Source organism: Oerskovia enterophila, assembly GCF_001692445.1.
In the GTDB taxonomy this organism is placed as follows: Bacteria; Actinomycetota; Actinomycetes; order Actinomycetales; family Cellulomonadaceae; genus Oerskovia; species Oerskovia enterophila.
On record NZ_MAQA01000025.1, the window covers coordinates 1 to 56,899 of the forward strand.

Sequence of the window (56,899 nt, forward strand, 5' to 3'; positions counted from 1 at the left end):
GGCCACGGGTCCCACCCGGGACGGCGCCGCCGCGCCCGGCCCGGGTGGGACCCGTGGCCCGGTAGAGCCTCCAGGCGTTGGGGCCGGTCCGGCCGGTGAGCGGGTCCGCGGCGGTGGACGGTCGGGCGGGCGGTACGGAGGACGAGGCGTCGAGGACGTCGGTGTCGGGGCGGCTGCTGTGCACGGGAAGATCTTCGCCCCGCGCGGCCTCTCCTGAAAATCTCAGGGCGCGTCGAGCGCGGCCCGTTCGTCGTCGCGCGGCGCGAGGACCACGGGGTCGCCCTCGCCGTCGAAGACCCGCACGGGCCGGGTCTCGTCCCAGCGCTGCCAGCCCGGGTCGCCCGAGGTCGCGAACGCGACCCAGGCGCCGTGCATCGCGGTCGCGAGCGACTGCGGGGCGTCGGGGCCCGCGAGCGCGACGGAGTCGGTCGTCGCGAGACCGTCGAACACGAACCCGAGCTCGACCGCGTGCGCGGCACCGAGGTCCTGGACCGGGCTGCGCCACGCGAACTCGTACACGAACGTCTCCGCGCCGGCGGACCGGCGCGCGTCGGCGACCTGCTGGAGCGGGACGCGCAGCAGGACGTCGGTCGCGAGCGCCCCGAGGAGCTCCCCCGCGGTCGCCCCGGGGCGGTTGCGCCGGAACAGGCGGACGGCCCGGGCCGAGATGCCGACCTTGCGCCGCGCCACGGCCAGGTGCCACCACCGGAACCGGCCCAGCAGCCCCGTGGGCACGAACCAGAGGCGGTACTCCTCGGTCGTGGCCCCGATCAGCAGCGGGATCGTGCTCCCGGCGCCTGCGACGAGCGCGTCCTGGGGCGTGCGGGGCACCAGGTCGTCGTCGAGGACGAGCGCGAACCCGGGCCCTCCCGTGAGCGGCGTGGCCCCCGCGGTCACGCGGTCCTGCGAGGCGACGAGCGCCTCGGGCAGGACGGTCGCGAAGCCTGCGCGCGTCGTCGGGACCCCCAGGTCCTTGCCCATGGCGCGCGTGATGCGCCCCGCCCTCGCGGCCGGCTGGGCGGACAGGGGGCCGCTCTGGACGATCGCCCGGGCGACCAGGTCGGGGGCCGAGGGGTGCGCGAGGATCGCCGAGACCGTGTTGCCCCCGGCCGACTGGCCCGCGAGCGTCACCCGGCGCGGGTCGCCACCGAACGCCGCGACCTCGTCCTGGACCCAGCGCAGCGCGGCGAGCTGGTCGGCCAGGCCGAGGTTGCGGGGAGCGCCGTCGAGCACCGAGAACCCCTCGGCCCCGAGCCGGTAGTTGACGCCGACGAGCACGACGCCGTCCTGGGCGAACCGCGTGCCGTCGTAGCCCGCGAGCGCGTTGGACCCGTGCGCGAGCGAGCCGCCGTGCACCCACACCACGACGGGGAGCAGGTCGGCGCCTCGGTCTGCCGGGGTGAAGACGTTGACGTGCAGGACGTCCTCCCCCAGGACCGTCGCGGTCGGCAGCAGGGCCCCGAGCGCCCCAGGGTAGGGCGACTGGGGCGCCGTGGCCCCGTGGCGCGTCGCGTCCCGGACGCCGTCCCACGGCTCGACCGGACGGGGAGGCGCGAAGCGGCGCGCGCCGAACGGCGGAGCCGCGTACGGGACGCCGAGGAACCGCTCGACGCCGTGGGCGACTGTCCCCTCGACCGCGCCATGGCTCGTCACGACCTGCACCCGACCGACGGTCTCGCTCTGCGCGCTCATCGGGCCATCGTCTCCCCGGGAACCTGTGGGCAGCGGCGGCGCGCCGGTGGGCGCGCTGCGAGCCGTGGTCGGGTGCGGCCGGGTCCGGGTCGGCGAGCCGGCGGGGCTGGCGGGAAGGCGCGGTAGTTGCCAGACTGCTGCGATGCCCGACGACGAGGTTGCGACGAGCCCCCACGAGACCGGGCATCCGCGTGCTCCGGTCCACCCGGTCCGTCGTGCCGTCGTGGTGGCCGTCGCCGCACTGGCGCTGCTCGCGTGGAGCGCGACGCTCGAGGTCGCGTGCGCTGCGGGCGGGGGTGGGCCGGACGGCTCCTTGGACATGCTGCCTCCCTGCCCGGCGCAGAGCACCCGGACGGCGGCCGCCGTGGTCGCTGCGGCCGTCGTCCTCGCAGGGCTGGTCCTCCTGCTCGTCGCCCGCCGACAGGCGTGGTCCCGCAGCCCCGGGGTCGAGCGTCTGGTGTTCGTGACGTTCGTGGTCGTGACGGCCGGGGCGGTCGTCGCCGCCCTGTTCTCGACCGGGTTCGTCGCGGCGACCTAGGTCGTGCCCGGTGTCCTCGCGAGTGCAGCGGCATCCCGTGTGCCGGATGATCGGTGCCATGCGCAGCACACTCATGAACCACACCGAACAGCCCGGCGAGCCGGGGAGCTTCCAGCTGCAGAACGACCGCATGCTCAAGGTCGACCTCGCGGGCACGGGCGGCTTCTTCTACGCCCGGCAGGGCTCCATGGTCGCGTACCAGGGCGACGTCGACTTCGCGTACGAGGGCTCGGGCGGTGTCGCCAAGATGTTCAAGAAGGCCTTCACGGGTGAGGGCATGTCCCTCATGAAGGTCTCGGGCAGCGGCGACGTGTTCCTCGCCCAGGACGCGGACCAGGTGTTCGTCCTGCACCTGGAGGGCGAGTCCGTCACGGTCAACGGCTCGAACGTCCTCGCGTTCGAGAGCACCCTCACGTGGGACATCAACCGCGTCGAGGGTGCGTCCATGATGAGCGGCGGACTCTTCAACACCACGTTCACGGGCACGGGCGCGCTCGCCGTGACGGCGTACGGGACGCCCGTGGTCCTCGACGTCGACGAGCCCACGTACGTCGACATGCAGGCCGCGGTCCTGTGGTCGAGCTCGCTCACGTCCACGATCCGCAAGACCGCGAAGCTCTCGGCCGCGATCGGCCGCGGGTCGGGCGAGGCGTACCAGCTCGGTCTCACGGGTCGCGGCATCGTCGTCGTGCAGGCCTCCGAGGGCCACCCGATCCCGACGGCGAAGTAGCCACGAGCGGGCCTGGGCCCGTGCCACGGGCCCGGCACCCTGACCACCGGCCGCCCAGGCGTGGCAGGCGCACGAGACCCCCCAGGAGGCAGCGGTGATCGGCCTCGAGCTCGTCGTGGTCCTCGGCGTGGTCATCGTCGTGTGCGGGATCCTCGCTCGCCGCACGAGGGTCGCCGACCCGATCCTGCTGCTCGTCGCGGGGATCGTCCTCGGGTTCGTGCCCGCCCTGCGGCAGGTGCACCTGCCTCCCGAGCTCATGCTGCTCGTCTTCCTCCCCGTGCTCCTCTACTGGGAGGCCATCACCATCTCGTTGCGCGAGATCCGCGCGACCCTGCGCGGGATCGTCCTGACGAGCACGCTGCTCGTGGTCGTCACCGCGGCGGCCGTCGCGACCGCCGCCCACGCGCTGGGTCTGCCGTGGGGTCCCGCGTGGGTCCTGGGTGCGGCGGTCGCCCCGACCGACGCGACCGCCGTCGGCGTCCTCGCACGCGCCCTGCCCCGGCGCACGGTCACGGTCCTGCGGGCCGAGAGCCTCGTCAACGACGGCACCGCGCTCGTCCTCTACGGCGTCGCGGTGGGCGTGACCGTGGGCGAGGAGACGCTCGGCGCCGGGCACGTGACGTGGCTGTTCGTGCTCGCGTACGGCGGAGGGATCGCGGTGGGCCTGCTCGTCGCGTGGCTCGCGGTCCTCGCCCGGCGCCGCATCGACGACCCGCTGCTCGGCAACGTGGTCGTCCTGCTCATCCCGTTCACGGCGTTCCTGCTCGCCGAGCTGATCGAGGCGTCCGGCGTGCTGGCCGTGGTCGTGTGCGGTCTCGTCATGAGCCAGGTCGGGCCGCGCATCGGGCGCGCGGCCACGCGGCAGCAGACCGTCGCGTTCTGGTCGGTCTCGACCTACCTCATCAACGCGTCGCTGTTCGTGCTCGTAGGGCTCGAGGCGCAGTCCGCTGTGCGCAACCTGGTGTCCGAGGACCTCGTCACGGCGATCGTCGGCGTCGCGGTCGTGTGCGTGGTCATCCTCGTGGTGCGGTTCGCCTTCCTCGTGCTCTCGGCCTACACGATCCGGCTCGTCGACCGGCGTCCGTCCCAGCGCGGGCGGCGCGTCACGAACCGGGCGCGCGCGGTCAGCACGGTCGCGGGCTTCCGGGGCGCGGTCTCGTTGGCCGCGGCGCTCGCGGTGCCCACGCACCTGAGCTCGGGCGCGCCCTTCCCCGACCGCGACCTCATCGTCTTCATCACGTGCGGCGTGGTCGCGACGACGCTCGTCGTCCAGGGGCTCCTGCTGGCCCCGACGATCCGGTGGGCGCGCCTGCCCGACGACGACGGGCTGGCTCGCGAACGTCGGCTCGCCGACGAGACCGCGGCACAGGAGGCCCTCGACGCGCTCCCGGACGTCGCGGCGTCGCTCGGCACCGACCCGTCGGTCGTCGACCGGCTGCGTGGCGAGTACGAGGAGCACCTCACGCTGCTCCGCGCCCGGGACGGCGAGGGGGACGACCCCGACCCCGCGGTGCTCCTCGACGACGAGTACACCGAGCTGCGCCTCGCGCTGCTCGCTCGCAAGCGCGAGACGGTCGTGCGCCTGCGCGACCAGCGGGCGATCGACGACACCGTCCTGCGGCAGGTGCAGGCCCGGCTCGACCTCGAGGAGATCCGGCTGAGCCGCGGTGATCCCGCCCCGGAGTGAGCCGTCGCCGACGTGGTCACGGCCGGCTCGATCTCGCGGGAGAATGGAGAGCTGGGTGCTGCGTCCCGCGCGGATGCGCCCCGCCCCCTTGCCCTCGATCGCGCAGGAAACTGCAGGAAGCCACAGGACGTTCCAGTGCCCTCAGCGGACCAGCCCACCACGCCCTCCAGCACCACCACCCCGGCGAGCCCGGCGAAGGAGCAGGCGACCGTCCTCGCGGAGGCCTCGCGCCGCCGCTCGTTCGCGGTCATCAGCCACCCTGACGCCGGCAAGTCGACGCTCACCGAGGCGCTCGCGCTGCACGCCAATGCGATCCGCGAGGCGGGCCGCGCCGACGGCAAGGCGGGCCGGCGCACGGTGTCCGACTGGATGGACATGGAGCAGGACCGTGGCATCTCGATCACGTCCGCCGCCCTCCAGTTCACGTACCGCGACGCGATGATCAACCTGGTCGACACCCCGGGGCACGCGGACTTCTCCGAGGACACGTACCGCGTGCTGTCCGCGGTCGACGCCGCGGTCATGCTGGTCGACGCCGCCAAGGGCCTCGAGGTCCAGACCATGAAGCTCTTCGCGGTCTGCAAGCACCGCGGCATCCCGCTCATCACGGTCATCAACAAGTGGGACCGTCCGGGCAAGGACGCGCTCGAGCTCATGGACGAGATCCAGGAGCGCACGGGCCTGGTCCCCACGCCCCTCACGTGGCCCGTGGGTGTCGGCGGCGACTTCCGGGGCGTGCTGGACCGCCGCACGGGGCAGTACGTGCACTACACGCGCACGGCCGGCGGCACCACGATCGCCCCCGAGGAGGTCATGGACCCGGACGCGGCCGTGGCGCGCGAGGGCGATGCCTGGACCACCGCGGTCGAGGAGGCCGAGCTGCTCGCCGACTCCAACGGCGACCACGACCAGGAGACGTTCCTGGCCGGGCAGACGACGCCCGTCCTGTTCGGGTCCGCCGTGCAGAACTTCGGCGTCCACGCGCTGCTCGACGTCCTGGTCGACGTCGCGCCCTCACCGTCGCCCCGCGTCACGGTCACCGAGGACACCCGCCCGGTCGAGGCGCCCTTCAGCGCGTTCGTCTTCAAGATGCAGGCCGGCATGGACACCGCGCACCGCGACCGGCTCGCGTTCGCGCGCATCTGCTCGGGCGTGTTCGAGCGCGGCATGGTCGTGAGCTCGGCCCGCACGGGCAAGCCGTTCGCGACCAAGTACGCGCAGCAGGTCTTCGGTCGCGAGCGCACCATCGTCGACACGGCCTACCCGGGCGACGTCGTGGGGCTCGTCAACGCGGCAGGCCTGCGCGTGGGCGACACGCTCTACCTGGACAAGAAGGTCGAGTTCCCGCCGCTGCCGACGTTCGCCCCCGAGCACTTCGCGGTCATGCGCGCCAAGGACGTCTCGCGCTACAAGCAGTTCCAGCGCGGCGTCATGCAGCTCGGCGCCGAGGGCGTCGTCCAGGTCCTGCGCTCCGACCTGCGAGGTGACCAGGCGCCGGTCCTGGCCGTGGTGGGCCCCATGCAGTTCGAGGTCGCCGAGCACCGCATGGCGACCGAGTTCAACGCGCCCGTGTCGCTCGACCGCCTGGGCTACTCCATGGCGCTGAGGACCACGAAGGACTGGGTCGCGCAGCTCAACGAGCAGCCCGGCGTCGAGGTCCTCCAGCGCGAGGACGGCGAGTACCTGGCGCTCTTCCCGGACCGCTGGCGTGTGACGTCGGTGCGCAACCGCCTCGAGGGCGTGGTCCTGCTCGAGGACGAGATCTTCGGCTGACCCTCCTGCCCTGATGCCCGACGGCGGAGCGCACCCACGTACCTGGGTGCGCTCCGCCGTCGGGCGTCAGGGCGACCGGGGACCGGCAGCTCACCTGCGCGCCGCCTGCGGGTCGACGGCCTCGACCAGCGGGTTGCCGAACGGGTAGAGCTGCCGGATCGCCGCCCGGATGTCGGGGCCGGGTTCGACGCCGAGCTCCAGCCCGAGCGCGTGCCGGAAGCGACGGTAGTGCCGCAGGGCGTTGCTCGGGTCCCCCCTGCGGGCATGGATCTCGATCGTGAGCCGGTTGGCGCTCTCCGACCACGGCTGCACCTCGACCGCCGAGAGGGCGTACGGCAGGGCGCCGTCGGGGTGCCCTGCGGCAAGGAGCCGCTCCGCGGCGCTCCCGAGCGCCTGCGCCTCGAGCATCTGCAACCGCTCGTTGGGACCGGTGAGCCAGCCGTCCCCCCACCCAGGGAGCAGAGTCCGACCGATCCACGCGGGCGGTGCACCGGCTGCCGGCAGCACGTCGTCGTAGATGGTCGCGTTGATCCATGCGAAGGCGGTGTCGAGGTCGAGCGATGCCTCCTCCGCGAGCGCGAGCACCTCACCCGAGAGGTGGACGAACCCCTCCGCGACGTCGCCGAGCCGGGAGAGCGCTGCGCGGAGGTTGGCGCCGGCGCGGGACGGGCTCGCATCGGGCCAGAGCAGGGCCGCGGCGCGCGACCGGGCGAGCGGACCCACGAGCGCCACGACGGCGAGCACCCGCTCCGCGCTGTGCGGCATCGGGCGCACCTGTCCGTCCACGCGCACCTGGAACGGCCCGATCACCCGCAACTCGCGCCGCACGCGCTGGGAGTCCGCCGGACTCACTCGGCCCCGATCTTCGGGGGGACAGCATGGTCGCGAGCGGGCTCAGGACTCATAGACGCATGGTAGGCGGCGATCGGAGGACATTCTCTCTGAACCTGGCGGTGCGGGTCCGTGACGCCCGGGGGTCCTCCAGCCGTCGCTCCCCGCACAGCAGGAAGCGCCCGACCTCGCCGACCGCGTGGCGGACGCACGGAGCTCGTCGCCCATCGTGCGCCAGGACGACGTCCGGCGAGGGGATCGGTCCGCTCCGCACGCCGCGAACCGCGCGTCCGGACAGGTCCGGTCCGCCCTCCGCGGCGACGCGCGGGGCAGCGCCCGGACTCACGGCGACCTCCCGTGCGCGCCCGGGACGCCCGCGTGCGGCGCGGTCACGCGACCGCTCGTCGCGAAGCCGACGCCGTGCGGTGACGCCCGCCGCACCCGTCGGCCGGGCGACGTCCCACCGTGCCGCCCGGTGCGCCGGCCCTGCTCCGATGAGGAGGTTCTCGGCGCCGCCCGGCGCCGTCCTGCAATGAGATGGAGGACCTGATGAGCACCAACTGGAACCTGGGATTCACCCAGATGCTGCGTAACACCCAACCGTCCTACTGGGGCAACTGGAGCCTGGACGCGCACGTCGCGGCGGGGGCCGTCGGCATCGTCACCCCGACGACGGGCGCCTTCCAGTACGTCTCGACCCTCCCGAGTGCGGACATCGCGACCACGACGTCACCGTCCAACGAGTGGAAGGTCCAGTCGTCGGACGTCTCGACGACCTCTGCGGCCGTCAACCTCAACGGCTCCGTCGTCGACCCCGACACCGGGACCAAGGTCGACGCCGGTCTCGAGCTGACCTGGAAGTTCGGGCACGAGGGCTCGCTGAGCTCGACCTTCCTGCTCGCCAACCAGTCCTACCTCGCGTCCCCCCTGAGCCAGATCGGCACGCACCACGACTGGCTCGTCGCGCAGGCCAAGAGCGCCGGGATGTACCAGAACGGGCAGATCACGCAGGGGTTCGGCATCATCACGCAGGCCCTCATGGCCGTGAGCGGGCTCAACCTCGGGGCCCAGTCCTCGAACTCGTCGTTCTCGATCACGGGATCGGTCGGCGCCACCAACGCCATGGCGGGCAACGCAGGCGGCGACGCGAAGGGCTCCTACGCGCAGACGAAGTCCAGCAGCTCGTTCGAGCAGCACCTGTGGCCGGCCGACCCGAACGTCGTCGCGACCACCCTGATGCCCGTCGCCTACCAGTTCGCGTCGTTCGTGGGACAGACCCCGGTACTCGGCTGGACCAACAACCTCTCGGGGATCTCGATCCTGCTCGACGACTCCCACAGCGGGACGTACATCGTCGACGCCACCGCCACCTACACGGTCGACGGCGTCCAGCACTCGTCCAGCGCGTCCGTCTCCGGCGGGCGGGCGACCGCGATGAACCCCATCCCCGTGAACGCGACGGGCCTCCAGCTCGACCTGGCCTTCAAGGGGATGTTCGACGACGAGAAGCACCGGTTCAACTGGCCGTCGCCCGTGGGCCAGTTCCCCAACGGCCAGATCATCATCGACCTCTACGGGGTGTGGCCGGGCGCCACGCGCGCGGTCGAGCGCGGCACCGGTGCGGTCGGCTGACGCACCGCACGGGCCCCTACCTCAGCGCGAGCTCCACCCGACCAACCACTCGATCGACCCGACTGAAGGAGAGAACCATGCCCTGGGATCCCAACAAGTGCGTCAACGGCTTTCCCGTCCCGTTCACCAACGCCGACGCGACCAACCTGGTCCACGCCGCAGACTTCGCGGCGTCGGTCTTCGTCAACACGTCGACTGCCCGTGACACCCGGTACGCGTACACGTTCGTCCAGTTCGGCGGTATGACGCTCTGCGTCGTGGGCCACATCCACATCACCCACACCGGCGCCGTCGTCGCCGGCAACTCGTTCATCCCCGGGTGGATGAACTGGGCCATGCAGACCCCCGCGGCGCAGGTGGCTGCGATCGGCGCCCTCCCCGAGCAGCTGGGAGAGTTCCCGGGGGCGAACCGCTACCCCCACTGAGAGGTGCCCGACGGCGGAGCGCACCCACGTACCTGGGTGCGCTCCGCCGTCGGGCATCAGGGCGACCCGGGCCGGTGACCGGCGGACCTCACTTCGCGACCGCTGCGCCCCTCGCCACCAGACCCGCCTGGTCGGAGAGCTTGAGCTCCTTCATGAAGAACGCGATGACGAAGCCCAGCACCCCGAGCGGGACCAGGTACCAGAAGGCCGGCGCGAGCGCGTCGGTGTAGGCGTTGACGACGAGGTCGTGCAGCGCCGCCGGCAGCTCCTTGACGGCATCCGGTGTGAGAGCGTCCGGACCGAAGTCCTTGGGCATCTCGCTCGCCGGCAGCTCCTTGGTCGCGTCGGCCAGGTTGGACGTCAGCTTCGAGGTGAACACGGTCGAGAACACGCTGGTGCCGACCGCGGCCCCGATCTCGCGCAAGAAGTTGTTGGTGGACGTCGCCACTCCCACCATCTCGGGGGCGACCGAGTTCTGCACCGCGATCACGATGGTCTGCAGCACGAGGCCCAGCCCGAACCCGAGCACGAAGATCATCGCGCCGAACGTCAGCATCGAGATGTCGGCCGTGAGCTGCGTGAGCAGGACCAGCCCCACCGTCGCGATCCCCATCCCGAGGATCGGGTAGATCTTGTACCTCCCGCTGCGCGCGATGAGCAGACCCGAGCCGATCGCCGTGATCATCAGGCCCACCGTCATGGGCAGCATGAGCAGCCCCGACTCGGTCGCGCCGTAGCCGTGGGCCATCTGCAGGAAGGTCGGCAGGAACGACAGCGCCGCGAACATCGTCATCCCGAGGATCAGGGCGATCGAGACCGAGACCGAGAACGTCCGGCTCCGGAACAGGTGGAGCGGGATGAGGGGGTCGGCCACACGGGTCTCGACGACCAGGAAGGCGATCAGCGCGAGCACCGTCACGACCAGCACCGTGAGCAGGGCCGGGCTGCTCCAGTCGTACTTCTTCGCGCTCGTGATCGAGCTCCAGCTCGTGAGGAGCACGATGCCCGCGGTCGTGACCGCCATCAGGAGCGCGCCCCCGACGTCGAACCGCTTGCTCGGCGTGCGCGACGGGAGCCGGAGCTTGAACCAGGCGATCCCGAACGCGATCAGGCCGATCGGGACGTTGAGCCAGAAGCACCAGCGCCACCCCGGCCCGTCCGTGAACCAGCCGCCCAGCAGCGGTCCCGCGACCGTGGCGATCCCGAACACCGCCCCCATGGGACCCATGTACCGGCCGCGGTCCCGGGCCGAGACGATGTCGGCGATGATCGCCTGGCTCAGGATGACCAGGCCCCCGGCCCCGAGCCCCTGGACCGAGCGCCACACCACGAGGTCCACGAACGACGACGACAGCGCCGAACCCGTCGAGCCGACCACGAAGATCGCGATCGCGACGAGGAACGGCAGACGACGCCCCCGCAGGTCGCCGATCTTGCCGTAGATCGGCATCACGATCGCGATCGCGAGGAGGTAGGCCGTGATGATCCACCCCTCGTCCTGGGCCGCACCGAGGTCCCCCACGATCGTGGGCAGCGCCGTGCCCACCACGGACTGGTCCAGCGCGGACAGGAACATCGCAGCCAGCAGGGCGCTGAAGATCACGTAGACCGTGCCCTTGGACAGCACCAGCTCGGGTTCGCCCGGGGCCTGGGTCGTGGGTCGCGCGGTGTCGCTCATCGCAGGGTCCTTCCTGGCGGCCGGTGGGCGCTGGGGACCGTCGGGCGCTGGCGTCCGACGATCGGCGGGACGTGACCTGAACGCGCGAGAACCGCCCCGGTTCCTGGGGGAACGTCGGCGGGCGGCCGCCCGGACGGGGTGCGTCCGGGCGGCACGTCGCGCCCCTCCAGGGTGGGACGGGGCCCCGCGGGGCGCAACAGGGGCGCCGCGGTCGGGCGCGCTCGCCAGGGGCGCGTGACACGCCCGGAACGGAACAGGGCGGGCCTGCGGACGGCGGCCCGACGGAAGGCAGGCCGGGCAGCGATCAGCGCACGAGGTCCGAGGGGTCCGTGTTCGCCCCGCACAGCACGACCGCGACGGTCTCGCCCGGCTCGGGCACGTAGGCGCGCGACTCGAGCGCGGCGAGCGCCGCAGCGGCACCGTGCTCGACGACGAGCCGCCGCTCGTCCCACAGGTGCCGGCGCGCGGCGACGATCGCCTCGTCGGTGACCAGGACCGAGCGCACGCCGTCGCTCTGCGCGAGCGAAAGCGCCATCTCGGAGGTGCGGCGGGCGCCGAGCGAGTCGGCCGCGACCGACGCGACGGGGACGTCGACTACCTCGCCCGCCGCGAGCGCGGCGTGCAGGGCCTGGGCCCCGCGGGGTTCGACCGCCACGACCCTGATCCCGTGCGGGTGCGCCGCAGCGGCCACGCCGCTGAACAACCCGCCGCCTCCGACCGCGACGACCACGGTGTCGACATCGATCCGGGCCGCGACGATCTCCTCGATCAGCGTGCCCGCCCCCGCCGCGATCAGCGGGTTGTCGTAGGCGTGCGACGCCAGGGCTCCCGTCTCGGCCGCGAAGCGCTGCGCGGCGTCGAGCGCCTCGGCGTACTCGGACCCCACCTGGTGGACCTCGGCGCCGAGCGTGCGCAGGCGCGCGACCTTGACCGCCGGCGCGGACTCGGGCACGAACACGGTCGCCAGGACCCCGTGGGCCCGCGCTGCCCACGCGTTCGCCATGCCAGCGTTCCCGCCCGACGCGATCACGATCCCGGCCTCGGGCAGCGTGCCCGCATCCAGGTGCGCACCCACGAAGTTCAGGGCACCCCGGGCCTTGAACGAGCCCGTGTGCTGCATGAGCTCGAGCGCGAAGACACCCGTCGCGGCACCGAGGGCACCAGGGTCCATGGGCGCGAGCGCGACCGGCCGCACCTGCCCCGCGATGCGCTGGGCCGCGGCGAGGACGTCCAGGTGGTCGATGATCATGGGTCCTCCAGGACTGGTGGTGCGGCAAGAGGTCGAGCGGCGTCCACCGGGCAGGGCGAGCGAGCGCAGCCGGTGGGCTCAGGGGAACCCTACGTCGGGGGCTCCCCGGGCGGGGCGTCGTCGAGGTGGAGGGTCGTCGGTGTGGAGGGTCGTCGGTGTGGAGGGTCGTCGGTGTGGAGGGTCGTCGGGGTGGAGGGTCGTCGGGGTGGAGGGTCGTCGGTGTGGAGGGTCGTCGAGGTGGGGGGTCGTCGAGGTGGAGGGTCGTCGAGGTGGAGGGTCGTCGGTGTGGAGGGTCGTCGGTGTGGAGGGTCGTCGGTGTGGAGGGTCGTCACCGAGGTAGAGGGGAACCGTCGAGACAGAGGGCCCCAGCCCTCTACCTGGACGGCAACCCTCTACCTCGCGGTCTGTGGGGCGCGGGGCGCGGGGCGCGGCTCACAACCCCGCCTCGCGGTAGAAGCCCTCGATGTGCTCGCGCACCGCGTCCGCCGCCCCGGCACCGTCGCCGCGCGCGACCGCGTCGAGGACCGCGCGGTGCTCGGCGCGCAGGCGCACCGCGGTGCGGGGCCAGTCCTCCAACCGCTCCGTGCCGGCCTCGACGTAGGACTCGATCGCACCCCGCAGGCCCGTCATGACGGCCTCCACCAGGACGTTGGCCGCGAGCCGGACGAGGGCCACGTGGAACGCCGCGTCGAGCTCGCGGAAGCGGGCCGGGTCGAGCGAGGGGTCGTCCATGGTGTCGAGCAGCGCGACGGCCTCGGACAGTCCCGCGCCGCCGGCGGTCGCGGCGGCCTGCCCGACCGCCCAGGTCTCCAGGAGCACCCGGGTCTCCACGACGTCGCGGACCACGAGCGTCCCGGAGGCGACGTGCAGACGCACGGCCGCCCCCAGGCCCGCGGCGGGCCGGTCGATGACGGTGGCTCCGGCGTCGGGCCCCGAACCGACCGCGGTGCGGACGATGCCCATGGCCTCCAGGACGCGCAGCGCCTCACGGACCGACGGGCGCGAGACGCCGAGCTCCTCGGCGAGCGAACGCTCGGCCGGGAGCCGTTCACCGAGGCCCCAGCGGCCTGCGGCCAGGTCGGCCTCGATGCGGGCGAGGACGATCTCGTGGGTGCGCACGAGGTCAGCGTAGTGCCGTGGGGGACGAGCGGGACCAGCGTGACCGCGGAGCCCTGCCCGTTCTGACACACCGTCCGCATGTGGTCTGACCACATGCCCTCGATGGTCTACAGTGGCTCGGACATCGTGTGGTCAGACCACAGCCTGCTCGGCGCCGAGCAGGGGCCGGGAGGGCCGCGCGGTACCTCCGACGGGCACTCGCCGCCCGCCGGGACCAGACTGAATCCCACCGCCCCCTGCCCGGCTGGAGTCCCCAGTGCGCATCGCCCTCGCCGCCACCTGCATCGCCGACGCGATGTTCCCCCAGGCCCCCCGGGCCACCGTCCAGCTCCTCGAACGCCTCGGCCACGAGGTGTACTTCCCCGAGCAGCAGACGTGCTGCGGACAGATGCACGTCAACACGGGCTACTTCGACGAGGCGGTGCCCGTCATCAGGAACCACGTCGAGACCTTCGCTCCCGCGCTCGACGGCGAGTGGGACGCGATCGTCGTGCCGTCGGGCTCGTGCACCGGCTCGATCCGCCACCAGCAGGCCATGGTGTGCCGCCGCGCGGGGCAGGAGAAGCTGGGCGCGACCGCCGAGGCCCTCGCCGCCAAGACCTACGAGCTGTCCGAGCTGCTGGTCGACGTGCTCGGCGTGACCGACGTCGGCGCACACTTCCCGCACCGCGTCACCTACCACCCCACGTGCCACTCGCTGCGCATGATCCGCGTGGGCGACAAGCCGCTCCAGCTCCTGCGGGCGGTCGACGGGATCGACCTCGTCGAGCTGCCCGGGGCCGAGAGCTGCTGCGGGTTCGGCGGGACGTTCGCGCTCAAGAACTCCGAGACGTCGACCGCGATGCTCAGCGACAAGATGTCGAACGTGAAGTCGACGGGCGCGGAGGTCGTCACGGCGGGCGACTACTCGTGCCTCATGCACATCGGCGGCGGGCTCTCGAAGCTGCGCTCCGGGGTGCGCACCATGCACCTCGCGGAGATCCTCGCCTCGACGCAGTCGGCTCCCACGCTCGTGGACCCCGATGCCGCGACGCCCGCGTCCTCGTCGCGGGGCGCCTCCACCGAGACCCCTGATCGGGGCGTGGATCCGTTGTCAGAAGCACACCGGGGTATCCCTCGACCCAGCTCTGACAACTCGTCGGCGGGGGTCGCACGATGAGCACCTTCCTCGGCTTCCCCACCCGGCGCGGCGCCAAGCCCCTGCCCGACGGCGGCACGCACCAGGGCGCGCCCGGCACCACCGCGGGGCCCGGCTGGGCCGACGACGTGCCCCACCCCGACGCCCCGCTGCGCTGGGGCGCGACGTTCCCCGAGGCCGCCAAGCAGGCGCTGGGCAACACGCAGCTGCGGCGCAACCTGGCCCACGCGACCTCGACCATCCGTGCCAAGCGAGCGGCGGTCGTCGGCGAGGTGCCCGACTGGGAGGAGCTGCGCGACGCGGGCTCGACCATCAAGGCCCACGTCATGAGCGACCTCCCGCACCTCCTCGAAGAGCTCGAGCGCAACGTGACCGCGCGCGGGGGCGTCGTGCACTGGGCCCGGGACGCCGCCGAGGCCAACCGGATCGTGACGGACCTGGTCAAGGCCACGGGCGAGACCGAGGTCGTCAAGGTCAAGTCGATGGTCACGCAGGAGATCGGCCTCAACGAGGCGCTCTCCGAGGAGGGCATCGCGGCGTTCGAGACCGACCTCGCCGAGCTCATCGTGCAGCTCGCGGACGACATGCCCTCCCACATCCTGGTGCCCGCGATCCACCGCAACCGCTCGGAGATCCGCGAGATCTTCCTCGAGCGCATGGGCGACGCACCGCCCGACCTGACCGACGCGCCGCGCGAGCTCGCCATGGCGGCCCGCGCGCACCTGCGCCGCAAGTTCCTCTCGGCGAAGGTCGCGATCAGCGGCGCGAACTTCGCCGTCGCGGACACGGGCACCCTCGCGGTCGTCGAGTCCGAGGGCAACGGCCGCATGTGCCTCACGCTCCCCGAGACCCTCATCACCGTCATGGGCATCGAGAAGCTCATCCCCACGTACCAGGACCTCGAGGTCTTCATGGCGCTCCTGCCCCGGTCCTCGACGGGCGAGCGCATGAACCCGTACACGTCGCTGTGGACGGGCGTCACACCGGGCGACGGCCCGCAGGAGTTCCACCTGGTCCTGCTCGACAACGGGCGCAGCAAGGCCCTGGCCGACGACGTGGGCCGCGCGGCCCTGCACTGCATTCGCTGCTCGGCGTGCCTCAACGTGTGCCCGGTCTACGAGCGCGTGGGCGGGCACGCGTACGGCTCGGTCTACCCGGGCCCGATCGGCGCGGTCCTCACGCCCCAGCTCACAGGGTCGACGGGGCGGTCCGACCCCAACAACTCGCTGCCGTACGCCTCGACGCTGTGCGGCGCGTGCTACGACGTGTGCCCCGTGAAGATCGACATCCCGTCGCTGCTCGTGCACCTGCGGGCGCGTGAGGTAGACCAGGACCGGGGCCGCCCCACGGCCTGGGGCGCCGCCATGAAGGCCGCGTCGTTCGTCATGGCCACGCCCGGGCGGTTCGAGCTCGCGGAGAAGGCCGGCGGCGTGACCCGCGTCCTGGGCGGCAGCAAGGGCCGCATCACGTCGCTGCCGTTCCCGGGCTCGAAGTGGACCGACGCGCGCGACCTGCCTGTGCTGCCCCGGCAGAGCTTTCGCGAGTGGTGGGCTGACGAGCACGCCACCCCGGAGGCGCCGCCCTCCCCCGCTTCCCCCGAGACCACCGGAGACGCCCGATGAGCGCTCGCGACGACATCCTGGCCCGCGTGCGCGCGGCCGTCATCAACGACGGCGCGCACCTCGGTGACGCCGTGGCCGAGCAGGCGCCCGTCTCGCGCGGGTACCGGACCACGGGCGAGCACTCCCCCGGGTCCCCCGCAGCCATCGAGGTCCTCGTCGACCGGCTCGTCGACTACCGGGCGATCGTGCACCGGGCCGCGACCGAGGAGGACCTGGCCCGCACCGTGGGCGAGTTGCTCGCGGACGCTCGCTCCGTCGTCGTGCCCCCCGCGCTGCCCCCGGGCTGGACCGGCGGGCTCGGGGACGCGACCGCCGTCGTGCACGACTCGCGCGAGGACCGCCGGACCGCGGCCGAGCTCGACCAGGTCGACGCCGTCCTGACCGCGTCCCGGCTGGCCGTCGCGGACACCGGGACGATCGTCCTGGACGGCGAGGACGACCAGGGGCGCCGGGCGATCACCCTGGTCCCCGACCTGCACGTGTGCGTGGTGCGGACCGAGCACGTCGTGCACACGCTGCCCGAGGCCGTGACGATCCTCGCCGCGCACCCCACGCGCCCGCAGACGTGGATCTCGGGGCCGAGCGCGACGAGCGACATCGAGCTCTCGCGCGTCGAGGGCGTGCACGGGCCGCGCACGCTGCACGTGATCCTGCTGGGCTGAGCACCCGCTGGCTGCCGAGCATGCGGTCGGCCACCGCATGCTCGGCACCAGCGACCGGCGCTCAGCCCACCTGACGCCGCACCGCGCGGCGCACGCGTTCGGGGTCGAGCGGCCGGTCGAGCGGTCGGCCGTCCGACCCCGTCGAGAGCGCCGCGTGCAGCACGAGCCCTTCGAGGAGCGCGTCGACGTCGGGCGCGACCTCCGCGTCGACGTGCCGCCGCAGGGCGGCCCGGCTCGCGGCCATCCACCGCTGGGTGACGGTGCGGAAGGCGGGCTTGCGCGCCGCGAGGACGTAGAGCTCGAGCGCGACGAGCAGGTCCCGTCGGTAGTTCCCCGACTCGTCGCACACGAGCCCGACGATCGCCTCGACCGGGTCCCCGCCCTCGGGGACGGTCGCCATGGCGGCCTCGAAGCGCGCAGCCGCCTGGACCGCGTGCCGTTCGAACGCGAGCCGCAGCAGCTCGTCGAGGTTCTCGAAGTGGTACGTCATGGATCCGAGCGGCACGTCGGCGGCCGCCGCGACCACGCGGTGCGTGGTGCCCGCGACACCGTGCTCGGCGATGACGTCGAGGGCCGCGTCGACGATCCGGGCCTTGCGGTCTGGATCGACGCGGCGCGGCGACGTCGAGGTCACGCGGGGTCGCCGCCGGCAGCGGCACCGGCGGCGCCCTCGGCCCCCCGGGTTCTCGCGGCGCTCTCGGCGTCGATGTGTCGCAGGACCCGCGCGGGGTTGCCCACCGCCACGACGTTCGCGGGCAGGTCGCGCGTCACGACCGACCCGGCGCCCACCACGGTGTTCTCGCCGATCGTCACGCCCGGGCACACGGTCACGCCGCCGCCGAGCCACACGTTGTCGCCGATCGTGATGGGCTGGGCCCCTTCCCACTTGTCGCGGCGCGGGCCGGGCTCGATCGGGTGCGTGGGCGTCAGGAGCTGGACGTTGGGGCCGATCAGCACGTCGTCACCGATCGTGACGGGCGCGACGTCGAGGCACACGAGGTTGAAGTTGACGAACACGCGTGCGCCGATCGTCGTCTGGTAGCCCAGGTCGCAGCGGAAGGGCGGGCGGATGTCGCTGTCCTGGCCGAACGCACCGAGCAGCTCGGTCAGGACCTCGCGACGAGCTGCGCCCTCGGTGGGATCCAGGGAGTTGAAACGGTGGCTGAGCGACATGGCGCGCGCCGAGTCTGCGGCGATCTGCGGGTCGTCGGCGAGGTAGAGGTCGCCTGCGAGCATCCGCTCGCGCATGGGGCGCTGGTCGGAGGGGTCGGGAAAGGTCATGTGTACAAGCGTACACATGGGCGCGGGGCGCCCCGTCAGGCGGAGGCCCGACGGCGGTGCGTCATCTCCTCGAGGACAGTCCGGAGCCGCACGGGGAAGTCCTCGGGCGTGTCGGGCGGGAGCCGGTCCACCCGGAACCACGCGACGGCCTCGCTCTCGTCGCTCACGACGGGCAGCGCCTCGAGGTCCGCGAACGCGACATAGCCCACGTCCCAGTGGACCAGGCACGTGCCGAAGCGGGAGGACAGCGCGTGCCGGTGCAGGTCCACGGGGGCGCCGTCGGGCTCGAAGGGCTCGAGCGTCTCGATGCCGCTCTCCTCGCGGGCCTCACGGAACGCCCCTGCCGCGAGGCTCCCGTCACCTGGCTCGACGTGCCCACCGACCTGGACCCAGAACTGCCCCTTGCGGTGGAAGCACAGCAGCACGTGCAGCAGGTCCGGGGTCAGCACGAAGCAGCTCCCGGTCAGGTGCTCGGCGCCACCGCGGAAGATCACGTCCCCCTGGCCCTCCTCGACGAACGCCACGTACTCCTCGCGCAGCGCGGCCTGCGCAGGGCTGAGCGGCGCCCAGGACCGGATCGAGTCGAGGGCGGTGGCGGCGAGGGCTTCGGCGGAGGTCACCCCGGAAGCCTACGGCCGCCGGGACGCGCCGCGAGGTAGAGGGGTGCCGTCGAGGTAGAGGGCTCCAGCCCTCTACCTCGACGCGAACCCTCTACCTCGACGCCGCCGTCAGGGGGTCAGCAGGCCCCCTCGTCCTTCCACGGGCCCCAGTCGCTGACCACGGGGGCGTTGCCCTGCGTCCAGTACCGGGCCGACCACCTGTGGCCCGCGTGCGTGACCTGCGCACCACCGTTGTAGGCCGTCCCGGCGAGCCACGCGGCCGCGGTGCACCCGGCACCACCGGTGCTCCCGCCCGGGGTGCCGCCGGGAGTCCCACCCGTCGTCCCACCGGAGACCACGGGGTTCACGACCTTGACTCCGCGCGGGTGGTCGTAGGTCGTGGCGTACGTGGTGGCCCCGATCGTCACGCGCACGTTCGAGATCTGCGCCATGGGCAGGCGCCACGACAGCTTGGTGGACGCCGAGCCACCCGCCGGGATGCCCCCCGACGGGACCTTGAGCGTCGCCGAGTGCAGGTCTCCCTCGAGCCCACCCACGTTGTTGCCGGTGTGACCCGCGACCGTCGTGATGCCCCAGCCGTTCTGCTCGCCGATCGTCGCGGACGTGGTCGTCGCGAAGTCGAACGAGATCGTGGCCCCGGCCGGGATCGCGACCGAGGACCTGTTGGTGAACGTCACCCGGGGGTTGATCGGGTAGTTGTTGTCGCCGAGCGCGAACTCCGAGAACGAGACCCCGAGGTCGATCGCCTCGGCGGGCGTCGCGGTCTTGGACTTGGCCGCGCCGTAGGGAGCCGCGGCCGAGAACGTCGAGTGCATGCGCGTCACGAGGCTGTCGCCCATGCCGTACTCGCCGCTCGCCGCGTCCAGGCCGTAGTCGCCCGCCAGCTCCCAGATCATCAGGCCGCCGTATCCGCCCGCGACGACGTAGTCGGCCTTGGCCTGGATCGCCTGGTCGGAATCGCCCGAGATGAACGACTTCGTCTGCGCGTTCCACCACCACTCGGTCTTGGTGACCGGGTCGAAGTTGTGCTGGTAGGTCCCCGTCAGCGGACCTGTCGGGGCGCCGTACGCCGAGGCGTACGAGCCCACCTTGCCGTTCTGCAGGTTGAGCATGTGCCAGATCGGGTTCCCGCCTGCGGGGATCTTCGCCCCGGCCTTGTCGACGTCGTACCAGACGTTGTCGATCCCGCCCGCCCCGTTGCCGCACTTGGACGTGCCGCCCAGCGAGGGCCCGGTGCCGGGCGGGCACTTGGTCTGGTCGGGCAGCGCGGCCTTGCCCCACAGTCCGTTGGTCCCACCCTGCACGTTGGTCCAGCCGCGCGTGTAGAACGGGACGCCGATGTTGATGCGCCCCGCCTGCACGGCTCCGCGGAAGTAGTGCGCGGCCCAGTCGGCGTTGAGGTACCCGATTCCGTCGTAGGCCCCGTACACCCCGGCGGCCGCGAGCTCGCCGTCCTTGCCGTCGTCGAACAGGGCACCGTTGCCGCCCACGAAGTCGTTCCACGTCCCGTGCAGGTCGTACGACATCACGTTGACGTAGTCGAGGTACGGCATGATCTGGAAGACCTCCATGCCCCGCAGGAGCCACCCCGAGGCGGGGGCCGCGATCGTCAGCATGTAGTACTCGCCGTCCTGCGCCGCGGCCTTGTCGAGGGCCTCGCGCGTGGTCTTCATGAGCTGCTCGTAGTTCTTCCAGAGCTGTCCGCGTCGGGCGTCGGCGATCGCGAAGTCGTCCGGGTTCCCGGCCTTGACGTTCGAGGTCGGGTACTCGTAGTCGATGTCGATCCCGTCGAACCCGTAGGTCCGCACCATCGCGACCGCGGAGGCCGCGAACGCGTCGTACTCGGCCTGGGTGTCCAGGGTGTAGAAGCCGCCCGAGGCGACCCTGTTCCCGTCGGCCCCGAGGTAGCCTCCCGTCTCGGCCCAGCCGCCGACCGACACGAGCGTCCGCACGCCGGGGTGCTGCTTCTTGAACTTGGTCAGCTGGTTGAAGTGCCCCTTGTAGGGGACGGTCGGGTCGAGCGCGTTCTCCGCCCCCGCGAACGTCAGGCCCATCGCCTCGCTCGTCGCGGACTCGGCGTTCACCGAGATCTTCGAGTCCGGGCCGACGTGCGCGAACGCGTAGTTGATGTGCGACAGCTTGGTCCACGGGATGTCGCTCGCGAGGTAGGCCGGCGTCCCTCCGTCGCCCGTGCGCCACGAGGTGAAGTAGCCGATCACGCGCCGGTCCAGGCCGTTCGGCAGCTTCTCGCGGCCGGCCTCGTCGTACACGTCGCAGTAGGGCACGTCGACGGTCTTGTTGACGGCCAGCCCGTCAGGACGGCACTTCTCCTGGGGGTTCGTCGAGATGGGTGTGCCCGGGTCACCGCCGGTGGGGTCCCCCGTGGGGTCGGTCCCCGTCGGATCGGTCCCCGTCGGATCGGTCCCCGTGGGGTCCGTGCCCGTCGGATCGACCGTCCCGCACGGCCCGACGACCTTCCAGGCCCCCCACTGCTGCGTCCCGGGGACCTCGCCCTGGGTCCACCACGACGCCTTGTAGTTCGAGCCGGCGTACGACGCGGTCGCGCCGCCCGTGTACACCGACGAGGCCGCCCAGGCGGGCGCGCACGCCTCGGCCGCGAGCGCTGCGGGCACCGGCACCGTCAGGGGCACTGCCACTGCTGCCGTGGCGGCGGCTGCTGCGAGCCATCGCCTCACGGACCGTCTGCTTCGTTGCATGATCGACCCTCCCCAGCACGGCTGCGGCACCGTTGCCGCGGCATCGTGTGCGGCCACGCTAGGGCGCGGGCCCGAGGCCTCACATCAGGGTCTGCCACACGATCGCTACGTACGTGATTCCCGCACGAACCCAGGCGCCCGGGCGTACGTCTCACCGGCCCGACGGCGCCGCGCACCAGGGCGGGTCCGCGGGCTGGGAGAATGGTCGGGTGACGAACGGCCTCTTCGACCTGCCCGAGGGCACGCGTGTCCCACCCCGACGGATCGTCCTGCTGACGGGGCCGTCGGGCTCGGGCAAGACGTCGTTGACCCGTCGCCTGGGGCTGCCGGTCGTCGCGCTCGACGACTTCTACCGCGACGTCGACCACCCGGACATGCCGCACCGGTTCGGCATCGTCGACTGGGACTCGCCCGGGAGCTGGGACGCGGCCGGCGCGCTCGACGCGCTGCTCTCGCTCGCCACGACGGGCCACTCGGACGTCCCGGTCTACGACATCCCGACCTCGCGCCGCACGGGCACGACCCATCTCGACGTCACGGGCTCGCGCATCGTCATCGCCGAGGGGATCTTCGCGGCCGAGCTGGTCGAGGCCTGCCGGGCCGAGGGCATCCTGGCCGACGCGATCTGCCTGCGACGCCCACGGGTCATGACGTTCTGGTTCCGGCTACTGCGCGACCTCGGGGAGTCGCGCAAGCCCCCGCTCACGCTGCTGCGCCGCGGCTGGGGGCTGCTGCGCGACGAGCCGCGGCTCGTCCAGGGCTGGGTCGACAAGGGCTGCCGGACCGCGTCGCCCGGGCAAGCAGAGAGAGACGTCCGCGCGCTCCTCGCGGGCTGACCCGAGCTCCGCGAGAGGCGCCACGACCGCCGGGGGCGCGCGACGCCGTCGGGCAACGGACGACCCGTGCGATGCCCCGTGGCGCGCTGCCGGCAGACGCCGGAGACGCGACAGCAAGGCCGCCCGACGGCGCGCGTGGCGTCGTCGGGCGGCCTGGACGTGCTCCGGAACCGCGTCCTTGGCTCCGGGACGCGCTCAGCCCAGGTGCACGGCGACCTGGTCGCCCTGCGGCAGGAGCTGCTCCTTGGGACCGCGGATCAGCACCGCGGCGATGACGGCGCCCACGACCAGGGTGACGGCCGTCGCGACGAACGCCGCCGAGTAGCCGTCGACGAACGCGGCGAGCTGCGACGCCTCGTCCGTCACGACCGCCCCCGCGACGACGCCCGCGTAGATGGTCGTGAAGACCGAGAGGCCGATCGAGCCGCCGATCTGCATCGACGCGTTGACGGTCGCGCTCGCGGCGCCCGCGTCGTGCGGCTCAACGCCTGAAAGGGCCACGTTCTGGAGCGGGACCAGGACCATCGCCATGCCCACGCCCAGCACGATCAGGGCGGGCAGGATCTCGACCGCGTACGACCCGCCGACCGTGATGCGGCTCAGGTAGAGCAGCGCAGCGGCCGCGACCAGGGGCCCGCCGATCATGAGCGGACGGGGGCCGAAGCGCGGGAGGAGCTGGGTGATCACGGGGGCCAGGACGAGCGTCATGATCGTCATGGGCAGGGTGCCCAGGCCCGCGTGCAGGGGCGAGAGGCCCAGCACGATCTGCAGGTGGAGGGCGAGGTACAGCAGCGCACCGATCATGAGCGCACCGAAGATGGCCTGCAGCAGGAACGCGCCGGCCCGGACCTTGTTCGTGAGCACGCGCAGCGGGAGGAGCGGCTGCGCGACGCGGGACTCGATCCAGACGAACAGCGTGATGAGCACGACGCCGGCGGCCAGGCACCCGATGGTCTCGGGCGCGACCCAGCTGTGCTCGGCGAGCGTGAAGCCGTAGACGAGCGAACCGAGCCCGAGGACCACCACGACCGTGCCCAGCACGTCGTACCTGTTGTCCCCCTCGGCCTTGCTCTCACGGATCAGGAGCGCCCCCGCGACGAGCGCGACCAGGACGACCGGGACGTTGACCCACAGGCACCAGCGCCAGTCCGCGAACTCGGTGAGCGCGCCACCGAGCACCAGGCCGACCGCGGCCCCGACACCCGCGACAGAACCGAACACGGCGAACGCCGTGTTGCGGTCCTTGCCGCGCGGGAAGGACACCGTGAGCAGCGCGAGGGCCGCGGGGGCGAGCAGCGCTGCGAAGACCCCCTGGAGCCCACGCATCGCGATGAGCTCGGTGCCGTTGCGCGCGAGGCCCGCGAGCAACGACGCGACGCCGAAGCCGACCATTCCCAGCAGGTAGGTGCGCTTGCGTCCCCAGTAGTCCGCGATGCGCCCGCCGAGCAGCAGGAGAGCCCCGAACGCGAGCGCGTAGGCCGTGACGACCCACTGGCGCTGGGTGTCCGTGAGACCGAGCTCGAGCTGGGCCTGCGGGAGGGCGATGTTCACGATCGTCCCGTCGAGCACGACGAGCAGCTGCGTGAGCGCGAGGATGAGCAGGATCCACCAGCGACGGGGCCCTGACGCGCCGCGCGCGTCGTGCTCTGCCGACGCCGAACCATGGGGCTCGGCCGAGGGAGGGACCACCTGGGCCGAGGGCGCAGAGGTGGAGGGAGGAGAAACGGGCATGACCGACCTTCGGGGACGCAGCGGGGATCGTGGGGTTTCCAGCCCGGATCGAGACGCGTCCGCAAGGTGCCGGACCGTTCGACCGCCCCAACTTCGAAGTCGGACAGACGGACCATCTTAACGTGTCAGCACGTCAGGAAGCGGTGTGAGCTCCCCCACGAGGGCTCGCGACCGGCGTCCGCGCGGCCGCGTCCGCGCGACCGCGGCCGCGCGGACGCCGGTCGTCAGTGCCGGGTCATCGTCGACGGATAGCCGCCTCCGTCGGGATAGACCCACTCGCCGACGACCACCCGGTCGGCGGCGTCGAACGTGCCCTCGAAGTATGCGGGACTCCCCTTGCCCCCTGCCCAGATGGTCAGGGTGTCGCCGGTGATGTCATACACGTAGTCGAGCGTGTTGCCGAGGGAGTCGTAGAAGCGGGACACGACGTCCTCACCGACGGGCTCGCCGAACGGGTGGAGGTTGCCGATCACCTCGAGTCCCTTGATCTCCTGCCCGAACTGGTCGAGCCGCACGCGCTGGAGGAGGAAGTACCCACCCTCCATCCACTCGTACGTGACCTCGCCCTCGGCGCCGCCGGTCACACGCCAGGTCCCGACGAGTCGTTCCAGGGCGCGGAGCCCTGCGCTGGGCGGCGCCTGGCCGTCGAGCCCGTAGGCGTCGACTTCCGCTGATCGGGTCGGGACGGTCGCCCTCGCGCCCGTCGTCTCGGCGGGGGTGCTCGTGCTGTCCATGGTCGTTCTCCTTCGTCTCGGCGCCACGTCCGGGTCGGCCGCGGTCGTGGACACCTCGTCACGCCTCCGCACGCCTCGACATTCAGAGACTGTGACGCACATCACACTCCATGTGTGTCGAAGCCCGGGCTGCGGTCACGAGGTAGCCGTGAACCACCCCGCCACCGAAGGAGAACGTCATGTCCCGGCAGATCCCGCTCCCACCGTCCCCGAAACCACCGACGCTCGGCACCGACCGCACGCAGACGGCGGCGGCGGACCGTTCGAGCACCCGACGCCTGCTGGTCGCGGCCGCGGTCGCAGGTCCGCTCTTCGTCGTCTCGGCGAGCGTGCAGTCCCTCGCCCGGGAGGGCTTCGACCTGCGGGTCCACCCGCTCAGCCAGCTCTCCACCGGAGACCTCGGCTGGGTCCAGATCCTCACCTTCGCCCTGACCGGCCTCGGGCTCCTCGCCCTGGCGGTGACGCACCGACGGATCGTCACCGAGGGAGTCGGACGGCGCGCCGTCCCCGTGCTGCTGGGGATCGCCGGGGTCGGCTTCGTGCTCGCGGGTGTCTTCGTCATGGACCCCGAGAACGGCTTTCCCGTCGGTACGCCCGAGGGACCGGCGAACTCGATGTCGTGGCACGGCGTCGCCCACTCGGTGGCCGCCGCCGTCGCCTTCACCGCGCTCGCCGCCGCGGCCGTGGTCCTCACGGTCCGTGCGGTGCGTGCGCGTCAGGTGCCGGCCGCGATCGGCCACGGGATCGTGGGCCTGGTGCTGCTCCTACCCGTCTCGCCCGAGACCGCGAGCCTCCAGGTCGCGGCCAACGGGCTGATCGCCTTCACCTGGACCACGGTCCTCGCCCTGCGGCTGCGGACCCGTGCCCTCGGCTGAGAGTCTGGTCTCGAGCCCGACCAGCAAACCTCCGAAGGAGAACCACGTGAAGTACCTGTTGCTCGGATACACCCCGACCGCCGCATGGGACGCCGGCTCCGCCGACACGCCGTCCGACGAGGCCCTCGCGGCCTTCGCGGCCTACCAGGAGTTCGAGGCGGAGCTTCGCCGGACCGGAGAGTTCGTGTCGAGCGAGGGCCTGGGCCATCCCGCGATGAGCACGACGGTGCGCCGCACCGACTCCGGCGTCGTCGCGACCGACGGCCCGTTCGCCGAGCTCAAGGAGGTCCTCGCAAGCTTTGCCGTCATCGACTGCGCGAGCCACGAGCGGGCCGTCGAGGTCGTCAGCCGCATGGTCGCGGTCCTGGGCGAGCCCATGGAGATCCGACCGATCATGGGCGACGACTTCGCGGCCTGACGCCCATGACTCCCGCACCGGAGGCCGACCCGCCTCTGGACCCGAGCATCGAGGACCTGCTGCGCGCCGAGGCGCCCCAGGTCCTCGGTGCGCTCGTGCGCCGGTTCAGCCGGTTCGACGTCGCCGAGGACGCCGTCCAGGAAGCGCTGCTCGTCGCGAGCACCCGGTGGCCCGTCGAGGGCGTTCCGGTCGAGCCCAGGTCCTGGCTCGTGCGGGTGGCGTACCGCAGGATGATCGACCTCCTGCGTTCCGAGCAGGCGCGCCATCGCCGCGAGCGGACGGTCGGGGAAGCGGCGCTCGCGGAGCAGGCGTCGGGCCGCGAGGTGATCGACGACGACGACAGCCTCACCCTGCTGCTCCTGTGCGCCCACCCGTCCCTCAGCCCGACCTCGCAGGTCGCGCTGACGCTCCGCGCCGTGGGCGGCCTGACGACGGCGGAGGTCGCCCATGCCTACGGCGTGAGCGAGGCGACCATGGGGACGCGGGTCAGTCGTGCGAAGCAGCAGCTCCGCCGGGAAGGGACCCGCTTCGTCCCCACCACCTCGGCCGACCGCGACGCACGCCTCGCCTCCGTGCTGCGGGTGCTGTATCTCGTGTTCAACGAGGGCTACACGGCCTCCTCCGGGACGAGCCTCGGCCGTGTCGACCTCTCCCACGAGGCCATCCGGCTCACCCGGCTCGCCCGGTCCCACAGCGCCCAGGACCCCGAGGTCGCCGGGCTCCTCGCCCTCATGCTCCTCACCGAGGCGCGACGTGACGCCCGGACCGACGCCTACGACCACCTGGTGCCCCTCGAGGACCAGGACCGGTCGCGCTGGGACCAGCGGATGATCGAGGAGGGCCGCGCGATCATCGATGCCGTGTGGCCGCTCCGGACCGTCGGGCCGTACCAGGTGCAAGCCGCGATCGCCGCCGTCCACGCCACGTCGACGAGCGACGCCGACACCGACTGGCCCCAGATCGCCGCGCTCTACCTCTGGCTCGAGCGCCTCGCACCGACCGGCCCGGTCCGCCTGTCGCGAGTCGTGGCCGTCGCGCGGGCATTCGGCCCGCAGCGCGGGCTCGACCTGCTCGACGCGCTCGACCGCGAGCACGGGCTCGCCGACGACTCCCTCGCAGGCGCGCGAGAGCCCGCGGTACGCGCCCACCTGCTCGACGACCTGGGCCGCCATGCCGACGCGGCCGTCGCCTTCCGCTCGGCAGCGGCCCGCACGCAGAACACGGTGGAGCAGGACTACCTGCTCGACTGGGCGCGCACCAGCACGGCGCGAGAGTCCAGCACGCGCTGACGGCACGCGTGCCCGTGATCGACCTCCTGCCCGAGCGCGGTCCCCGCGAGGGACGCTGCCTGCCGCAGGGTGAGCGGCGCCGTCGGGCCTCCCCGTCCCCCGGCCGGTCCGCCGGCCCGGTGCTAGCGTGGAATCGCCTGTACCGCGTGGCCCCCGGCCACCCTGTCGCCAGCCGACCACCGCCCTGGCGACCCACCTCCCGGCACTGCCGTCGCCCGAGCGAGGAGCTCCCATGGCCGACGAGACGATCTCCCGACGCGCGGCGGACCTCGCGCGGTCCACCCCGTTCGACCACCTGCTCGGGTTCTTCGCGCACGTCTACCCCGAGCGGCGCGCCCGGCCCGGCGTCCTCGACCTCACGTTCGGCAACCCGCACGACCCGGCCCCGGCCGCGTACGTCGAGGCGCTGCGCGCGAGCGCCGTCCCGCGCGACGAGCACTGGTTCGGCTACAAGGTCAGCGAGCCCGCTGCCCGCGCGGCGGCGGCCGACGCGCTGCGCGGCGTCGTCGGCGTGGCGTTCGAGCCCGACGACGTCCACCTGACCACGGGCGGCTTCACGGCGCTCGCGCTCGCGCTCAAGCTCGTCGCCGACCCCGGCGACGAGGTGGTCTTCAGCATCCCGCCGTGGTTCGCGTACGAGGTGATCGTGCGCGAGGCCGGGCTGGTCCCCGTCAAGGTCCCGATCGTCCCCGAGACGTTCGACCTGGACCTCGACGCGATCGCGGGCGCGATCACCCCGCGGACCCGCGTCGTCCTGGTCAACACGCCCAACAACCCGACGGGTCGCGTCTACCCGGTCGAGCAGCTGCGGCGCCTCGCGGCGCTGCTCGACGAGGCGTCGGCACGCACCGGACGCCGCATCTTCGTGGTCTCGGACGAGCCGTACCACCGCATCGTCTACGACGGCACCACGTTCCACAGCCCCACCGAGGTGTACCCCTGGTCGCTGCTCGCGTACAGCTACGGGAAGACGTTGCTCGCGCCGGGCCAGCGCATCGGGTACCTCGCCGTCCCCCCGACCCTGCCCGGCCGCGAGGAGCTGCGGCCTGCGATCGAGGCGCTCCAGATCGCGATCGGGTACGCGTTCCCCAACGCGGTGCTGCAGCACGCGCTGCCCCTGCTCGAGCGGATCCCGTTCGACGTCGCGCTCTACGAGCGCAAGCGGGACCTCATGGTGTCCGGGCTGCGCGAGATCGGCTACGACGTGCACTCGCCCGAGGGCACGTTCTACCTCTTCCCCCGCTCGCCCGTGCCCGACGACCGTGCGTTCGAGTCCCTCCTGGCCGAGCACGACGTCCTGGTCCTGGGCGGCAAGTACTTCGAGACGCCTGGCCGCTTCCGCATCTCGCTCACGGCGAGCCTGGAGACCCTCGAGGCCAGCCTGCCGCGGTTCGCGGCAGCGTGGGCGAGCGTCCGCTGACCCCTCACCTCGTCCCCGGAGCCGCTCGGCACGCGTCATGCCGATGTCACAGGATCGCCACGCGTCGGACATCGTGGTGCCCGATCCTGGCGACGGAGGTGACGCCATGTCAGCAGGAGACGGACTGCGGGTCCAGTCGATCTACGAGGGCTTCTTCAGCGGCGGGGCACGAGTGCTGCACAGCGCGGTCATCACCGGACTGCACGGCGGGGGCCGGCAGACGCACTCCGTCCTGAGCATCCACCACGCGGTCCTGCGCGAGGGCCTGCTCCAACCCATGACCGAGGACCCGAGGTACCAGGCGCTCCGCGCAGCGGGTATCCAGGTCGCCTCGCTGGGCCGGCGCCCGGGGGCTCCTGCGGCCGCCCCGCGAGGATTCACCGAGGCGGAGCTGTCCACGGCGGCGGAGCTCGCCGCTCGGTCCGACGTGGTCCTCTCGCTCAAGGAGCAACCGCTGCGGCTCGTGAACCAGGACGGCTTCCCGGAGCGGCCCGTGATCGCGTGCCTGCACCGGTCCGACCCCGAGCACCAGGGACCTGCGCTCGACGACCTGCTCGCGACCGTCGAGAACGGACGGCTCGTCGGCGCGGTCTGCTGTGCCGAGTCGACCCGGGACGCCTACCGTGCCGCCGGGGTGCCGGCCTCGCTCCTCCACGTGATCCCCAACGGGGTGGACCTCGCACGGTTCCGTCCCCTGGCCCCGCGCCGTCGCGCCGCCCGGCGCGGGATGCTCGGCGTGCCGCTCGACGCGACCGTCGTGGCGTTCGCCGCGCGCTACGACGGGATGAAGGACGTGGCCCTGTTCGTGCGAGCGGCGCGGGCGTTCCTCGCGCGGGCGACGACACGGCACGTGCTGATGTGCGGCGCGGGGATGAGCCCGACGAACCCGGCACTGCTCGAGGACCTGCGGGCCTCGTTCGCGGATCGCCCGGACCTGCTCGCGCGGATCCACCTCCTGGGCGTGCGCCGGGACATGGAGTCGGTCTACGCGGCGGCCGACGTCGTCGCGCTCACCTCGTCGTTCGGCGAGGCGGCCCCGCTGTGCCTCATCGAGGGCGCGATGTGCGGGGCCGTGCCCGTCACGACCGACGTGGGCGACGCCGCGTCGATCGTCGACGGGATCGGCCTGGTCACGTCCAGGGACCCCGCCGCGATCTGCGCGGCGTGGGAGGAGGCGGCCCGACGACGGGACGAGCTGGGCCTCGCGCTCCTGCGCAGCCGACCGCGGTTCAGCCACACCCGGATGATCGCGGCCTACTCGACCGTGATCGAGCGCCTCCACCGGGGGCAGCGGGCCGCGCTCGGGGTGCGCTAGAGCTGTGCTCGGCTCACCCGGCACGCAGGAGCGTGACCGGAGAGCGCGAGGCCCACACCGGTTCGACGACGACGCTCGCCAAGCGCCACCCGTCGACGGTCCGGCGGGCCTCGAACCTGTAGACCTCTCCCAGGGTGACGGGCTTGTCGGCGACGGGCTCCCGCCGGGCGAACGTCACGAGCAGGTTCGAGCGCACCGTGGCCTGGTCAGCGTCGAGGTCGACCAGCACGTTGCTCACGTGGTGCTGGATGCCGTCCTCAGGGCGATGGTTGCGTGCAGCCTGCGCCACCACGGCCTCGACCCCCTCGGCAGTCCCACCAGGGGTGCGCGCGGTCGCGTCCTCGACGAACAGGTCGCGGAGCTGCTCGGCGTCTCCGGCGTCCAGGGCGTACCCGAGGCGGAAGACGAGGCGGGTGATCTCGTCACGGTCGACCAGGGCCCGGAGCGAACGAGCGAGCTCGTCCAGCGGAGCGGCTCCGGTGGCTGCGGCAGGGCGGGGTGTGGACATGTGGACCTCCGGGGGAAGTTGACCTCGTCGACGATTTTCGTTGGTGAAGCCAACGATACAGATTGTTGGCGCCACCCACAATAGGGCGGCCCCACGAACGATAGGATCGGGCGATGGAGACCGAGACCGCCCCCACGCGCCTTCGCACCCTGCCGAGCTGGCTCCTCGCCCAGGCCGCGCTCGAGGCCTCCCGGCGGGTGGCCGAGAGGCTCGCCGGGGTCGGCGCCCACCGGTCCCACTTCGCGGTGCTCACGACTCTCGAGGAGTTCGGGCCCGCGAGCCAGGCCGCGCTCGGCCGCCGGTGCGGGATCGACCGGAGCGACATGGTCGCGCTGGTCGACCGCCTGGTCGCCGACGGCCACGTCGAACGGAACCCCGACCCGTCGGACCGTCGCCGCAACATCATCACCCTGACCACCACGGGAGCGAGGCGCCTGGACGAGCTCGGAGCGGTGCTCGCCGCGGCCCAGGAGGACCTCATGGCTCCGCTCGACGACCGCGACCGTCGCCGTCTCGTCGACCTCCTCGACAGGCTCATCATGCAGCGCGACAAGGGCTGACCGGCGCCTGCTCACGCGCGGCACGCCGCCCCTGGTCGACCCGCCGCGATCCCGCGAGGCCTGGGCGCCACCATGCCGTACCGGACCCCAGGCGCTACGGTCGAGGAAACCGCTCAAGGAGGAGAGGTCCCATGACCGGACTCGTCGCCACCGCCTCGATCCACATCGCCGCCCGCCCCGAGAGGGTGTGGGCCGAGCTCGTCCACCCGTCCGCGACCTGGATGCTGGGCGCGAACGTGGAGACGGACTACCAGCCGGGCAGCACCATCACGTTCGAGGGCCAGTACCAGGGCAAGCACTTCGAGGACCACGGCACGGTCCTCGAGGTCGACCGGCCCAGGACGCTGCGCTTCACGCACTACTCGCCCGCGAGCGGTGTGCCCGACGTCCCGGAGAACCACCACGAGGTGGCGATCACGCTCGCCCCGGACCCCAAGGGCACGCGCGTGACGATCCGGCAGGACAACAACGACACCCCCGAGGCGGTCGAGCACTCCGAGGAGCTCTGGCGCACCGCGCTCGCCTCGCTCGCGGGGCACGACTAGGTCTCCTCGGTCCGGGCTCCCCGGGGCCAGCGGCCCGGCTGGCCCGGCCGGCCCGACCGACCTCGCAGACGACGAAGGGCCCCGATCCGTGAGGATCGGGGCCCTTCGTCCGGTCGGCGTCAGACGACCGGGGATCGACAGCCGGTGGCTGCCGGGAGGATCACTCGGCGCCGGCTCGCAGCTCGCCGGTCGGCGGGAGGTCGGCCGTGGAGATGCCCGTCGGCGCGTTGAGCGCCGCGGTCGCGGCCACGCTCACCGGGCCACGCTCGTGGTCGTCCTTGGAGACGCCACGGAACGTGAACTCGCCCAGCAGGCCTTCGCCCTCGGCGTCGACCAGGACGACCTGGCCGGCCTTGAGCTCGCCGAACAGGATCTTCTCGGAGAGCACGTCCTCGATGTCGCGCTGGATCGCGCGGCGCAGCGGACGAGCACCGAGGACCGGGTCGTAGCCCTTCTCGGAGAGGAGCGTCTTGGCCGCGTCCGTGAGCTCGATGCCCATGTCCTTGTCCTGCAGGCGCTTGTCCAGCTTGGCGACCATGAGGTCGACGATCTGGACGATCTCCTTCTGCGAGAGCTGCGGGAAGACCACCACGTCGTCGACGCGGTTGAGGAACTCCGGGCGGAAGTGCTGCTTCAGCTCGTCGTTGACCTTGGCCTTCATGCGGTCGTAGCTCGTCACCAGGTCGCCGCCGGCGTTGAAGCCGGTCTGGAGGCCCTTGGCGATGTCCCGCGTACCGAGGTTCGTCGTCATGATGATGACGGTGTTCTTGAAGTCGACCACACGTCCCTGCGAGTCGGTCAGGCGACCGTCCTCGAGGATCTGCAGGAGCGAGTTGAAGATGTCGGCGTGCGCCTTCTCCACCTCGTCGAACAGGACCACGGAGAACGGACGGCGACGGACCTTCTCCGTCAGCTGGCCACCCTCGTCGTAACCGACGTAGCCGGGAGGCGAGCCGAAGAGACGCGAGACCGTGTGCTTCTCCGAGAACTCGGACATGTCGAGCTGGATGAGCGCGTCCTCGTCCCCGAAGAGGAACTCGGCGAGCGCCTTGGCCAGCTCGGTCTTACCGACACCCGTGGGGCCGGCGAAGATGAACGAACCACCCGGACGCTTGGGGTCCTTGAGGCCTGCCCGCGTGCGACGGATCGCCTGGGAGAGCGCCTTGATGGCCGTCTCCTGGCCGACGACGCGCTTGTGCAGCTCGTCCTCCATCTTCAGCAGGCGTGCGGACTCCTGCTCGGTCAGCTTGAGCACCGGGATGCCGGTCGACATGGCCAGGACCTCGGCGATCAGGTCCTCGTCCACCTCGGCGACGGTGTCCAGGTCTCCGGCCTTCCAGGCCTTCTCCTTGTCGGCGCGCTGCTGCGTGAGCTGCTTCTCGGTGTCGCGCAGGCGCGCGGCCTTCTCGAAGTCCTGCTCGTCGATCGCGGACTCCTTGTCGCGACGCGCCTCGCCGATCTGCTCGTCGAGCTCCTTGAGCTCCGGCGGTGCGGTCATGCGACGGATGCGCAGACGCGCACCGGCCTCGTCGACCAGGTCGATCGCCTTGTCCGGCAGGTACCGGTCGTTGATGTAGCGGTCGGCCAGCGTCGCGGCGGCCACCAGTGCGGCGTCCGTGATGGACACGCGGTGGTGCGCCTCGTAGCGGTCGCGCAGACCCTTGAGGATCTCGATCGCGTGCGGCAGGCTCGGCTCCGAGACGAGGATCGGCTGGAAGCGACGCTCCAGGGCCGGGTCCTTCTCGATGTGCTTGCGGTACTCGTCGAGCGTGGTCGCACCGATGGTCTGGAGCTCGCCACGGGCCAGCATCGGCTTGAGGATGCTCGCCGCGTCGATCGCGCCCTCGGCGGCACCCGCACCGACGAGCGTGTGGATCTCGTCGATGAAGAGGATGATGTCGCCGCGCGTGCGGATCTCCTTGAGGACCTTCTTGAGGCGCTCCTCGAAGTCACCGCGGTAGCGGGAACCGGCGACCAGGGCGCCGAGGTCCAGCGTGTAGAGCTGCTTGTCCTTGAGCGTCTCCGGCACGTCGCCACGGACGATGTCCTGGGCGAGGCCCTCGACGACGGCCGTCTTGCCGACACCGGGCTCGCCGATGAGGACGGGGTTGTTCTTGGTGCGGCGCGACAGGACCTGCATGACGCGCTCGATCTCCGAGGTGCGTCCGATGACAGGGTCGAGCTTGCCCTCGCGTGCGGCCTGCGTGAGGTTGCGGCCGAACTGGTCGAGCACGGCCGAGCCGGACGGCTGGCCCTCGGCGGGGCCGCCCGCAGCGACGGGCTCCTTGCCCTGGTACCCGGACAGCAGCTGGATGACCTGCTGGCGCACGCGGTTGAGGTCGGCGCCCATCTTGGTGAGGACCTGGGCTGCGACACCCTCTCCCTCACGGATGAGGCCGAGCAGGATGTGCTCGGTGCCGATGTAGTTGTGGCCGAGCTGAAGGGCCTCGCGGAGCGAGAGCTCCAGGACCTTCTTGGCGCGCGGCGTGAACGGGATGTGCCCGCTGGGGGCCTGCTGGCCCTCGCCGATGATCTCGGTGACCTGCGAGCGCACACCGTCGAGGGAGATGTTCAGGGACTCCAGCGCCTTGGCTGCGACTCCCTCTCCCTCGTGGATGAGGCCGAGCAGGATGTGCTCGGTGCCGATGTAGTTGTGGTTGAGCATCCGTGCCTCTTCTTGGGCAAGGACGACGACCCGACGGGCTCGGTCGGTAAATCTCTCGAACATGTGCTGCTCCTCACGAGCGGCGTACACCCGCACCGGTGGTGCTCAGGCCTGACCGCAACGACTCTATCCGTGACCAACGGGGCCGACCCCACGGATATGCCCTTGTTCGCCAGGGGCGTGACGAGGGGGTCGCTCCGTGACCTTCGGCCGAGCGGCGGAGGGAGCCCGGAGAGACCGGGACAGGGCGTCCTGCCCGACGGCGCCACGCCCCTCGGGCCCTCGCCTCCCGGGGGCGTCAGGCCAGGTCAGGCGGCGCCCGCGGTCGCCAGGGTCGAGGGCAGCCAGAGCGCGACCACCAGGACGAGGACGCTCGCGGCGACCTCCCCCATCCCGAACTGCAGGGGTTTCGCCCCTGTCCTCGGTACCCACACCGCCCGGGCCGTCAGGCCGGCGAACAGCAGCACCGCGGGCCACCACGCGAGCCCGGCCGCTGCGAGCGCCACGCTCACGACGGCCGCTGCGGCCACGTGGTAGACGACCGACGCGACCAGGTAGGAGCGCTCGCCGCGCTCCCGGACGAGCGTCTTGACGTAGAGGATCGTCCCCGCGAAGTAGACCAGCACGAGCACGAAGACGGCCCACACCTGGGGCCAGCCGATCCCTGCGAGGCCCGTGACGCCGTCGGGCAGCGAGACACCCGGCCACAGGTCCGGCGCCGGACCTGTCCCGGCCACGAACGCGACCGGCAGCATGAGGCACGCCGCGAGCACCGTGGCCCCGTCGTTGAGCAGCGAGCGCTCGCGCCGCCGGTACGAGCTCCACAGGCTCACCCCGAGCAGGGGGAGGAACAGCGGGACCCAGGCCAGGAGGTCGGGCCGCAGGGACAGGACCACGACGGCTGGGACGACCGTCGCGATCCCGTACGCCCGCACGGGCGGCAGGTAGCGCGCCCTGAAGCGGGACTTGAGCCACAGGCCCGCGGCGAAGAACGCGAAGTACCCCACGAACCACAGGACCGCGAGCGGCACGTGCACCCAGGCCGGGCCGCCGAGGACGACGCCGACCAGCAGCGGCACCGCGAGCATCGCCCACGCGCCGTGCTGGTCGGGGACCCAGCCCGGGCCGCGGCGTCGTCGACGTCCTGCCGGACGCCGCTCAGGTCGCGTGCTCCCCTGGGTCATGCCCAGAGACTGGCACGCGTCCGTGCAGCCCAGGGGGACGTCCCGGCGGGCGGACCAGGCGTCCCGGCCGGTGGACTCACCCGGTCCCCGACGTGCGTTCCCGGCGCGCCGCCAGCATCGTTGACCCGGGAGCACCGCGAGGGCAGGCTCGTGGCAGGGGCACCCGCCAGTCCGAGGGAGGACGATGCACAAGCCGGACGAACCAGCAGGCGCCCATGAGTCGTGGGAGCAGATCGTCGCCCGTTTCGCACGCTTCAGCGGCGTCGTGGGCGAGATCACCGACCCGCTCACGTGGGGGCTGGACCTCGAGGAGGAGACCGTCACCGGGACGGGTGACGACCGCGACCCCACCGAGGAGCGGTTCCTGCGCGCCTACGTGTCGTTCGTGGGCGAGGCGGTCGACGTCGAGACGCTCCGCGTCGGCACCGACGACCCCGAGCAGATCGACGACATCGTGCGCGCCGCGCTCAGCGGGGCGCTGGCCTCGCCCCTGCACAGCGACGTCCCCGAGGGGGCCGAGGGCCCGACGGGGGCGGACTTCGCCGACGCGTACCAGGACTACCGCTCGGCGATGCGGGCGATCGTCGAGGAGGTCGACCTCGCGGCGCTGCAGCGCACGGCCTTCGTGCTCGACGACGTCTCGCACCCGTGCGTGCGGGTCGCGGTCCGGGGGACGGTCGCGGTGTACGTCCCGGTCGGCGACCGGGCCGTGATCGTCTCCGGCCCGACCGACCTCGTGGACCGTCTGGACATCTCCACGGCCCCGATCCGCAACCTCCTGCACGGCGACGACGGGCCTCGGTTCTGACCCGTCCGCGCCCGTCGTCCGGTGCTGACGCCGAGGCGTGATCAAGCAGACACGCCCAGGCGTGACGTGGCCGTCGGGAACGACCAAGATGGGTGGTGCGGACGGTGCACAGTCGCACTGGACGGTCGTCGAGCAAGAGAGCAGGTGACGTCGATGCGTGACGTGGTCGTCGGTGTGGACGGGTCGGTCCAGTCGCAGGAGGCCCTCGACTGGGCCCTGGTCGAGGCGGGCTCACGAGGGGTGCCGCTCACCGCGGTCCTCGCGTGGGAGCCCTCTTGGCAGGACGGTCCGCGCCCGTCGGAGCCCTCCGACTTCAGCCACCTCGCGGACCTCAAGCAGGAGCAGGTCCTGACCCTCCTGGACGAGGCCAGGCACCGGACCGGGGTCGAGACGATCACGCACGCCGAGCAGGTCCAGGGGTCGCCCGCTGCCGCGCTGCTGGCTCGGGCCGAGCACGCCGAGATGCTCGTGGTCGGGCGTCGCGGGCTGGGACGCCTGGGACGGCTGGTGCTGGGGTCGGTGTCCTCGGCCGTCGTGCAGGGGGCCGCTCAGGTGCCGGTCACGGTCGTCCGGTCGAGCGAGGAGGCCGAGGCCCCCGAGGCCCCCGAGGTCGACGGCAGCGTGCCGCGCGTCGTCGTGGGCGTGGACGGTTCACGCACCTCGGTGCACGCGCTGCGTCACGGCATCGAGGTCGCCCGCCGCACGGGCGCCGTGCTCGACGCCGTGTTCTGCTGGCAGATCGTCACGCTCGCCCCGCTGCCGGACTCGTGGGGCTGGACTCCTCCGATCGACGACTACGAGAAGTTCGCGGGCGAGCAGCTCGACCGCGCGCTCGAGGCCGCGGGCGCGGACCTCTCCGAGGACCGGCTGCAGCGCAGCGTCGTGCACGCGCAGCCCGCCAAGGGCCTGATCGACGCGGCCCGCGGCGCCGAGCGGCTGGTCGTGGGCAACCGTGGCACGGGCGGGTTCGACCGGCTGCTGCTCGGCTCGGTCAGCCGGCAGGCCGTCGAGTACGCGTCGTGCCCGGTGACGGTCGTGCGTCGCCCCGCCGAGGAGTCCTGAGGCGGGTCAGCCCGCGATCGTGAAGGTCGAGGTCACGGTCGGCCCTGCCTCGACCACGCTGCCGCCGACCGCCCGGACGTAGCGCAGCCCGATCGAGTGCTCGCCGGGTGCGAGCCCCGACACGACGCGGTCGAGCGGGCGGCCGTTCGCGCCGTGCAGGTTGCCCGTGGCGACTCCGTCCACCAAGACCTGCAGGGTCATCCCGGCACGCCCCTCGATCCGGACGTCGATCGACGGCGCCCAGTCCAGGACGGACCCGTCGACGGGCGTGAGGATCGTGGGCAGCGCGAACGTGAACGGTCCCTGGACGGTGGTCGGCTCGGAGGTCAGCCCGCCGCGCTCCTGGGTCACGGTGAGGCTGTCCCAGCCTCCCCCGCTGCCCGACGGCGCCGCGCGCCACGTTCCGGTCGGCGAGACCTCCGCGGTGGCCAGGACCGAGGACGCCCCGGTCGGGTCGGTGCCGGTCAGGGTGACCGTCGCACCGGCCTCCCCGGTGCCCGAGAGCTCGGGCAGGAAGACCAGCTCGCCCGGCGCGGGGGCGACGAGGGTGGGCGCGACGGGCGGGAGGTCGACGGGGTCGACCGGGTCGACCGGGTCCACCGGATCGACGGGGTCCACCGGATCGACCGGGTCCGGTGGCACGGGCCCGACGGGCGGCTCGGTGACGACAGGCGCCTCGGGTCCGGCGCCGGTGCCCTGAGGTCGCTGCGAGGAGCCCGTCCCGGGGGAACCTGACGAGCCGGTCCCACCCGAGGGCCCCTGGCCCGGGACCTCGGGCAGGCCCGTCCCAGGGGGCTCGGCCGCTTCGTCGTCCGGGATGTCCGCGGGGTCCGTCGTCCCGGGGGCGCCGGCGGTCGCCCCGTCAGCCGATCCTGGCGAGTCGCTCTCGGCGGTGAGCTGTTCGGCGACCGCCGGCGGCGCTGCGGCCCAGGGCTGCGCGACGACCAGCACACCGGCCGCGACCGCGACGCCCGCACCGACCAGAGCGAGCACGAGCCCGCCCGAGAAGCCACCCGCGGTCGCCCCGGCCCCCGAGGCCGCCGCACCGAGCGGGCCCGACCCGCCCGACGCTCCGCCCGAGCCGGTGGGACCTGGGGAGGCGAGCTCCGCCGTCGGGCCGACGAACGTCCCTACCGGTGCCGCGCCCGCCGCGCCGCCCAGCGCGAACGAGCCTCCGCCCAGGACCGCCGGGACCCCCAGGACCAGCGGGACCAGCAGCAGGCCCAGGCGGGAGGCGACCTGGTCGACCTCCTCGACGAGGATCGAGCACGACAGGCACCCCGTGAGGTGCTCCTCGAACCGGTCCTTCTGACGAGCGCTCAGGGCACCGCGGTTGTAGTCGCCCATCAGCTCGACGGCCCAGCGACACTCCTCGGGCACCGCGGCGGCGTTGACGTGCGCCTGGAGCCACGACCGACGCAGGCCCTCGCGCGCCCGGTACGCGAGCGCCGAGACGGACCCCGCGCTCAGCCCGAGCAGCGGGGCGACCTCCCGGGGGTCCATGCCCTCGACCTCGGTGTACCAGAGCACCGCCTGCCACCGCTCGGGGAGCGCCTTGAACGCCGTGACGGTGACCGAGCCCTCGATCACCCCGTCGGCCATGTCGACCGGGTCGGCGACCTCCGGGACCTCCTCCACGGCGATCGGGTGCGGCGCGTGCGACCACGAGATCGCGACGCTGCGGACCGTCTGGTAGAGGTAGGGCCGGAACGGACCGTTCGGCCCGTGCCCGCCCTGGATCGCGTTCAGGATGCGCGCGAACGACTCCTGGACCAGGTCGTCCGGGTCGAACGACGACGTGACCCGGCGGGCCGCACCACGACCGGCGCCCGCGTGCCGGGTCCACAGGACCCCGTAGGCGTCCCGCGAGCCCTGGCGCACGGCGTCGACGAGCTCCTCGTCGGCCAGTGCCTCGAGGTTCTGCTCGCTCGTCGCCATGGGCGTCCTTCCGGCGTCCCGGGATGACGCCGGGCGCACGATCGGGGGCGCCCCGTGCCTGCCACGAGGTGCCCGTCATGAAGAGAGACACGCCCCGGACGCGATCATGACGCGACGGTGACGTGTCTCTCAGCGGGGCCCCGGTGCTGCGGCCGGCGACCGGTCAGTGGGTCCGGACGTCCAGCCCCAGGGACTCGGCGAGGACGAGCGCCTGAGCAGGATCGACGATCGCACCCTGCACGGTGCTCGACAGGGGGTCGAGCGAACGGAGGTCGCTGCCCCGCAGGTCCGTCCCCGTGAAGTCGGCCTTGTGCAGCCACGCACCCGACAGGTCGAGGTCTCGCAGCACCGCGCCCTGGCAGCGCGCACCCGTCAGGTCCGCCTCGCGGAACCGCGCGCCGGTCAGCGTCGCGCTGCGCAGGTCGGCTGCCGGGAGACCCACGAACGACCAGTTGCCGCCCACGACCTTCAGGAGGTCGAAGCTGCACTCGGTGAACACCGAGCCGACGGCCTTGCAGCGCGTGAACGTGGCGTCGAAGAACGAGCACCGCGAGAACGTGCAGTTCGCGAAGGCCGAGTCGGTGTGGGTCGACGCGTTGAAGCGCACGTTGCGGAAGGTACACCCGGTGAACGTGGCGCCCGTCGTCGTGATCTCCGAGAAGTCGCAGTCGCCGAACGCCACGCGCTCGAACGTCTCGCCGTCGAGATCACGCCCGTACCAGTCCTCGCGGTCGACCGACGAGTCGGTGGGCGGGGTGGGGTCTCCGTGCGCGCGATCAGCCATGGGAGGGACCGTACCGGGAGGCACTGACGGGTCGCTGGGACCGGGTGCCGAGCACGAGGTTCCGCGCGGTCGAGCACGAGGTTGCGGTCGTGAGAACGGCCGGGGCGACCGCAACCTCGTGCTCGACGCACGACAGGCAGCGGTGCTCGGGGCTACCGGCGGGCGAACGCTCGGCGGAACGAGTAGACCGCCAGGCACGCCCCCGCGAGACCGACCATCCAGCCGCCGGTCCCGAGCGCCGGGCCCGTCGTGCAGAGGGCCTCGCCACCGGACGGGTCCTCGACGCACCGCCGCACCTGGACCGCGACAGCCAGGAAGGCCACGACCGCAGCCAGCACCGACAGCGCCAACCAGCCCCAGCCGATGCGGCGGGGCGTGCGGTCGTCGTCGGGCACTCCAGGCAGGTCGGGCACCGTCCGAGGGTAGCGGTCGCGGGCACCGGCCAGGGACACCGACGACCCGGAGAGCGGGCGCTTCCCCGGGGTCCGCCGGGGCACGCTCCCCGCATGCCTGCACCCACCTCGGGCGACCAGCTCCGGGACCAGAGCGCACCGCACCGGCGCTCAGTGCACGCGCGGCGGGACCTGCACCCGGTCGAGGTCCTCGGCGACCGTGAGCTCGCCGTCGAACACCGTCCTGGCCTCGGCCCAGAACTCCCCCGCGTCCTGGTAGCGCTGCGAGAAGTGCGTGAGGACGAGCGAGCGGACGCCGCACTCCGCCGCGACCGTGGCAGCCTGCAGCGCTGTCAGGTGACCGAACGCGTGCGCGAGCTCGCGGTCCCGGTCGAGGAAGGTCGACTCGATCACGAGCAGGTCGACCCCGCGCGCGAGCGAGAACACCGCGTCGCACAGGCGCGTGTCCATGACGAACGCGAACGACTGCCCCCGGCGCCGGGCGCTCACGTCCTCGAGCCGGACGGTCCGCCCGTCGCCCGTGACCACCCTCCCCTCGCGCTGGAGCACCCCGATCGCGGGGCCCGCGACGCCGGCCGCGGCGAGGAGCGCGGGCACCATGCGCCGGCCGTCGGGCTCGTCGAGCCGGTAGCCGAACGCCTCGACACCGTGCTCGAGCCGCTCGGCGCGCAGCGTGAAGCCCTGTTCCGGGCGCACGGGCCAGACGACCCCGTCCTCGGCCAGCGGCTGGAGCTCCAGGTCCGCGCGGTGGTGGTACGACGTCGCGTCGATCAGGTGGTCGACCCACGCCGCGCCCGACGCCGGGAACGACACCGGGATCGTGTGCGGCACTCCGTCCAGGCTGATCCGCTGCACGACGCCGGCCAGCCCCAGGCTGTGGTCGCCGTGCAGGTGCGTGATCGCGATCCGCGTCAGGTCCGTCGCCGACACCCCCGCACGGAGCATCTGCCGCTGCGTCCCCTCGCCCGGGTCGAACAGGACGGCCTCGTCGTCCCAGAACAGGACGTAGCCGTTGTGGTTGCGCGTCCGGGTGGGCACCTGGCTGGCGGTGCCGAGGACGACGAGCTCGCGGCGGGACATGAGCGCACGCTAGCGGCCCGGGGACGCATCAGCACGGCGTCTCCCGCTCACGGAGACCCGGGCCCCCGTCCCGCGACCTACCAGTCCCTGGCGCCTCGGTCCCCCGGCGCCCCGCGGAACGCGTAGATCAGCACGCGGATGCTGAGCACCGCGCCGACGAACAGCATCACGGCGCCGAAGACCGAGTACCAGCTCAGGTCGTTCGTGAGCTGCGGGCCGTTCTCCGCGATCAGGAGGAACACCCCGCCGACGACGCTCGCCGCGGCGATGATCGTCGAGATGACCTGCTGCACCAGGCTCGTGACGAACTTCCTGTCCCCGGGGTCGGAGAACGCCCGGACGTTGACCGTGAACTTCCCCGCCTCGAGGTCGGACGTGATCTTGTTGAGGCGCCGCGGCAGGCGCTCGATCGACGGGGCGAAAGCCAGGAGCTGGGACCCGGCCTTGGCGCGGATCTTGCGCAGGCTCACCATGTTGCGCAGCAGCTCCTCGCCCTCGTCGCGGGCCGAGGACACCAGCTCGAACGACGGGGACAGGACGTGCAGCGTCCCGTCGAGCGACGCGATGGTGCGGAACGCCGCGGCGACCTGCGGCGGCACGCCCATGCCCGCGTCGTTCACGAGCCGGACCATCGAGGCGAACAGCGACCCGCTGTTGGCTGCCCCTCCGCCCCGGAACCGCAGGATGAGCTGGCCGACCGAGCGCTCGAACCGGCGTTCGTCGAAGCTCTCGGGCTGGTCGAGGAGCTCGATGAGCGCGTCGGTCGCCGCGATCGAGTCGTCGGCCTCGACCGCGAGCAGCACGGCCGCGAGCGCGACCCGCTCGGCCTCGTCGAGCCGTCCTACCGACCCGAAGTCGAGCAGCCCGAGCGAGCCGTCGTCGCGCAGCAGGACGTTGCCCGGGTGCAGGTCGGCGTGGAAGACCCCGGTCACGACGATCTGGTCGAGCGTGACGCGCAGCAGGCGGGCCGCGATGTCGTGGCGCGCGTCGTCGTCGAACGTCGTGAGCAGCTCGGCCGCGTCCCCGACGGGCGTCCCGTCGAGGCGGTCCATGACCAGGAGCGTCGAGCTCGACAGCTCCGGGTAGACGCGCGGGATCTCGACGAGAGGCACGTTCGCGTCGGGGTCCTCGCCCTGGTGCAGGCCGGGCAGCGGGTGCCGCCGCGAGCGCCTGACGGTCGCGAGCGCCCCTTGCACGTTGAGCGTGTTCTCGAGCTCGGTCGTGTAGTCGAGCTCCTCGCGCAACGAGGCCGCGAATCCCTCGGCGAGGTCCATGATGCCCAGCGACGGACCCCAGGACGTGTCGCGCTGGAGCCGGCGCGCGATCCGCAGCACGATCCGCAGGTCACCCAGGACCTGGGTGCGGGCCCCGGGCCGCTGGACCTTGACGACCACCTCGCGGCCGTCGAGGAGCGTCGCACAGTGCACCTGACCGACCGACGCCGACGCGATCGGGTCCGGGTCGAAGTGCGCGAACACCGTGTCCACGGGGGCGCCGATCGACCGCGTGACCATGCCCTCGATCTGTGCCCAGGGGGCGGGCGGTACCTGGCTCTGGAGCCGGGACAGCTCTTCGACGTACACCGCGGGCAGGAGGTCCGCGCGCGTCGAGAGCATCTGGCCGAGCTTCACGAACGTCACGCCCGCGTCGCTCAGCGCGGCCCGCAGCTCGCGGGCCACGGCCCGCTCCTCGGTGTCCGTGGTCCGCTGGTGGCTGCGCCGGCGCGCCCCGCGGCCGAAGAACCCGCCCAGCCCGTGCCGCAGCATGATCCCCATGATCTGCGCGTAGCGCCACATGTCCTTGGACCCGCTGCGGAGCTCGACGACAGCGCGCCAGGGCGTCGGGATGCTGCCCGTCGGCACCAGGAGCTCCAGGACGAGCAGCAGCCCGAGGCCGATCACGAACGACCACGCCCACGCGAGGACGATGATCACGAGCACGACCCCGGGATGGACCGTGAGCGATCCGTCGGCCTCCTGCACGCCGAGCTGCTGGAACCCCTCGGTGAGCCCCCACGACCCGATCGAGACCACGAAGACCGTCATGAGGATCGAGCGGATCCACCCGACCGGGACCCCCAGGACCCTGCGGGCCGTCGCCGCGAGCAGGAGGACCATGACGATCGTCGCGACGGCCGTGAACAGCGCCGTCGCGATCGAGGAGAGGATCTGCATGCCCCCTACTCTCCCGCGCACCGGGAGCGGGCGCAGGCGGACACGCTCGCCGCGGGCGGGGCACCGGGCACCCTGTCGACGGCCAGGGGGCCGCAGTAGCGTGGCGACCATGCCGGACACCTCTCCCGCCATCGAGACCTTCACCGCCCGGACCGCCCCGGAGGCGATCGAGGACCTGCGCGCGCGGCTGCGCGCGACCCGTTGGCCCGACGCCCCCGCGGACGCGGGGTGGTCGCTCGGGACGGACCTCGACTACCTCCGCGAGCTGGTCGCGTACTGGGCCGACGGGTTCGACTGGCCCGCGCAGGAGGCGGCCCTCGCCCGGCTGCCCCGCTTCCGGGTCGCGCTCGGAGGCCCGGAGGCGCCCGACGACGGCGCGCGTCCGGGCGGTCCCGCCGCGCGCGAGCACCTCGGGATCCACGTCGTGCACGCCCGGGCCGTGGCCCCCGCGGGGACTCCCACCCTGCCCCTCGTCCTGTGCCACGGCTGGCCGGACTCCTTCTGGCGCTACGCGAAGGTGGTCCCGCTGCTTGCCGACCCCGGCGCGCACGGTGGGGACCCCGCCGACGCGTTCGACGTCGTCGTCCCGGACATGCCGGGCTTCGGGTACTCGGACCGGCCGGCGGGGCCCACCCTCGACTCGGTCGCGGTCGCCGGCCTGTGGGCCGACCTCATGAGCCGCCTGGGGTACGCACGGTTCGGCGCGGTCGGAGGGGACATGGGCAGCCACGTGAGCCGCTACCTCGCGCTCGACCACCCGGAGCGGGTCGTCGCCGTGCACCGCACCGACGCCGGTCTCCCGTCCTCCGCCGGTGACCAGGCCGACCTCTCGCCCGAGGAGCGCGAGTGGTTCGCAGGTGCCACGGCGTGGGGCGCGAGCGAGGGCGGCTACGCGGCGATCCAGCGCACACGGCCCCAGACCTTGGCGTTCGGGCTCGAGGACTCGCCCGCGGGCCTCGCCGCGTGGATCGTCGAGAAGCTCCGCGCGTGGAGCGACTGCGGGGGTGACGTCGAGCGGGCCTTCACGAAGGACGAGATCCTCACGAACGTGACGATCTACTGGCTCACACGGAGCATCGGCCCGTCGATCCGCATGTACGCGGCCAATGCCGCGATCCCGCCCGCCCAGCTGGGGCGTCGCGTCGAGGTGCCGTCGGGCTTCTCGCTCTTCGCGGGAGACGTCGTGCGTCCGCCGCGGGCCTGGCTCGAACGGACCACGAACCTGGTGAGCGTGACCGAGCCCGCGCGCGGCGGGCACTTCGCTGCGTTCGAGGAGCCCGAGCTCTACGCGCAGGAGCTGCGCGACTTCTTCCGACCGTACCGAGGATCCCCGACTGCCTGAGCGAGCCCGCACGTCGGCCGGGGCGCGCCCTACGATGCTCGGGCTCTGACCTCGGCCAGCGGGGTCGCCGGTTCCCGGTCGGCTAGGCCGACGCGGCGGCCTGGGTGTCCTCCTCCGCGGCTCCCGAGCGCTCGAGCGCGCCCCGGTAGACCCGCAGCCGCTCGACCTGGAGCTCGGAGAACATGGGCGCGTCGACGTCCTCGATGGGCGTCGTCCGCAGGAAGGTCAGGATCTCGCTCTGCGTCTCGTCGATCTCGGCCAGTCGTGCTCGGTCGGCGTCGTCGAGGAGCTGCCAGACGTCGACGAAGGTGGGAGCGTGCATCCACCCAGTTTCAGGTACCTGCCGCCCGAGCGCACGCCGGTCGGGCATCGAGTGACGGCCGTCACAGGGAGGTGCCGGCGCGGAGCACGGCACGGTGGGACGCCCGAGCACGACGCCAGCGCGGGGCGCGCGACGCCGTCGGGCACTCACGCACACCGGGCGAACCGGACGCCCTGCAGCCATGATGGGAGGGCCCCCGACACCCGTCCCCCACCCGAACGGAAGCCCCTCATGACGAACCTCGAGCTGCTCACGGACGCGCACCTCACCCGCGCCCGGGACGGCGACAACGGCCGCAGCGCGGAGGTCGTGCTGCACGACGGCGTCCTGCGCCAGACCATCATCGCGATCCTCGCGGGCATCGAGCTGGGCGAGCACAACGCTCCCCCGGCCGCGAGCATCCAGGTCCTGCGCGGGCGCGTGCGGGTCACCGCGCTGGGTGGCGACGAGGAGGTCGGGACGGGCGAGCTGCGCGTGCTCACGCACGAGCGGCACGCCGTCACGGCGCTCGAGGACTCGGCATTCCTCCTGACCACTGTGACGAGCGTGCCTGCGGCGCAGTGACACCCGTGCCCACCGCGCCGTGACAGCCGTGCCCGCGGCCGGCTAGCCCCGGCTCGGCGGCCCTCCCGTGCCCCCGGCGGGGAACTGACCTCCCCCGCCGCTCGGCATCTGGCCGCGCTGCTGCGTGCTGCCGCTGTCCCCGAGGCCCGTGAGGCCCGTCGAGGACTCCTCGTCGGTCACGATCTCCTGGGTCAGGTCAGCGAGGACCACCTCGTCGCCCGCCTCGAGCCCCGAGGTGATCTCGGTGGTCTCCTGCCCGACGGCGCCGACCTCCACGGTCACGTCCGTCACCGTCCCGTCGCGCAGGACCGCGACGGTGCGCGCGGTCCCGGTCGCGCGCACGGCCGACGTCGGGACGACCAGCACGTCCGTTCCGCCCGCGACCGTGATCGACGCCTGCGCCGAGGACCCCTCGTACAGGGTCTCGTCCTGCGGGTCGAGCGCGATCGTCACGGGGTACTCGGGCGTCGAGGACGTGCTCGTGCTGAGCACCCCGATGCTGCTGACCGTGCCCGTGCGCACGGTCGGGTCGTCGGACACGGTCACGGCCGTCTCCTGCCCGACGGCGAGGCTCACCACCGCGGTCAACGGCACCGTGGTCTCGACGACGTAGCCGTCGGCACCCAGGACCGTCACGACGGCAGAGGTCGACGACGCCTCGACCTGGTCGCCCACCGCGAGCGCGACCTGCGCGACCGTGCCCGCGATCGGGCTCGTCAGGGTCGAGCGCTGCGCGTCGGCCTGCGCGATCGCGACCTGGGCCTCGGCGAGGTCGATCGCGGCACGGTCCGCCAGGACCTGCTGGGCCGACGCCGCCTGCTGGCTCGTCGCACTGCCGCCCGACGTGGGGCCGGTGGTGCCCGACCCGCTGCCTCCTGTCCCGCTCGCGCCACCGGGGCCGGTCGCGCCGGAGCCTGAGCTACCGTCGCCGCTCGAGGGGCCCGCCGGCGCGCCAGAGGATCCACCGCTCGTGCCGCTGCCGCCGGTTCCGGTGCCGCTGTCACCGCTGCTGCCCGGAGTCTGCCCCTCGGACCCGCCCGCCTGGTCGGCGGCCAGCGCCTCCTGCGCCGTCTGGATCGCGGCGTCGAGCTGGGCCGCGAGGTCGAGCAGCGAGTGCTGGGCGCCGTCGACGTCGGTCTGCGCACCGAGGGCCGCGGTGATGGCCTCCTGGCAGGTCGTGAGCGCGGCCGCGAGGTCGACGCCGGGTGCTGAAGTCTCGTCCTGGGCGGGGGCCCCAGCGCCTGTGTCGTCGTCAGCCTCGCCCTCGGCCGGTGCGGACGGGAGGTCATCGTCGGTCGCCGCGAGGAACGCCGCGCACGCCTCCTGCGAGCCGACGACGCTCGTCGAGCTCGACTCGAGCGCTGCGGTCGCGGCGTCGTACCCGTCGAGCAGTGCCTGCTGGGCGAGCTCGACGGCCTCGAGCGCCTGTGCGACCTCGGCCGAAGGTGACGCACTTCCCGGCGACGGTGAGGTCGCCGCCGCTGACGGTGTCGTGGTCGCGACGGCCTGCGACACCCCGGACGTGCCGGCGGACGAGGTCGAGGTGATCGAGGCGATCGACGCCGAGGTCCCGGACGTCCGGGTCGACGTGCTGGTGGACGAGGACGCGCTGGCGGACGGGCCGGCCACCGTGCTGCTCGACGACGTCTGCGACGCGAGGTCGTCCTCGAGCGCCTGCTGGGCCCGCGCCAGGGTCTCCTGCGCGGACTCGACCGCGTCCTCGAGCTCGGTGAGGTCGAGCGTCGCGAGCACGTCGCCCGCGCTCACGGAGTCCCCCACGCCGACGGCCACGGTCGCGACCGTGCCCGCGACCGAGAACGCGGCGTCGGCCCGCGCGGCCGACGCGACGGTCCCGACCGCGTCCACGGTCTGGGTGACCTCTCCCGTGGTCGCGGTCGCGGTCCGGTAGGTCCCGGCGCTCCCCCGGTTCGCGGCGAAGGCCGCCCCCGCCCCGACGAGGCTCACGACCACGACGGCCGAGACCCCCGACACGACGAGCTTGCGGCGACGCTTCGCGGCCCGCCGCACCGAGGCCGGGGTCCGCACCGGCTCGTCAGCCGTCACGGCTTCCTCGGTCGTGCCCCGCTCCGCCCGGCGAGCACGCGGCGTCGGCTCACGCATCGTCGTTCCCGCTCTCGCTCGACGTGTCCTGCCCGCCGCGGCCACCGCCCTGTCCGGGCCCGCCGTCGCCACCGGGGCCGCCCTGGCCCATACGACCGAAGCCGGTCGAGCACTCGCCGTCGACGGGGTCGGACAGGGTCAGGCTCGTCGCGGTCACGGTGCCCGAGGTGTCGGTCGCCGTCCCCGACGTGGAGTCGCCGGACGAGCCGCCGGACGTACCTCCCGACGGCTGCGTCCCCACGCTCACGCACAGCCCGACGGCGAGCGCCGAGGCGTCCGCCGCCGCGGTCGTCGTGTAGGTGGTCGAGGCGTCCACGGTCACGGTCGAGCTCGTCGGCTCGGCGGTCGACGCGTCGTTCGCCCCGTCGCCCGCGCCCGGCCCGGACGAGCCGCTCGACTCGACCGTGATCTCGGTGCCGGCCACGGCCGTGACCTTCCCGACCACGATCCCGCCGAACCCGCCTCCGCTCGGGCGATCGGCGCCGTCGGGCATGTCCGTGGGCAGGTCGGTCGGGGCGCCCTCCGGGCGCTCGGGGCGATCCCCCGCGTCGCCCGCAGCGTCCTCTCCGGCCGGGGCGTCACCCGAGGGGCGTTGACCGCCCCCGCCGAACCCGCCCGAGCACTCGCCGTCGACCGCCGCGGTCACGGCCACGCTCGCGGCGGCGGCTGCTGCCGAGCCGTCGGCGCTCCCCGTGACCACGACCACGCACGACCCCACGGTCACGGCGTCGAGCGTCGTGGTCGTGGTCCGCGAGACCGTCGTGTCGGCGGAGTACGCGACCGCGGTCTGGGAGTCGGAGGACTGGACCTGGAGCACGCCGTCGGAGATCGCCGCGATCTCGCCGGAGACCCCCCGGGGCCCGCTCTGGCCGCCCTGCCCTCCGCGGCCGGCTCCGTCCTGCGCGCTGTCGGTCGCGGTGCTCTCGGCGTCCGAGGCGCCGTCCGCGTCTCCGCCCGAGCAGGCGCTCAGCAGCAGGCTCGCGCCCAGGAGGATCGCCGGCGCGGCGAGCAGACGACGCGAGCGCACCGGCCGGGACGCAGGGCTCAGGCCGACGGGTGTGATGGTGTTCATGAGTCTCTCCTCGACGGTTCCGCGACGACGCACGGGACGGACGGATTCAGGGCGCCCGGACGAGCGCTGGGACGAAGCGCGGACGGGAGCGGCACGGTCACTCCGACCGCAGGGCGTCGATGGGCGCGAGCCGTGCGGCCCGGACCGCGGGGTAGACGCCGAACACGACGCCGATCACCAGGGCGATCGCGATGGACCCCACGACCGCGGCGGGGAGCACCACGACCGAGGTACCCAGCACGCCGGGCAGTGCCTTGGCCGCGACGATCCCCAGGGCCGCGCCGATCACCCCGCCCGCGAGGCCGAGGATCGAGGCCTCGACCAGGAACTGGCGGCGGATCGCCCACGGCGGCGCGCCCAGCGCCTTGCGGAGCCCGATCTCGCGCGTCCGCTCGGTGACGGACACGAGCATGATGTTCATGACGCCGATCCCGCCGACGAGCAGCGAGAGCGCCGCGATCCCCGTGAGCAGGACCGTGAGCGTCCGGTAGACCGACGTCGCCGTGGACACCAGGGCGTCCTGGCTGTTGATCGAGAAGTCCGCCGAGTCGGCGTCGGTGATGCCGTGCAGGTTGAGCAGCACGGCCTCGGCCTCCTGGTAGGCCGCGGACAGGACGCCCTCGGAGGCGGCCTTGAGGTAGATGGTCGAGACCGACGAGCGGGACGTGCCGCCCATGACCTGGTTCGCCGCGGTGCTCAGCGGGATGACGGCCATGTCGTCGAGGTCGCTCGACGAGTCCGCCCCGGCCTCGGCCAGGACACCGACGACCGAGAAGACCGTGCCCTCGATCGTGACGCTGCGCCCGACGGCGTCGGGGGACCCGAACAGCTCGGTCGCGGTCTCGGCACCCAGCACCACGACCGCGGCCTGGTCCGCCTCGTCCTCCGCCGTGAAGAACTCGCCCAGGGCGAGCTCGCGCGAGCGGACGTCGGTCCAGTCCTCGGTCGTCCCGACGACCTGGGTGGTCCAGTTGGTCTCGCTCGTCTCGACCGAGAGCGACGACGTCTTCTCGGGGGCGACCCCGGCGACGTCGGGCGCGTTGACGTCCGAGGCGAGGGCCTCGGCGTCCGAGCGCGTGAGGGTCGCGCCCGACCCGAACCCGCCGCGCATCCCCTCGCTGTCCGTGCTGGATCCGGGCGTGACGATCAGGAGGTTCGAGCCGAGCGCACTGATCTGCTCGCTCACGTCCTTCTGCGTCCCCAGCCCGAGGCCCACGGTGAGGATCACCGCGGCGATCCCGATGAGGATGCCGAGGACGGTCAGGAGCGAGCGCATCGCGTGCGACCGCACCGCGGTCCAGCCCGTGAGGAGGGTCTCGCGCCAGGTCATGCGGCCACCCCCGACGTCAGGGTGTCGCTCTGGATCAGGCCGTCCCGGACGCGCACGATCCTGCGCGCGCGCTCGGCGACCTCGAGCTCGTGCGTGATGAGGACGATCGTGCGGCCCTGCGCGTGCAGGTCGTCGAACAGCCCCAGGACGTCCTCGGTCGAGGCCGAGTCGAGGTTCCCGGTCGGCTCGTCCGCGAGGATCATCGCCGGTTCGCCCACCAACGCGCGAGCCACGGCGACGCGCTGCTGCTGGCCGCCCGAGAGCTCGCCGGGCCGGTTCGCGAGCCGGTCGCCCAGGCCCACGCGCTCGAGCGCGGCGGTCGCCCGTGCGCGGCGCTCGTCGGCTGGGACGCGCCGGTAGGTCAGCGGGAGCTCGACGTTGCGCCACGCGGACAGCGAGGGCAGCAGGTGGAACTGCTGGAACACGAAGCCGATCTGGTGGTTGCGGATCGCGGCCAGGTCCTCCTCGTCCAGGTCGCCCACGTCGTCGCCCGCGAGGCGGTACTGCCCGGTCGTGAGGACGTCGAGGCAGCCCAAGATGTTCATGAGCGTCGACTTGCCGGACCCCGAGGGGCCCATGATCGCGACGTACTCCCCCTGACGGATCGCGAGGTCCACGCCGCGCAGCGCCTCGAACTCGACCGAGCCCGTGCGGTAGGTCTTGCCCGCGGCGTGCAGCTCGATGACAGGCCCCTGCTCGACGGCGCCGCTCCCGGCCTCCCGCGGCTCGCCCTCGCGGTGGTGGGACCAGGTACCCAGGGCGAGCGACGCCGTCGGGCCGGAGAGGTCAGCCATTGCGCGGTCCCCCGCCCTGACCGCCCGGGCCACCCATCTGGCTCGGGTCGAAGCCCTCGGGGAGCTGGCTCGGGTCGAAGCTCCCGCCGCCGGGCATCTGCCCGGTCTGGCCCGACTCGTCGCCGCCCGTGCCGGTCTCGGTGCGCTGGACCACCTGGACCAGGACCTCGTCGCCCTCCTCGAGGCCGCTCGTGATCTCGACCAGGCTCCCGGTCGTCTCGCCGACCGTCACGACCGTGGTGACCTCCTCGCCGTCCTCGCCCGCCTGCGTCACGACCGACTCGCCGTCGACCGTGCGGACCGCGGCGGTCGGCACCGTGAGCACGTCGGTGCGACGCTCGTAGATGATCTCGGCGTCGGCGCTCACGCCGTCGTGCAGGCCCTCGGGCGAGCCCGTCACCGAGATCGTGACCGGGTACGTCGCGGTGCCCGACGTCGTCGAGGGCAGCAGGCCGATCGTCGCGACCGTCCCGAAGACCATGTTCTCGAGCCCGTCGACCGTGAGCTCGACCTGGTTGCCGACCGCGAGGTGCGGCAGGTCGGCGTCGCCCACCGTGGCCATCGCCTCCCAGGCGTCGGTGCCCACGATCACGAAGGCCGCGCCCGACGACGTGGTCGTGGCGCTGCTCGTCGCGCCAGGTGCGGCCCCGCTCGCGCCGGTCCCGCCCGTCGCGCCGGAGCCGGTGCCGGCGTTGCCGCCGCTGCCGGAGCCCGACGCGCTCGACGTCGACCCGGTGACGGCCTGCCCGACCGACACGTTGACCTCGGTCACGAGACCTGCGGCCGGAGCGGTGAGCGTCGCGCCCGCGAGCGCCACCTCGGCCGCGGTGACCGCGGACTGCGCGACCTCGACCTGCGCCTGGTCCGCGCTGATGCGCGCGAGGTCGGCGGCCGATCCGTCGGACGCGTCCTGGCTGTCGGCGAGCGTCGCCTGCGCCTCGGCGAGGTCGGCCCGCGCGGACAGGACCGCGGCGTCGGCCTGGAGGGTGTCGATCGTCGCGAGCGCCTGGCCCTCCTCGACCCTGTCGCCCGCCTGGACGTCGACGGCCGTCACAGTACCCGAGCCTGCGAACGAGACCTCTTCCTGGACGCTCGGCGTCAGGGTCGCGGTCGTCGTGACGCTCTGCTGGACCGTGCTGAGGCTCGCGGCGACCGACTGCGTGGTCGCCTCGGGAGCGGCAGCGGCCGACGAGGGGTGGCGGAGCACGAACCAGTAGACGGCACCGGCCACGAGCACCAGGGCGAGCGCCCCGGCGATCACCCGCGTCCTGGTGCTCGTGCGTCTGAGCAGCTGACCCATGTTCTCCCTCACGTCCTGCGCGCACGAGGGCGCGGCGGTCACTGAGGGCGACGGTAGGGAGCGGTACTGGGGTCGTGCTGTCACGAACCTATGGGGAGGCTATGAATCGTGGGACGGGCCTGACCTCTGGGTGCCGAGCACGAGGTTGCGGTCGTTCTCGAGCTCAGAGCGACCTCAACCTCGTGCTCGGCAACCGACGGGGTGCGGTCCTCCTCTTGACGGACCGGGAATGCTGCGGCAGGATCATGAGTTATCGATACCCCAGGGGGGTATTGCCGAGCGAAGGCTCGCCCGGCGCGATACGAGGAAGGACGGGACGATGAATCCCATGGACCACGACGAGCACGGTGGCCCCACCGGCCGCACGGAGCACGGGCACGGTGATACGGACCAGGCCCACGCCGACCACAGCGCGCACACGGCAGCGGCCACCGAGCCGGGACACGCGGGCCACGCGGGCCACGCGGGCCACGCGGGCCACGCGGGCCACGCGGGCCACGCGGGCCACGACGTGACCAGCACGCACACCGACCGCTCGGAACACGCCGGCCACGACATGGCCGCGATGCCCGGCACCGACGGTGCGGCCCACGCAGGTCACGCAGGTCATTCAGGCCACGGCGGCCACTCGGGCCACGTCGCGATGTTCCGCCGCCTGTTCTGGATCATGCTGGCCCTCGCGGTCCCCACGGTCCTCGCGAGCGAGATGTTCGCGTCGATCATCGGCTACTCGCTGCCTGACGTCCCGGGCATCGCCTGGGTCTCCCCGGTCCTCGGCACGATCATGTTCGTCTGGGGCGGCAGGCCGTTCCTCACGGGCGCGGTCGACGAGCTCAGGGCCCGCAAGCCCGGGATGATGCTGCTCATCGCGCTCGCGATCACGGTCGCGTTCGTGTCGTCGTGGGGCGCGAGCCTGGGGATCCTGTCGCACGAGCTCGACTTCTGGTGGGAGCTCGCGCTCCTGGTCGTCATCATGCTGCTGGGCCACTGGATCGAGATGCGCTCGCTCGCGCAGTCGTCGTCGGCCCTCGAGTCGCTCGCGGCCCTGCTGCCCGACGAGGCCGAGCGCGTGGGCGACGACGGCCAGGTGACCACGGTGTCGCCGACGGACCTCGTGGTGGGGGACGTCGTCGTCGTGCGCCCTGGCGGGCGCGTGCCTGCCGACGGCGTGGTCTCCGAGGGCACCGCGGACGTCGACGAGTCGATGATCACGGGCGAGTCGCGCCCGGTGCGCCGGACGGTCGGCGACCACGTCGTGGCCGGGACGGTCGCGACCGACCAGGCGCTGCGCGTGAAGGTCGACGCGGTCGGCGACGACACGGCCCTCGCGGGCATCCAGCGCCTCGTGGCCGAGGCCCAGGCCTCGTCGTCGCACGCCCAGCGCCTCGCCGACCGTGCCGCGGGCTGGCTCTTCTGGTTCGCGCTGGGCGCTGCGGTCCTGACCCTGGTCGCGTGGAGCATCTGGGGCACACCGGAGAACGCCCTGATCCGGACCATCACGGTCCTGGTCATCGCGTGCCCCCACGCGCTGGGTCTCGCGATCCCGCTCGTCGTGTCGATCTCGACCGAGCGCGCGGCCAAGGCCGGCGTGCTCGTCAAGGACCGCATGGCGCTCGAGCAGATGCGCACGGTCGACGCCGTCCTGTTCGACAAGACCGGCACCCTGACCAAGGGCGAGCCCGTCGTGACGCACCTGACCGTGGCGTCGGGCACCGAGTTGGACCTGCTCGCGCTGGCCGCGGCCGTGGAGGCCGACTCGCAGCACCCGCTGGCCCGCGCGATCGTGGGCGCTGCCGCGGACAGGGGCGTGCGGGTCCCGCGCGCCGAGGACTTCCGGTCGTCGACGGCCGTGGGCGTCTCGGGCCTGGTGGACGGTCGCCGCATCGCGGTCGGTGGCCCCTCGCTCCTGCGCGAGCACGGCCTGTCCGCGCTGCCCGACGTCGCCGCGTGGGAGAGCGAGGGCGCGACGGTCCTGCACGCGCTCGCCCTCTCGGACGGGTCAGCCGGCGGGTCCGCGGGCAGCGCCGTGATCCTCGGCGCGTTCGCCCTGGCCGACGAGATCCGGCCCGAGTCCCGCGAGGCGATCGACGCCCTGCACCGTCGCGGCATCCGCGTCGTCATGATCACGGGTGACGCCCAGGCCGTGGCGCAGTCGGTCGCGGACGAGCTCGGCATCGACGAGGTCTTCGCCGGTGTGCGCCCGGGAGACAAGGGCGCCAAGGTCTCCGAACTCCAGGCCCGTGGGCACAAGGTCGCGATGGTCGGCGACGGCGTCAACGACGCCCCGGCGCTCGCGCAGGCGGACGTGGGCATCGCGATCGGCGCGGGCACCGACGTCGCCATCGCGTCGGCAGGAGTCATCCTCGCGAGCGACGACCCTCGATCGGTCCTGTCCGTGATCGAGCTGTCCCGGGCGAGCTATCGCAAGATGAAGCAGAACCTGTGGTGGGCGGCGGGGTACAACCTGGTGTCCGTGCCGCTCGCGGCAGGCGTCCTGGCCCCGGTCGGGTTCGTCATGCCCATGGCCGTGGGCGCGCTGCTCATGTCCCTGTCGACCGTGATCGTGGCCCTCAACGCGCAGCTCCTGCGCCGGCTGGACCTCGACCCGGCTCGCGTGGCCGCGTCCTGAGCCCCGTGCCCGTCCTGTCGTCCGCGCTGCGGCCCCCGCGAACCTCCGGCCTCGTCCGGCGGTTCGCGGTGCTGCTCGGGATGCTGGTGCTGCTCGGCGGGTTCGTCGGGATGCACCAGATGTCGGGCAGCCCCGTGGCGCACGGCACGACGCACGAGATCGCCGCAGGCACGACGAGCCCGGCGAGCCACACGGCGGGTGCCATGACCGGCGACGTCGACGCGGAGGAGGGGGCGCCGTCGGGCACGGGGCACGGCGAGCTCGAGGCGATGTGCCTCATGGTGCTCGTCGCGCTCGTGTCGCTCGCGGGCCCGGCGCTGTGGCGTCGCCTGCCCGACGGCGTCACGCACCTCGCGCGCGTCGTCGCACCCTGGTCGCGGCTCGGGTGGGCGCTGCGTCCGCCGTCTCTCGTCGCGCTCGGGATCAGTCGGAGATAGGAGCTCGGCCCGGACGGGGCCACAGCACGCCATCACCGCCGCGAGGGCTCGCGGCACACCGACACACCTGAAGGACCACTGATGAACAAGCACACCCTGACCAGGGCCACGGTCGGCCTGACGCTCGGCTCGACACTGCTCCTCGCGGGCTGCGCCGACGGGGGCGACGGCGCAACGGGAGACATGGAGGGCCACGACATGGGCGAGAACACCTCGCAGGGCACGCCGGACGCAGGAGCCGACGCCTCGGCGAACGACGCGGACGTGATGTTCGCGCAGATGATGATCCCGCACCACGAGCAGGCGCTCGTGATGTCACGGATCGTGCTCGACACCGACGGCGTCGACCCCGCGGTCGTCGACCTCGCGACCCGCATCGAGGGTGCACAGGCGCCGGAGATCGAGCGCATGAACGGGTTCCGCGAGGAGTGGGGAGCCGGGTCGACGGGCGACCATTCGGGGCACTCCATGGACGGGATGCTCACCGACGAGGAGATCCAGGCGCTCGAGGACGCGGACGCCACGACGGTCTCGCGACTGTTCCTCGAGGGCATGATCGCGCACCACCAGGGTGCGGTGGACATGGCCGAGGCCGAGCTCTCCGACGGCGAGAACCCCGAGGCGCGCGAGCTGGCGCAGGCCATCATCGACGCGCAGGAGGCCGAGATCGCGGAGATGCAGGAGCTGCTCGCGGGGCTGTAGGCGGCCACGGGCGGCGCCCGCTGGGTGCCGAGCGCCTGGCTGCGCACCGGCCACGGGTGCCGAGCACGAGGTTGCGGTCGAAATGAGCACGTCAGCGACCGCAACCTCGTGCTCGACCGCACGGAACCTCGTCCGCCGCTGCAACACTGGCCCCATGACGCGATCCCCAGCTCCAGCGGTCGGCGGGCTCCTCCTCACCCCGGGGGCCGGGGCCGGTCGTGACCACCCGACGCTCGTCGCGGTCGCGGAGGCCGTGGCGCCGCTGCCCGTGCGGCGGGTCGACTTCCCGTACCGGATCGCGGGCAAGCGCATGCCCGACCGCGCGCCGATCGCCGTCGCGCACCTGGTCGAGGAGGCCGGGCGCTTCGCGGCCGAGGAGGGCTTCGCACCGGACCGGCTCGTGCTCGGCGGCCGGTCGTACGGCGGGCGCATGTGCTCGATCGCCGTGGCCGAGGGGCTGCCCGCAGCCGGGCTCGTGCTGCTGAGCTACCCCCTGCACCCGCCGGGCAAGCCCGACAAGCTGCGCGTCGACCACTTCCCGCAGCTCACGGTC

51 protein-coding genes (1 of these 51 cut by a window edge) are annotated in these 56,899 nt (G+C 72.9%); 25 read left to right on the forward strand and 26 right to left on the reverse strand.

Translation table 11 applies throughout. The annotated features are described in order from the left end of the window. Both OERS_RS21750 and OERS_RS11285 read right to left on the reverse strand, forming a co-directional pair. A partial coding sequence (locus OERS_RS21750) for a hypothetical protein (protein WP_211268470.1) occupies positions 1-184 on the reverse strand: 184 nt, incomplete at its 3' end. Positions 185-222: 38 nt separating this feature from the next. Continuing rightward, positions 223-1,692 carry a carboxylesterase/lipase family protein gene (locus OERS_RS11285; RefSeq protein ID WP_068625840.1) on the reverse strand — a complete coding sequence of 490 codons (1,470 nt, stop codon included), beginning with the start codon at positions 1,690-1,692 and terminating at the stop codon, positions 223-225. A gap of 142 nt (positions 1,693-1,834) precedes the next feature. Between OERS_RS11285 and OERS_RS11290 the strand changes: the two genes are divergently transcribed. The 4 genes from OERS_RS11290 to OERS_RS11305 all read left to right on the forward strand — a co-directional run bounded on the left by OERS_RS11290 (position 1,835) and on the right by OERS_RS11305 (position 6,420). Further along, a complete protein-coding gene (locus OERS_RS11290; protein ID WP_068625841.1) occupies positions 1,835-2,230 on the forward strand; it encodes a hypothetical protein in 396 nt (131 codons plus the stop codon). A gap of 58 nt (positions 2,231-2,288) precedes the next feature. Beyond that, positions 2,289-2,960 (forward strand): AIM24 family protein, encoded by a 672-nt coding sequence (locus tag OERS_RS11295; protein WP_056649968.1) that lies wholly within the window; start codon positions 2,289-2,291, stop codon positions 2,958-2,960. 94 nt (positions 2,961-3,054) lie between these two features. Next, positions 3,055-4,647: a Na+/H+ antiporter gene (locus OERS_RS11300; RefSeq protein WP_068625842.1), complete on the forward strand. Its 1,593-nt coding sequence runs from the start codon at positions 3,055-3,057 to the stop codon at positions 4,645-4,647. A 135-nt stretch (positions 4,648-4,782) separates the two neighbouring features. Next, a complete protein-coding gene (locus tag OERS_RS11305) occupies positions 4,783-6,420 on the forward strand; it encodes a peptide chain release factor 3 (RefSeq protein WP_056763067.1) in 1,638 nt (545 codons plus the stop codon). A gap of 90 nt (positions 6,421-6,510) precedes the next feature. On the opposite strand, the gene OERS_RS11310 is transcribed toward OERS_RS11305, so the two are convergent. Then, a complete protein-coding gene (locus OERS_RS11310; protein WP_139107800.1) occupies positions 6,511-7,185 on the reverse strand; it encodes an AfsR/SARP family transcriptional regulator in 675 nt (224 codons plus the stop codon). Positions 7,186-7,800: 615 nt separating this feature from the next. On the opposite strand from OERS_RS11310, the gene OERS_RS11315 reads away from it, so the two are divergent. Together OERS_RS11315 and OERS_RS11320 are read left to right on the forward strand one after the other, a co-directional pair. After that, the gene (locus OERS_RS11315; RefSeq protein ID WP_068625879.1) at positions 7,801-8,883 is read left to right on the forward strand and encodes a hypothetical protein; all 1,083 of its coding nucleotides are present in this window, start codon (positions 7,801-7,803) and stop codon (positions 8,881-8,883) included. Positions 8,884-8,960: 77 nt separating this feature from the next. Next, a complete protein-coding gene (locus OERS_RS11320) occupies positions 8,961-9,308 on the forward strand; it encodes a hypothetical protein (protein WP_068625844.1) in 348 nt (115 codons plus the stop codon). Between the two features lie 88 nt (positions 9,309-9,396). On the opposite strand, the gene OERS_RS11325 is transcribed toward OERS_RS11320, so the two are convergent. From OERS_RS11325 to OERS_RS11335, 3 genes are all read right to left on the reverse strand, one after another. Beyond that, positions 9,397-10,986: an MDR family MFS transporter gene (locus OERS_RS11325; RefSeq protein WP_068625845.1), complete on the reverse strand. Its 1,590-nt coding sequence runs from the start codon at positions 10,984-10,986 to the stop codon at positions 9,397-9,399. 304 nt (positions 10,987-11,290) lie between these two features. After that, entirely contained in the window at positions 11,291-12,232 is a 942-nt protein-coding gene (locus OERS_RS11330) for a serine/threonine dehydratase (protein WP_248948522.1), read from the reverse strand. A 435-nt stretch (positions 12,233-12,667) separates the two neighbouring features. Next, positions 12,668-13,354, reverse strand: coding sequence for a FadR/GntR family transcriptional regulator (locus OERS_RS11335; protein WP_068625847.1), 687 nt, complete (start codon positions 13,352-13,354; stop codon positions 12,668-12,670). A gap of 256 nt (positions 13,355-13,610) precedes the next feature. On the opposite strand from OERS_RS11335, the gene OERS_RS11340 reads away from it, so the two are divergent. Genes OERS_RS11340 through OERS_RS11350 form a run of 3 tightly spaced genes read left to right on the forward strand, consistent with a single transcriptional unit; the run spans position 13,611 to position 16,776 of the window. After that, a complete protein-coding gene (locus tag OERS_RS11340) occupies positions 13,611-14,513 on the forward strand; it encodes a (Fe-S)-binding protein (protein ID WP_083201390.1) in 903 nt (300 codons plus the stop codon). Then, the gene (locus tag OERS_RS11345; protein WP_083201391.1) at positions 14,510-16,114 is read left to right on the forward strand and encodes a LutB/LldF family L-lactate oxidation iron-sulfur protein; all 1,605 of its coding nucleotides are present in this window, start codon (positions 14,510-14,512) and stop codon (positions 16,112-16,114) included. Before OERS_RS11340 ends, OERS_RS11345 begins: the two co-directional genes overlap by 4 nt. After that, positions 16,111-16,776, forward strand: coding sequence for a LutC/YkgG family protein (locus tag OERS_RS11350; RefSeq protein WP_056649519.1), 666 nt, complete (start codon positions 16,111-16,113; stop codon positions 16,774-16,776). Before OERS_RS11345 ends, OERS_RS11350 begins: the two co-directional genes overlap by 4 nt. A gap of 61 nt (positions 16,777-16,837) precedes the next feature. Here the strand turns inward: OERS_RS11350 and OERS_RS11355 are convergent, their stop codons facing one another. The 4 genes from OERS_RS11355 to OERS_RS11370 form a co-directional block, all read right to left on the reverse strand. Continuing rightward, positions 16,838-17,410, reverse strand: a complete 573-nt coding sequence (locus OERS_RS11355; protein WP_068625848.1) for a TetR/AcrR family transcriptional regulator — start codon at positions 17,408-17,410, stop codon at positions 16,838-16,840. After that, complete coding sequence (locus OERS_RS11360; protein ID WP_231907786.1) at positions 17,407-18,057, reverse strand: sugar O-acetyltransferase; 651 nt, start codon at positions 18,055-18,057, stop codon at positions 17,407-17,409. The genes OERS_RS11355 and OERS_RS11360 overlap by 4 nt, the downstream gene beginning before the upstream one ends. 35 nt (positions 18,058-18,092) lie before the next feature. Beyond that, positions 18,093-18,677 (reverse strand): NUDIX hydrolase, encoded by a 585-nt coding sequence (locus OERS_RS11365; RefSeq protein ID WP_068625849.1) that lies wholly within the window; start codon positions 18,675-18,677, stop codon positions 18,093-18,095. A gap of 116 nt (positions 18,678-18,793) precedes the next feature. Continuing rightward, complete coding sequence (locus OERS_RS11370) at positions 18,794-21,373, reverse strand: glycosyl hydrolase family 18 protein (protein ID WP_211268471.1); 2,580 nt, start codon at positions 21,371-21,373, stop codon at positions 18,794-18,796. A 230-nt stretch (positions 21,374-21,603) separates the two neighbouring features. Here OERS_RS11370 and OERS_RS11375 point away from each other — a divergent pair, with 230 nt between their 5' ends. Then, entirely contained in the window at positions 21,604-22,230 is a 627-nt protein-coding gene (locus OERS_RS11375; protein ID WP_068625851.1) for a uridine kinase family protein, read from the forward strand. A gap of 195 nt (positions 22,231-22,425) precedes the next feature. On the opposite strand, the gene OERS_RS11380 is transcribed toward OERS_RS11375, so the two are convergent. Together OERS_RS11380 and OERS_RS11385 are read right to left on the reverse strand one after the other, a co-directional pair. Further along, positions 22,426-23,961: an MFS transporter gene (locus tag OERS_RS11380; protein WP_083201393.1), complete on the reverse strand. Its 1,536-nt coding sequence runs from the start codon at positions 23,959-23,961 to the stop codon at positions 22,426-22,428. A gap of 224 nt (positions 23,962-24,185) precedes the next feature. Next, the gene (locus OERS_RS11385; RefSeq protein WP_068625852.1) at positions 24,186-24,695 is read right to left on the reverse strand and encodes a hypothetical protein; all 510 of its coding nucleotides are present in this window, start codon (positions 24,693-24,695) and stop codon (positions 24,186-24,188) included. Between the two features lie 179 nt (positions 24,696-24,874). On the opposite strand from OERS_RS11385, the gene OERS_RS11390 reads away from it, so the two are divergent. The 5 genes from OERS_RS11390 to OERS_RS11410 all read left to right on the forward strand — a co-directional run bounded on the left by OERS_RS11390 (position 24,875) and on the right by OERS_RS11410 (position 30,012). Further along, positions 24,875-25,570 (forward strand): DUF998 domain-containing protein, encoded by a 696-nt coding sequence (locus OERS_RS11390; RefSeq protein WP_083201394.1) that lies wholly within the window; start codon positions 24,875-24,877, stop codon positions 25,568-25,570. A 46-nt stretch (positions 25,571-25,616) separates the two neighbouring features. After that, positions 25,617-25,988: a YciI family protein gene (locus OERS_RS11395; protein ID WP_056649501.1), complete on the forward strand. Its 372-nt coding sequence runs from the start codon at positions 25,617-25,619 to the stop codon at positions 25,986-25,988. Between the two features lie 5 nt (positions 25,989-25,993). After that, positions 25,994-27,277: an RNA polymerase sigma factor gene (locus tag OERS_RS11400; RefSeq protein WP_068625853.1), complete on the forward strand. Its 1,284-nt coding sequence runs from the start codon at positions 25,994-25,996 to the stop codon at positions 27,275-27,277. Positions 27,278-27,509: 232 nt separating this feature from the next. Further along, the gene (locus OERS_RS11405) at positions 27,510-28,697 is read left to right on the forward strand and encodes an aminotransferase class I/II-fold pyridoxal phosphate-dependent enzyme (protein WP_068625854.1); all 1,188 of its coding nucleotides are present in this window, start codon (positions 27,510-27,512) and stop codon (positions 28,695-28,697) included. A 106-nt stretch (positions 28,698-28,803) separates the two neighbouring features. Further along, complete coding sequence (locus tag OERS_RS11410) at positions 28,804-30,012, forward strand: glycosyltransferase (RefSeq protein WP_068625855.1); 1,209 nt, start codon at positions 28,804-28,806, stop codon at positions 30,010-30,012. Positions 30,013-30,025: 13 nt separating this feature from the next. On the opposite strand, the gene OERS_RS11415 is transcribed toward OERS_RS11410, so the two are convergent. Beyond that, complete coding sequence (locus OERS_RS11415) at positions 30,026-30,520, reverse strand: nuclear transport factor 2 family protein (RefSeq protein WP_068625856.1); 495 nt, start codon at positions 30,518-30,520, stop codon at positions 30,026-30,028. A gap of 113 nt (positions 30,521-30,633) precedes the next feature. Between OERS_RS11415 and OERS_RS11420 the strand changes: the two genes are divergently transcribed. Next, entirely contained in the window at positions 30,634-31,080 is a 447-nt protein-coding gene (locus OERS_RS11420; RefSeq protein ID WP_068625857.1) for a MarR family winged helix-turn-helix transcriptional regulator, read from the forward strand. A gap of 131 nt (positions 31,081-31,211) precedes the next feature. Further along, positions 31,212-31,625, forward strand: coding sequence for an SRPBCC family protein (locus OERS_RS11425; protein WP_068625858.1), 414 nt, complete (start codon positions 31,212-31,214; stop codon positions 31,623-31,625). 160 nt (positions 31,626-31,785) lie between these two features. Here OERS_RS11425 and OERS_RS11430 read toward each other — a convergent pair whose 3' ends face one another. Both OERS_RS11430 and OERS_RS11435 read right to left on the reverse strand, forming a co-directional pair. Continuing rightward, complete coding sequence (locus tag OERS_RS11430) at positions 31,786-34,353, reverse strand: ATP-dependent Clp protease ATP-binding subunit (protein ID WP_056649482.1); 2,568 nt, start codon at positions 34,351-34,353, stop codon at positions 31,786-31,788. Between the two features lie 245 nt (positions 34,354-34,598). Then, entirely contained in the window at positions 34,599-35,474 is an 876-nt protein-coding gene (locus OERS_RS11435) for a YwiC-like family protein (RefSeq protein ID WP_068625859.1), read from the reverse strand. Positions 35,475-35,658: 184 nt separating this feature from the next. Between OERS_RS11435 and OERS_RS11440 the strand changes: the two genes are divergently transcribed. After that, positions 35,659-36,282 (forward strand): hypothetical protein, encoded by a 624-nt coding sequence (locus OERS_RS11440; RefSeq protein ID WP_056649477.1) that lies wholly within the window; start codon positions 35,659-35,661, stop codon positions 36,280-36,282. Positions 36,283-36,435: 153 nt separating this feature from the next. Beyond that, on the forward strand, positions 36,436-37,344 hold the full coding sequence (locus OERS_RS11445; RefSeq protein ID WP_068625884.1) for a universal stress protein: 909 nt from the start codon (positions 36,436-36,438) through the stop codon (positions 37,342-37,344). A gap of 6 nt (positions 37,345-37,350) precedes the next feature. On the opposite strand, the gene OERS_RS11450 is transcribed toward OERS_RS11445, so the two are convergent. The 5 genes from OERS_RS11450 to OERS_RS11470 all read right to left on the reverse strand — a co-directional run bounded on the left by OERS_RS11450 (position 37,351) and on the right by OERS_RS11470 (position 43,733). After that, complete coding sequence (locus OERS_RS11450; protein ID WP_068625860.1) at positions 37,351-39,282, reverse strand: sigma-70 family RNA polymerase sigma factor; 1,932 nt, start codon at positions 39,280-39,282, stop codon at positions 37,351-37,353. A gap of 163 nt (positions 39,283-39,445) precedes the next feature. Beyond that, positions 39,446-40,066: a pentapeptide repeat-containing protein gene (locus OERS_RS11455; RefSeq protein WP_068625861.1), complete on the reverse strand. Its 621-nt coding sequence runs from the start codon at positions 40,064-40,066 to the stop codon at positions 39,446-39,448. 152 nt (positions 40,067-40,218) lie between these two features. Then, entirely contained in the window at positions 40,219-40,479 is a 261-nt protein-coding gene (locus tag OERS_RS11460) for a hypothetical protein (protein ID WP_139107801.1), read from the reverse strand. Between the two features lie 150 nt (positions 40,480-40,629). Next, the gene (locus OERS_RS11465; protein ID WP_068625863.1) at positions 40,630-41,559 is read right to left on the reverse strand and encodes a ribonuclease Z; all 930 of its coding nucleotides are present in this window, start codon (positions 41,557-41,559) and stop codon (positions 40,630-40,632) included. A 77-nt stretch (positions 41,560-41,636) separates the two neighbouring features. Further along, complete coding sequence (locus tag OERS_RS11470; RefSeq protein WP_068625864.1) at positions 41,637-43,733, reverse strand: ABC1 kinase family protein; 2,097 nt, start codon at positions 43,731-43,733, stop codon at positions 41,637-41,639. A 109-nt stretch (positions 43,734-43,842) separates the two neighbouring features. Between OERS_RS11470 and OERS_RS11475 the strand changes: the two genes are divergently transcribed. Next, the gene (locus OERS_RS11475) at positions 43,843-45,075 is read left to right on the forward strand and encodes an epoxide hydrolase family protein (RefSeq protein ID WP_068625885.1); all 1,233 of its coding nucleotides are present in this window, start codon (positions 43,843-43,845) and stop codon (positions 45,073-45,075) included. A gap of 82 nt (positions 45,076-45,157) precedes the next feature. Here OERS_RS11475 and OERS_RS11480 read toward each other — a convergent pair whose 3' ends face one another. Further along, entirely contained in the window at positions 45,158-45,397 is a 240-nt protein-coding gene (locus OERS_RS11480; protein WP_068625865.1) for a hypothetical protein, read from the reverse strand. A gap of 231 nt (positions 45,398-45,628) precedes the next feature. Here OERS_RS11480 and OERS_RS11485 point away from each other — a divergent pair, with 231 nt between their 5' ends. Continuing rightward, positions 45,629-45,961, forward strand: a complete 333-nt coding sequence (locus OERS_RS11485; RefSeq protein ID WP_056649451.1) for a cupin domain-containing protein — start codon at positions 45,629-45,631, stop codon at positions 45,959-45,961. A gap of 42 nt (positions 45,962-46,003) precedes the next feature. On the opposite strand, the gene OERS_RS11490 is transcribed toward OERS_RS11485, so the two are convergent. The 5 genes from OERS_RS11490 to OERS_RS11510 all read right to left on the reverse strand — a co-directional run bounded on the left by OERS_RS11490 (position 46,004) and on the right by OERS_RS11510 (position 52,620). Next, positions 46,004-48,025, reverse strand: coding sequence for an HlyD family efflux transporter periplasmic adaptor subunit (locus tag OERS_RS11490; RefSeq protein WP_169834217.1), 2,022 nt, complete (start codon positions 48,023-48,025; stop codon positions 46,004-46,006). 49 nt (positions 48,026-48,074) lie between these two features. Then, a complete protein-coding gene (locus tag OERS_RS11495; RefSeq protein ID WP_068625867.1) occupies positions 48,075-49,154 on the reverse strand; it encodes a hypothetical protein in 1,080 nt (359 codons plus the stop codon). Between the two features lie 97 nt (positions 49,155-49,251). Beyond that, a complete protein-coding gene (locus tag OERS_RS11500) occupies positions 49,252-50,484 on the reverse strand; it encodes an ABC transporter permease (protein ID WP_068625868.1) in 1,233 nt (410 codons plus the stop codon). Then, positions 50,481-51,278 carry an ABC transporter ATP-binding protein gene (locus OERS_RS11505; RefSeq protein WP_082848784.1) on the reverse strand — a complete coding sequence of 266 codons (798 nt, stop codon included), beginning with the start codon at positions 51,276-51,278 and terminating at the stop codon, positions 50,481-50,483. Before OERS_RS11505 ends, OERS_RS11500 begins: the two co-directional genes overlap by 4 nt. Further along, complete coding sequence (locus OERS_RS11510) at positions 51,271-52,620, reverse strand: efflux RND transporter periplasmic adaptor subunit (protein ID WP_248948518.1); 1,350 nt, start codon at positions 52,618-52,620, stop codon at positions 51,271-51,273. Before OERS_RS11510 ends, OERS_RS11505 begins: the two co-directional genes overlap by 8 nt. A gap of 277 nt (positions 52,621-52,897) precedes the next feature. On the opposite strand from OERS_RS11510, the gene OERS_RS11515 reads away from it, so the two are divergent. The 4 genes from OERS_RS11515 to OERS_RS11530 all read left to right on the forward strand — a co-directional run. After that, positions 52,898-55,207, forward strand: coding sequence for a heavy metal translocating P-type ATPase (locus OERS_RS11515; RefSeq protein ID WP_248948520.1), 2,310 nt, complete (start codon positions 52,898-52,900; stop codon positions 55,205-55,207). Positions 55,208-55,212: 5 nt separating this feature from the next. Further along, positions 55,213-55,644 carry a DUF6153 family protein gene (locus OERS_RS11520; protein WP_068625869.1) on the forward strand — a complete coding sequence of 144 codons (432 nt, stop codon included), beginning with the start codon at positions 55,213-55,215 and terminating at the stop codon, positions 55,642-55,644. A gap of 81 nt (positions 55,645-55,725) precedes the next feature. Continuing rightward, the gene (locus OERS_RS11525) at positions 55,726-56,346 is read left to right on the forward strand and encodes a DUF305 domain-containing protein (protein WP_068625870.1); all 621 of its coding nucleotides are present in this window, start codon (positions 55,726-55,728) and stop codon (positions 56,344-56,346) included. Between the two features lie 154 nt (positions 56,347-56,500). Next, positions 56,501-56,899: the 5' portion of an alpha/beta hydrolase family protein gene (locus OERS_RS11530; RefSeq protein WP_068625871.1), read on the forward strand. It continues 177 nt past the right edge of the window; only the first 399 of its 576 coding nucleotides appear in the window; it begins with the start codon at positions 56,501-56,503; its stop codon lies off the right edge, out of view.

Coding starts and splice junctions, on each gene's coding strand:
- OERS_RS11285 (WP_068625840.1), bottom strand. CDS start 1,692: ATGAGCGCGCAGAGCGAGACCGTCGGTCGGGTGCAGGTCGTGACGAGC.
- OERS_RS11290 (WP_068625841.1), top strand. CDS start 1,835: ATGCCCGACGACGAGGTTGCGACGAGCCCCCACGAGACCGGGCATCCG.
- OERS_RS11295 (WP_056649968.1), top strand. CDS start 2,289: ATGCGCAGCACACTCATGAACCACACCGAACAGCCCGGCGAGCCGGGG.
- OERS_RS11310 (WP_139107800.1), bottom strand. CDS start 7,185: ATGCCGCACAGCGCGGAGCGGGTGCTCGCCGTCGTGGCGCTCGTGGGT.
- OERS_RS11315 (WP_068625879.1), top strand. CDS start 7,801: ATGAGCACCAACTGGAACCTGGGATTCACCCAGATGCTGCGTAACACC.
- OERS_RS11320 (WP_068625844.1), top strand. CDS start 8,961: ATGCCCTGGGATCCCAACAAGTGCGTCAACGGCTTTCCCGTCCCGTTC.
- OERS_RS11325 (WP_068625845.1), bottom strand. CDS start 10,986: ATGAGCGACACCGCGCGACCCACGACCCAGGCCCCGGGCGAACCCGAG.
- OERS_RS11345 (WP_083201391.1), top strand. CDS start 14,510: ATGAGCACCTTCCTCGGCTTCCCCACCCGGCGCGGCGCCAAGCCCCTG.
- OERS_RS11350 (WP_056649519.1), top strand. CDS start 16,111: ATGAGCGCTCGCGACGACATCCTGGCCCGCGTGCGCGCGGCCGTCATC.
- OERS_RS11360 (WP_231907786.1), bottom strand. CDS start 18,057: ATGACCTTTCCCGACCCCTCCGACCAGCGCCCCATGCGCGAGCGGATG.
- OERS_RS11380 (WP_083201393.1), bottom strand. CDS start 23,961: ATGCCCGTTTCTCCTCCCTCCACCTCTGCGCCCTCGGCCCAGGTGGTC.
- OERS_RS11385 (WP_068625852.1), bottom strand. CDS start 24,695: ATGGACAGCACGAGCACCCCCGCCGAGACGACGGGCGCGAGGGCGACC.
- OERS_RS11390 (WP_083201394.1), top strand. CDS start 24,875: ATGTCCCGGCAGATCCCGCTCCCACCGTCCCCGAAACCACCGACGCTC.
- OERS_RS11400 (WP_068625853.1), top strand. CDS start 25,994: ATGACTCCCGCACCGGAGGCCGACCCGCCTCTGGACCCGAGCATCGAG.
- OERS_RS11405 (WP_068625854.1), top strand. CDS start 27,510: ATGGCCGACGAGACGATCTCCCGACGCGCGGCGGACCTCGCGCGGTCC.
- OERS_RS11410 (WP_068625855.1), top strand. CDS start 28,804: ATGTCAGCAGGAGACGGACTGCGGGTCCAGTCGATCTACGAGGGCTTC.
- OERS_RS11415 (WP_068625856.1), bottom strand. CDS start 30,520: ATGTCCACACCCCGCCCTGCCGCAGCCACCGGAGCCGCTCCGCTGGAC.
- OERS_RS11420 (WP_068625857.1), top strand. CDS start 30,634: ATGGAGACCGAGACCGCCCCCACGCGCCTTCGCACCCTGCCGAGCTGG.
- OERS_RS11425 (WP_068625858.1), top strand. CDS start 31,212: ATGACCGGACTCGTCGCCACCGCCTCGATCCACATCGCCGCCCGCCCC.
- OERS_RS11430 (WP_056649482.1), bottom strand. CDS start 34,353: ATGTTCGAGAGATTTACCGACCGAGCCCGTCGGGTCGTCGTCCTTGCC.
- OERS_RS11435 (WP_068625859.1), bottom strand. CDS start 35,474: ATGACCCAGGGGAGCACGCGACCTGAGCGGCGTCCGGCAGGACGTCGA.
- OERS_RS11440 (WP_056649477.1), top strand. CDS start 35,659: ATGCACAAGCCGGACGAACCAGCAGGCGCCCATGAGTCGTGGGAGCAG.
- OERS_RS11445 (WP_068625884.1), top strand. CDS start 36,436: ATGCGTGACGTGGTCGTCGGTGTGGACGGGTCGGTCCAGTCGCAGGAG.
- OERS_RS11450 (WP_068625860.1), bottom strand. CDS start 39,282: ATGGCGACGAGCGAGCAGAACCTCGAGGCACTGGCCGACGAGGAGCTC.
- OERS_RS11455 (WP_068625861.1), bottom strand. CDS start 40,066: ATGGCTGATCGCGCGCACGGAGACCCCACCCCGCCCACCGACTCGTCG.
- OERS_RS11465 (WP_068625863.1), bottom strand. CDS start 41,559: ATGTCCCGCCGCGAGCTCGTCGTCCTCGGCACCGCCAGCCAGGTGCCC.
- OERS_RS11470 (WP_068625864.1), bottom strand. CDS start 43,733: ATGCAGATCCTCTCCTCGATCGCGACGGCGCTGTTCACGGCCGTCGCG.
- OERS_RS11475 (WP_068625885.1), top strand. CDS start 43,843: ATGCCGGACACCTCTCCCGCCATCGAGACCTTCACCGCCCGGACCGCC.
- OERS_RS11480 (WP_068625865.1), bottom strand. CDS start 45,397: ATGCACGCTCCCACCTTCGTCGACGTCTGGCAGCTCCTCGACGACGCC.
- OERS_RS11485 (WP_056649451.1), top strand. CDS start 45,629: ATGACGAACCTCGAGCTGCTCACGGACGCGCACCTCACCCGCGCCCGG.
- OERS_RS11495 (WP_068625867.1), bottom strand. CDS start 49,154: ATGAACACCATCACACCCGTCGGCCTGAGCCCTGCGTCCCGGCCGGTG.
- OERS_RS11500 (WP_068625868.1), bottom strand. CDS start 50,484: ATGACCTGGCGCGAGACCCTCCTCACGGGCTGGACCGCGGTGCGGTCG.
- OERS_RS11505 (WP_082848784.1), bottom strand. CDS start 51,278: ATGGCTGACCTCTCCGGCCCGACGGCGTCGCTCGCCCTGGGTACCTGG.
- OERS_RS11515 (WP_248948520.1), top strand. CDS start 52,898: ATGAATCCCATGGACCACGACGAGCACGGTGGCCCCACCGGCCGCACG.
- OERS_RS11525 (WP_068625870.1), top strand. CDS start 55,726: ATGAACAAGCACACCCTGACCAGGGCCACGGTCGGCCTGACGCTCGGC.